This is a genomic window from Devriesea agamarum (assembly GCF_900070355.1).
Classification (GTDB): domain Bacteria; phylum Actinomycetota; class Actinomycetes; order Actinomycetales; family Dermabacteraceae; genus Devriesea; species Devriesea agamarum.
Window position 1 is genome coordinate 807,401 of record NZ_LN849456.1, and the last position, 57,671, is coordinate 865,071.

Here is a 57,671-nt window from a genome sequence, read left to right on the forward strand (position 1 = left end):
GAAAGACCGAACGATAACGGTGACATAGCCTTCATCCACCAGGCTCCGAGTAAAAGCGCCTGGGACATTGAGACGAACACGGCGAGCATCATGTGCCCGGCAACCATGTTCGCAAGCAGACGGATAGTCAAAGATCCCCAACGGATCAACACAACCTGGAGAAATTCGATCGGGACCAGCAGCAGATAGATCGGCTTCGGCAGACCCGGGGGCATGGTCTCATGCTTGAGATAACCGGCCAGACCGTGCTTGCGCACACCGAAGTACACGTAGGTCACAAAGGTCCATAGAGCCAGGGCTAGCGGCATTCCGACTACAGATGTGCCCGCGATATTTAGGCCCGGCACCGCGCCGGACAGGTTCATCGCGAGGACCACAATGAAAATGGTGGTCAGCATGGGTGCGAAACGCTTACCCTCGCGGATACCGAGCACACCGACCACGATATTGCGGTCGACGAAATCCATCACGAGTTCCAGGGCGCTCTGTGCTTTACCGGGCACGAGCTTTGCTCTGGATGCGATGAGGCACAGCGTCACACATACCACGACCACTACGACGAGGCGGACGAGCTGGATCCGGTTGAACTCGAAGAAGGTTCCTTGACCGAAGATGGCCTCGGGGAAAAATTCCTTCAGAGTGGGAATGTGGAAAAACGAGTCACCTTCCGCGAGAAGGTGGGTCGCGACTGCTGGGGTGTTCAGGTCGATCTCCCGGTCTCACGGCGTCCGACTCGTCCCTGAGGGGCGACCGGACGGCCTGTCGGTCGTCTGGGTTAGGTGATCATCCCGGAGGAACCAAGCAGGTCCACCGGTGGACGCGCGCGAAGAGACAGCCTCGTGCGCTGCGATCTTGGCCAGCTTAGCAGAAGTGCCGAATGATGATAGGGACCTTCCGACCAGTCGCTGGCGATCTCATCCCGCAGGACTTCCCGCAGGAATATGGATAACACAAAGAGATAAGACAGGCCGCACTTTTGGACGGTGACGACGACACTTTGGATGGCCTGATCAGCGCCGGCACGCGCAGGATGGATCAGCCTTCGACTTCCAACTGATGGCGCGAACGCACCAGCATCACCGCTTCCACAATGACCGTGCTGACCGCTCCGATTAACAACGCGATACCGATCCACGGACGCGAAAACACAGGGTTATCCTGCACGAGCAGAACTACCCCGATCACGATCACCATTTTCAGGGCCCAGGTTCCCATCACCGCTGCTGCGGTTGCCGACGGACTCGCCTGACGAGTTGTCCGCACCGTAAATACTGTGGGCGTCGTCATAACCAAGGCTAAGCCTGAGCCGATCAGCGCCCCGGTAACAGCCGAGGATGATGTCATCGCAGCCACAATCACGATCACGAGATCCAAGATCACGCCAATACCGATTGCGATCAGAACCGAACGCATCAGGAAGCGGTCATTGTCGGCCCGTCGGCGAGCGAGCCCGGGATCGATCACACGACCCGGGGGGCTGTCATTGGGCGTCGGAGCATTCATGGCGTTCCTCGTCTCGGCGGTGGGTCTCATCCTGCGTTCCCGATGACACGTGCGAGGTTGCTGGCTGAGATAAAGGAGGTGACTCGCACTGCTGGGGCTCACGAGATTCTGCGCGAACAGCCCTGCGCCGCAACCGCGTCAACGGATCAATCGTCAAGACCACAGCAAATGCAATACCGACGGCCCAGAAAATCGCGGCATACGTGAACGGAACCAAGACTGGTAACAACAGCCCAATGGCCACAACTACCGTCCACAGGTACATGATGAGTGCAGCGCCGCGCTTGGAGTGCCCGAGAGCTAGCAACCGATGATGCAGATGCCGTTTATCGGGATGGAAAGGAGACTTCCCCGCTCCGACCCGTCTGACCACAGCGCTCGTAAAATCGAGGAACGGAATGAACATGACCCCGAGCGGCAACAGGATCGGAAGGAACTGGCCCACGAGGTCCGAAGTCTTCAATCGTCCAGGATCTACCTGGCCCGTCACCGTGATCGTTGAGGCTGCAAGCAACAGCCCGAGCAGCATTGAGCCGCTATCCCCCATGAAAATCCGGGCCCGATCAAAGTTGTGCGGCAAGAAACCTAAACAAGCCCCGATCATGACCGCGGTAATGAGTGTCGCCAGTGAGGAGTAGTCCTCGGCGCTGGCAGACCGGGTCAGATCGTACGCATAGAGGAAAAACGCGATACCACCGATTGCCATCACGCCCGCGGCAAGACCGTCCAGACCGTCCACAAAATTGACGGCATTCATGCATACGACGACCACGAGCACGGTCAAAATAAGTGAGCTGCGATACGACAGCAGGGTCACACCGCCCAGTGGCAGCGAGTAAATTTGAACACCCTGCCACGCCAACAACACGGCGGCGAGTACCTGACCTGCAAGCTTCGTCCACCAGTCGAGGTCCCATTTATCGTCGGCAGCCCCGAGCAGACACACCACGGTCGCCGCAGCGAGCACCGCCCATGGCTGCCCGGTCTGGGTGAACAGCCCATGCAAGAAGGGAACCTGGGAGGCCACCACCATGGCAGCGGCAACCCCGATCAGCATCGCTACTCCGCCGAGCCGAGGCGTCACCACAGTGTGCACATCTCTTGCGCGCACAGCGGTCATAGCACCGATCCGCCGGGCAAGCAGGCGTGCGGCGGAGGTGGACAGATACGTCACCGCCGCCGATAAGACGAGCAAAAACAGGTAGACCCTCAAGGCCGCGCGGCTCCGTGGTGACGAGTGGTATCGGTCTCTGAGGCATCATCGGCCGCACCGATCAGATCGGCTGCCGCCGGGTCCTGCTCAGAGGGAAGTGACGGTTTAGATCCAGAGCCTTCGGGGGCTGCATCAACAGGCACACTCGCATCAACAGGCGCACTCGCATCAACGGCCTTACTGGCTTCAGGTGCGGTAGTGGCAGCCCCCTCAGAACCCTCATCGCCCTGTTCTTCGGTGCTGGTCGGGCTCTCGGTGCCTGCTGAGCTATCCGCAGTAACCGATTCACCCGGGGTCGGCGAATCACTTAGAGCCGGGGCCTCCGGGCTCGTGTGCGCTTCCTGGACCGGTGCTTGGTCAGCATCCGAGCCCGCGATCGACTCGGCACTCTGGTCAGCATTATCGAGGGCAGCATTGTCAGGGGTGGCGTTGTCGGGGGTGGCCTCGCCATCGGTAGCGTTATCAGAGGCCGGACCACCGGATTCAACGACCTGCTCAGGTTCCGGTTCGGGCGATGCGAAAATATCACCGATTTTCTCGACGATCTGTTCCCGAGTGAGCACACCAGCTCGCACGATCTCCGGCGGAGTCACCGTGGCATCAATAATGGTGGACGGCTCCCCCAACGCGCTGGGCCCGCCATCCAGATACACCTCAACCTCGTCGCCGAGCTGGGTCGCCGCATCCAAAATAGTGGTCGCTGCCGACTTTCCACTGCGGTTAGCACTGGAGACGGCCAATGGCCCGGTGCGGCGCAGAAGCTCGAGGGCGACTTCATGGTCAGGCATGCGCAATGCCACAGTCCCCTTGGTATCCCCCAGATCCCAGGTCAGACTCGGTTGGGCAGACAAAATAATCGTCAGTCCCCCGGGCCAAAACGCTTCCGCAAGACGTTCAATGTCCTCGGGAATGTCGCGCGCCAGCGCATGCAACACGGCGATATCTCCGACGAGAACCGGCGGCGGCATATTGCGACCCCGTCCCTTCGCTGCCAACAGCCGATGGACAGCGTCTGCGTCAAAGGCATCTGCGCCGATCCCATAGACCGTGTCGGTTGGCAACACAATGAGTTGGCCACCGCTTACAGCCTCGGTTGCCGCGTCGAGAGCGGTCGTACGGCTCTCTGCTTGGGTGCAGTCATATACGCTCACGTCGCTCAGTTTCTCACCTTTAATGTGCTGGGCGCATCATCAGTCCTTAGAGGTGATGTTTCCCCTCCTCGATGCGCCACCACGAAACGGTCACGACCGCTGAGGTCCACAGCGGTGCGGATATCTTCAAACCCCCCGATGCGCTCAAGCAGATCCCGGGCGGCCTCGCCTTGGACGTCGGCGTGTTCCATCACGAAGAGACCACCGGGCCTGAGCACATTAGCTGCCACAGCCATAACGTGAGCTGGAACCCACAGCCCGTCATGTCCGCCGCCAAACAATGCCCGATGCGGATCGTGCCGGATGACCTCAGCGTCAACAGGGACCTGTCCAGGAGGAATATACGGCGGGTTCGACACCACGACATCGGCATTTGCGAGCTGAGCCACAAGCTCTCCGCGGGCTGAGGTGCCGGCAACATCGGCCTGCACGACCCGAAATCTCGATGGATTAGCCACTCGCTGAAGATTCTCACGAGCTAAATCGGCAGCTAGAGCATCCATCTCGACTGCAATGACCTGTGCCTCAGGGAACTCATCGAGCAGGGCAGCCGCCAAAGCGCCGCTTCCTGTGCATAGATCAATGACCCTACGACAAGGTCCGTCGTAGGCATGGACGAGATCAATCGCAACCTCGGTTTCCGGGCGGGGAATGAACACACCCGGACGAACCATCAGCTCAAGCCGCCGAAACGGAGCACTGCCCAGGATGAGCTGTAACGGCTCGCGCGCTTCCCGGCGCATCAGCAGCGGCTCCAGGCTCTCACCCAGATCTGAGGGAACATCATCAACCAGCACCAACGGTCCCTGCGCACCAAGCGCGTGGGTCAAAATCATCCGTGCATCGACCGCCGGGGAGGGCACACCAGCAGCGTCCAATCGAGCGGTCGCCTCCGCCAGTGCGGCGCGAAGAAGAGGGTGCATCCGGTCAGATTCCTTTACCCGTAGCGACGATCAGCGAGTCCGAAAGCCGCTGTTGCGCATAACCTGGTTCTCATATCGCGTCAGTCAGTCGCAGACGCGAGCCGAGCTTCCCGTTCCGCAGCAACACACGATGAGATGACATCGTCTAGAGCGCCGTCAAGCACCTGGTTGAGATTGTTTGCCTTATACCCGGTGCGGTGGTCACTGATCCGATTTTCGGGATAGTTGTAGGTGCGGATGCGCTCTGAGCGGTCAACCGTGCGCACCTGTGCCCGCCGAGTGGCAGATGCTTCGGCCTCTTCCTCCGCTCGGCGAGCATCTAAAAGACGCGACCGTAGGATTCGCAATGCTGCTTCTTTATTTTGCAGCTGACTCTTTTCGTTTTGGCAGGACACCACAAGCCCCGTCGGCAGATGCGTGATGCGCACAGCCGAATCCGTGGTGTTCACGCTCTGGCCGCCAGGACCAGAGGACCGAAACACATCTATCCGGAGGTTGGCCGGCGCCATTTCTTCCGCGAGCAGCTCATTTTCATCCATGGCATCGGCCTCGGGAACCACCAACACACCGACCGCGGAGGTGTGAATGCGGCCTGAGGATTCAGTCACCGGCACCCGCTGGACCCGGTGCACCCCACCCTCATGTTTAAGATGCGCCCATACTCCTTCGGCTGGCGTCGGGGTTCCGGGGGCTTTAATCGCCACTGCGGCATCCTTAATTCCGCCGAGGTCGCTAATCGTCGAGGTGAGCACATCCACTCCCCACCCCTTAGATTCGGCATAGGCCCGGTACATGCGCAACATGTCGGCGGCAAAGAGCGCCGATTCTTCCCCGCCTGCGCCCGCTTTAATTTCTAAAATCACGTCACGGGCATCATCAATGTCGCGGGGGGCAAGCAATTCTTCCAGCGCCGTTTCGAGGTCGCCCACCCGAACCTCCAGCTCCCGCGCCTCCTGGGCGAACTCACCCCCACCATCTTCGCCCGCAAGCTCCTGAGCTGCCGCTAGGTCATCCTTCGCGCGGGCGAGCTCATCTCGGGCGCGCACGATCTGGGTGAGCTGAGCGTAGCGGCGTGACAGGGCACGCGCGCGGGCAGTGTCAGCGTGCACAGCAGGATCCGCAAGCTGCTTTTCGAGGTCGGCATGCTCAGCTAGCAATGGCGCAAGTGAATCGGTCACAAAGACCCTCCGAGAATTCGTGGTGGTATATAGCCCTGATTACGTGGGGACAACAGGTACGCGGATACAGCAACGGCGCCGGCGCCGCGATAAAGGTTCGCGGAGCCGGCGCCGTCGGAAAAGCTATTTGGCGGCTTTCTTTTTGCCGTAGCGGGCCTCGAAACGGGCCACGCGGCCACCGGTGTCAAGAATCTTCTGCTTACCGGTGTAGAACGGGTGGCAGGCCGAGCACACTTCGGTGTTGATTCGACCATTGGCCTTGGTGCTGTGCGTGGTGAACGTGTTCCCGCAGGTGCAGGTCACGGTCGTCTCCACGTACTGGGGGTGAACGTCCTTCTTCACGTGTGTCTCCTTAGGTGATGGGGCCGCTGGGTCGCCGCGCCGACGCGCCGCGTGAACCAGAACCACAGGTCAGTTTGCCAGAGCAAAGACTCCACGGCGACCCTTCCCTCAAGATGGTGATCAACTCATCACGCATCCTGGGAAAGGGTTCACCCGTAAGCCCCTGACAACCTGAATGCTCCCGATCAGATCAGTCGTTGTTACCGCGTCCGGGAACCGGCGTCGTTTTTTGCACGGTCACCAAGAATTCAGTATTGGACTGAGTTTTTTTAATGCGTTCCAGCAGAAGCTCAAGTGCCTGCTGCTGTTCCAGAGCAGACAGCACCCGGCGAAGTTTCCACATAATGGCGAGCTCTTCGCGGCCCATCAGTGCTTCTTCGCGACGCGTACCCGAGGCGTTGACATCGACCGCCGGGAAGATCCGTCGATCCGCCAAACGGCGATCGAGTTTCAGCTCCATATTGCCGGTGCCCTTAAATTCCTCGAAGATCACTTCGTCCATCTTCGAGCCGGTTTCTACCAGCGCGGTAGCAAGAATGGTCAGCGATCCACCATGCTCAACATTGCGGGCCGCGCCAAAGAATCGTTTGGGCGGGTACAGCGCCGAGGAATCCACACCGCCGGACAAGATACGGCCCGAGGCGGGAGCTGCGAGGTTGTAAGCACGCCCAAGACGGGTAATGGAGTCAAGCAGAACCACTACATCGCGGCCCATTTCCACCAGACGCTTTGCCCGTTCAATCGCCAATTCAGCGACGGTCGTGTGGTCATCGGCTGGGCGGTCAAAGGTGGAGGCGATGACCTCACCTTTCACGGTCCGCTGCATATCGGTGACTTCCTCGGGGCGCTCATCCACGAGTACCACCATCAGGTGCACCTCGGGGTTGTTTTCCGCGATGGAGTCTGCAATCTGCTGCAGGATAATTGTTTTACCGGTTTTCGGCGGCGCCACAATCAAACCGCGCTGGCCTTTACCAATCGGAGAGACCAGGTCGATCACCCGGGGAGTGATGTTTGACGGGTTTCTTTCTAACCGCAACCGTTCATCCGGGTATAGCGGGGTGAGCTTAGAAAACTCCACCCGCTGGCGCACCTGCTCAGGAGCCAGCCCATTGACGGTGTCCACCCGCACCAAAGCCGCAAACTTTTGGTGCTTTCCACCACCCTGGTTTTGAGACTCACCATCTCGGGGGGCCTTTACCTGGCCGGTGATGGCATCTCCCTTGCGCAGACCAGCTTTGCGCACCTGGTTCATGGAGACGTACACATCGCTCGGGCCGGGCAGATACCCAGTGGTGCGCACGAATGCGTAGTTGTCGCGGATATCGAGGATGCCAGCGACGCCCATCAGAACGTCGCCCTCGCGTACATCCTCATCGGTTTCGGGCAGGTTATCGCCCCGGCCACGCCGTTTGCGATCGCGTCGGTTGCGCGAGCGGCGACCACCGCGACGATCATCGTCGTCGTCCGGCCCGGTGCCAGCCTGGCGGCGATCAAAGCGCTGTCCGGTGCGCTGCTCGTCGCGATCTTCGGAACGTTTACGCTGGTCGCGGTTCGACACCGGCAATTCGATGTCCTCAATGCGTTGGGGACGCTGGCGCTGGTCCCGTGCGGGGGGCAAATCTATTTGGATAGCGCCGCGGTTCCCCTGGTCTAAGCCAGATTCTGAGCGTTCCGTGCGTTCCGAACGCTCAGTCCGTTCGCCACGCTCGGTCCGTTCTCCTCGCTCAGCACGGTCGTAGCGCTGTGAACGGTCTGAGGCGCGGCGACGGTCCCCATCGCGGTCAGAGTAGCGGCGCGGCGAGCGCTCAGACTCCTGACGTTCACCGCGTTCCGAGGACTCGGCGCGCTCCGGACGCTCCGCCCTCGGGCTACGCCCCTGGGACGAGGAAGAGTCCTCAGTGCGGTCCGCACGGGAGGTACGGTCGGAGTCTTTCGCCGGTTGCGCCGAAGTGTCGCGAGATACCGGCGACGACGCTGACGTCGAGTCAGCAGATGAATTCTCACGGGTGCTTCGGGGGGTTGACGACGCAGACCGCTCCTTTGAGGCGGCCTCACTCGCCCGACGTGCAGCAAGCGACGCACTGTAGGCGGCAGCTCGCGCATGGGCGTTGCGAATTTCGTCGATGAGCTCTCCCTTGCGGAAGCGCCTTACCCCTTTAATACCGAGCGAGGTCGCAATAGATTGAAGTGCGGGAAGCTTGAGGGATGCGAGGTCGTTCCCGTCAGCCGACGCAGATTTGGTGTCGGTCACCAGGTGTCCTTTCCTGTCAGACCCTTAAGTCTGCGGGGATGGAAGATGCGTGATGGTGCGTCGACGTCGACCCCGATCTCAAGGCCTGGCCTGCGTTAGTCGTGCGATACGATCTCGCGGGCAAAGGGCACTGCCATCGGAAGGTTCGAAGAGATCCTCACGGAACTGGTCCATCGCTCTGACGCCCATCATTGATGACGGAGTTTCGGGAGAGACCGAGTTGCTGGGGACGACGGTTCTTCGTAGGAACCGGACGCATGGAAAGGTTAGCACACAGCAGCAGGGAACGGTCTGATAGCAATCAGATGTCGTCGCACACGGCCCCGCGTCGGTCCAAACCTGGTCGGGCCAGCCGCCATGCCCCGGGATCTCCGACTGCACGACGCACAATACTGGCGAGATCCTCATCGACTCCGGCGAGCACCAACACCGATGGTCCCGCACCCGAAATAGTCGCCGGATAACCCTCTTGACGCAAGATACGTACGAGGTCCAGCGACTCAGGCATTGCCGGGGCCCGGTATTCCTGATGCAGAACGTCTTCGCTTGCGTCCATCAGGAGGCTCAAGTCGCTGTGCTCATTAGTGAGAGCATGTACTAAAAGAGCGACCCGGCTCACCGCGAACACCGCATCGCGGTGGCTGACCTGTTCGGGGAGCAGACCTCGAGCATGGGAGGTAGCCAGCGTGTTCTGCGGGGACAATATGAGCGGATCCACCACCGAATGAGCCGGGATTGGAAGCCGCATCGCCCGCGCAGTCTGCCCGTGTTGCCAGGCGATGGTCGCCCCACCCAACAACGCTGCCGCCGCGTTATCGGGATGCCCTTCCAGGTCAGAGGCCAACTGAAGCATTGCGGCAGGGTGAAGCACCTCATCCGGGTGTACTCCACGGGGCGTCACGAGTCCGCGAGCCAGCGCGATCCCCGCAATCACCGCTGCGGCCGAGGACCCCAACCCTCGTCCATGCGGAATTCTATTGATGGCGCGCAGACGCAGACCTGCCTGGGGAGCTCCCACATAATCGAGCGTGGTGCGCAGGGCGCGCACCACCAAATGGTCCTCGCCGCGGGGAACCTCATCACGTCCCTCCCCTTGGACCTCAATATCGAGACCACCGGCGAGCGCTTCAACCTCCAGGTCATCGCGAAGTCCCAGGGCAAGACCCAGGCAGTCAAAGCCCGGGCCTAGGTTTGCACTCGTCGCGGGCACGCTGACGCTAACTCCGGTTCGTTCAATTCTCACTGCGCTCTCCTCACGATGCGCAGCGTACACAATGCCAACCCGGTGTCACAGATTCATCGCCTGGGCTGCCGCATCCGCAGTGGCGGGAATTTCCACCGGTCGCAGGTCGCGCGTGGACAGCGCGGTATCGACATCTTTGAGACCGTTGCCGGTCACTGTCACCACAATGGTTTGGCCAGCTTCAACCTCGCCGCGCCGAGCGTTTTGCACAAGTCCGGCGATCCCTGCGGCTGAGGCGGGTTCCACGAACACTCCGGCCTGGTCCGCGAGCATGGCCTGGGCGGCGAGAATCTGTTCATCCGTGACCGCTTCAATTTTGCCGCCGGATTCATCTCGCGCAGCGAGGGCCAGGTCCCACGACGCTGGAGCGCCGATCCGGATCGCCGTCGCGACCGTTTCGGGATGCGCAACCGGGCCGCCCAGGACGAATGGAGCCGCACCTGCGGCTTGGAATCCCCACATGCGCGGACGAGCTGAGATGACTTTGTCCTGGTAGTACTCGGTGTACCCGAGCCAGTAGGCCGAAATGTTACCCGCATTTCCGACGGGCAGAATGTGCAGGTCAGGGGCGTATCCAAGCGCATTACAGACTTCAAACGCAGCGGTTTTCTGGCCCTGTAAGCGGAACGGATTCACGGAGTTAACCAGTTCCACTGGGAAACGCTCGTGGAGCGTGCGGGCAATGGTCAGGCAGTCGTCAAAGTTACCGTCCACCGCGATTAAACGGGCACCGTGCACAATCGCCTGGGCGAGCTTCCCGGCAGCGATCTTCCCCTGGGGCAAAAGAACCGTGCAATCCATCCCGAGTCGGCTGGCATACGCGGCCGCGGAAGCGCTGGTGTTCCCGGTGGATGCAGCGATCACACTGCGGGCACCTCGGCCCGCAGCCTTTGCCATCGCCACCACCATGCCCCGGTCTTTAAAGGAACCGGTCGGGTTCATCCCTTCCACTTTGACATAGACGTCCCCGGACACTTGACGGGATAAAGCTGGGACCGGGATCAGCGGGGTCCCGCCTTCACCCAGGGTCAGCTCAGGATCCTCGGCGGTGAGCGGAAGGCGCTCACGATGCTCAGCGATAACACCTCGCCACAGTTGCGCTCCCACGACGGTCACTCTCCTTCAACCCGCAGCATCGACGAAATACACACCACATGCGCATCGGCGCGCAGAGACTCAAGCGCAGAATTCAGGGCATCTTCGCGTGCCCGATATGTCACCAGCTCTACCCTGGCATGCCCACTTTCACTATTGACCTCCTGGTGGATAGTCCGAATGGAGATCCCATGGCCCGAGAGGGTCCCAGCCACTGCGGCCAGCACGCCCGGCTGATCGAGCACGTCCAGCGCAATATAAAAGCCCGACTCCAGCTCGCCGACCGGGGCGACGGGCAAATCAGCGTAGCGAGACTCATTGGGGCCTTTGCCGCCCTGCACCCGATGCCGGGCTACCGACACAATGTCACCGAGCACCGCGGACGCAGTGGGCGATCCCCCGGCGCCCTGACCGTAGAACATGAGACTCCCTGCGGCTTCCGCCTCAACAAACACCGCGTTGTAGGCTCCGCCGACCGAAGAGAGCGGATGCGCCAAGGGCAACATAGCGGGATATACGCGCGCAGCGATCCGCTCACCGTGCTGGTCATCGTCTACACGTTCCACGATGCACAGCAACTTGATCACCATGCCAAGCCTGCGAGCGGCGGCGATGTCGTCCACGTTGATAGAGCGGATGCCCTCACAGTGGACATCATCGAGTCGGACCCGAGAGTGAAATGCAAGCGATGCAAGGATCGCGGCTTTGCTGGCGGCATCATCCCCGTCCACGTCGGCGGTGGGGTCCGCTTCGGCATACCCGAGTTCTTGGGCACGCCCAAGAGCTTCTTGGAAGTCCTGTCCGTGGCGAGTCATGGCGTCAAGGATGTAGTTGGTGGTGCCGTTGACAATGCCGAGCACCCGGCGCACTCGATCTCCTGCCAAGGACTCTCGAATTGGGCGAACCAAAGGAATAGCCCCGGCGACCGCAGCCTCAAAATAGATGTCAGCGCCATGCCGGTCTGCGGCCTCATAGAGCCGCGGGCCATCTGCGGCAAGCAACGCCTTGTTGGCGGTCACGACCGACGCCCCAGATTCGAGCGCGGATTCCAACAGATCGCCCGCCGGATGCAGACCGCCCATCATTTCGACGACGATGTCAGCTGTGCGCACAAGAGACTGCGGCTGGTCAGTGAGCAGTTTCCGGTTCACATGCGCAGCCCGTGGGGCATGAAGAGATTGCACCGCAATACCGATCACTTCTAAAGGGGCTCCCACGCGCTGAGCCAAGTCATCGCGCTGAATGTCTAAAAGGCGCAGCACCTCAGTTCCCACCGTGCCAGCGCCAAGGATTGCGAGGGTCACGGGTTTGGTCTGTGCACCGGGCTGTCCCCCGCGCACTAACCGGCTATGGGATGAGGCACTATCCACTGACATGGGAGTCCTTTCGATTCGATGGCGCTATCACCCACGACGGGCATTTCACGCTTTGCAGCCAGAGCATGGCCTATGCGCCGGGGCGGCTGCTCTTTTAGGAATCTAACCTTATGGGGCGCACTGGCGCATGGTTCGGGTCGAGATATGACATGGTCTCATCTACACCGAGCGTCTCCGCTCGTTAGCAACCCCTCCGGCGACCAGTCAGCCCACGTCGCGAGCTAATAAGTCATCCTCAGTCTCTCGCCGCACGATGGTATGGATTTTCCCGTCCCGAACGGCGACGACGGCGGGCCGGGGAACATGGTTGTAATTCGAGGCGAGGGAGAAGCAGTACGCGCCGGTGACAGGCACAGCGAGCAAGTCACCGCGACGAACATCGGCCGGAAGGTATTCGTCTTTCACCACGATGTCCCCGCTTTCGCAGTGTTTACCCACCACCCGAACTACCGCCGGATCAGCCAAGGACACGCGGGAAGCTAGCAGACAGGAGTAGTCGGCATCGTAGAGCGCGGTGCGAATGTTGTCGCTCATACCGCCGTCGACGGACACATACCAGCGGTGATAGGGACCGCCAATCGCTACGTCTTTCACGGTCCCGACGGTGTACAGGGTCAGCGCCGCAGGCCCCGCAATGGCACGCCCGGGTTCTATCGACACCCGTGGGTATTCAAGGCCCGCGCGATCACATTCCTCTCGCACGATCTGGGCGAGCCCGTCCGCGAGATCCTCGGGGGTCGCGGGAGTGTTTTGGGTGGTGTACATCACCCCAAAGCCGCCGCCTAGATCGAGCTCAGGTAACACCCGACCAAAATCATCCCGGACTTCTCGCAAAAGCCTCACGATACGCGCGGCCGCAACCCCAAAACCACTCACGTTGAAGATCTGGGAACCGATATGCGAATGCAAACCTTTCAGTTCGAGGTAATCGTCGCGGTCCAAGACCCGTTCAATGGCACGCCTGGCCTGCCCCCCGGTGAGCGAAAGACCAAATTTCTGATCCTCATGCGCCGTCGCAATGAACTCATGAGTATGTGCTTCAACCCCCGCTGTGACACGAATAAGCACGGGTGCGACGACATTAAGGTCCCGAGCAATGCGGGCAACTTGATCCACTTCGTCGAGGGAGTCGATCACGATCCGCCCAATCCCGGCAGACAAGGCCCGATAAATCTCCTCATCAGACTTGTTATTGCCATGCAACGTCAGGCGATGAGCCGGAAAACCTGCCCGCAACGCGACCGCTAACTCACCGCCGCTGCACACGTCCAATCCGAGCCCTTCTTCGCTCACCCAACGCGCAACCGCAGTGCATAAAAACGCTTTACCCGCGTAATACACGTCTACCCCACCGAGTGGAGCAAACGCCGACTCAAACGCTTTTCTAAAACCACGGGCGCGGGACCGGAAATCCTCTTCGTCGACGATGACCGCCGGAGTGCCAATGTCCCGGGCAATCTCACGGATGTCAACACCCCCAACTTCTAGCGCACCGTCATGTCCGCGGCGCACCGTTGTCGACCAGAGTCCATCGATGAGCGCATTCACGTCCTCGGGATAAGGCAACCATTGCGGGCTCGCGTCATTGCCGTGAAGGGCTCCGGCCTCATGTGCACGCACCTGTGTTATCTCCTCATATCGCGATGGCTTGACGTCAATGCTGCTCTAGACGACGTGACCCTGCTGGCCTAGCCAACACATCACTGCCGGGGTAGCTGCAACATGCCCATGCTGGCATGTCGCACACATCGATACCGGCACGGAGACCAGTAACCATCTGTGAGCAGCCGGGCGATGAGCTAGAACCGGATCCTGTCCCCCGCCACGCAGAAAGCCTAGCGAAGACCTCTGACATTGCAGTGCCATGTCCGCCGTCCAAGATCATCCCAGCACACGCCAAAACCATCCGACTACGAGAGGGCATTGCTATGGTCGTCAGTGAGATCTTCTCCCCCGGGCAGCCGTTCGTGTGGCCGTAGACGCCGGCCGCCCCTGTGGCCGCTCATCCCTTAGACGAAGGAGTTCACCCCGTGCCCACACACGACCTCGTCGTTGTCGCCAACCGTCTACCCGTGGATCGCAAAACTTTGCCAGACGGGAGCACGGAGTGGGTTCCCAGCCCGGGAGGGCTGGTGACCGCGATGGAGACGGTGATGAAGGACGTCGACTCCGGCGCATGGGTGGGGTGGCCGGGTACTCCCGACGAAGACCTTCCCCCATTCGAGGCTGACGGAATGTTCCTCTACCCGGTGCAGCTGAGTGTCGAGGATGTCGAAAAGTATTACGAAGGTTTTTCCAACGGCACTCTATGGCCGCTGTACCACGACGTGATCGCCGACCCGACCTTCCACCGAGGCTGGTGGGATATCTATCTCGCAGTCAACCGCCGATTTGCGCGCGCAGCGATTTCGATTGCCGCACCCGGCGCCACCATTTGGGTACACGACTATCAGCTTCAGTTGGTACCGGAAATGATCCGCGCCAGTCGCCCCGATGTGCGGATCGGTTTCTTCAACCACATTCCCTTCCCTCCCTTTGAACTATTCGCGCAATTACCCAAACGCAATCAGGTGCTGCGGGGTCTGCTCGGGGCCGACCTCATTGGTTTTCAGCGCGAGCATGACACCCTCAACTTTTTAACCTGTGTGCGCCAACTCCTCGGATACCAGATCTCTGACCGCAATGTGCGCGTACCGGGGATCGGTTCCCGCCCCTCCCGAGAAGCAACCGCCCAAGCATTTCCGATTTCCATTGACGCCGCAGCAATCACGGCCATGTCGCAAGAACCCGACATAAAACAGCGTGCCCGTGAACTTCGCCAGGAAATGGGGAACCCGCGCAAAATCGTGCTCGGCGTGGACCGGCTGGACTACACCAAAGGCATCAGGCATCGGTTAAAGGCATATGGTGAATTGCTGGCCGACGAAGCAATCGACCCTCATGAGGTCGTGATGATCCAGGTCGCAACCCCCTCGCGGGAGCGCGTGGAGGCCTACCGTCAGCTGCGAGACGAAGTTGAACTCACCGTCGGGCGAATCAACGGCGACTACGCGCCAATTGGCCGGCCCGCCATTTCATATCAGCACCGTTCTTTTGACCGGCGAGACATGACAGCGCTCTATATGGCAGCGGACGTTCTGCTCGTCACCGCTCTGCGCGACGGCATGAACCTCGTCGCCAAGGAATACGTCGCGGCCCGCGAGGACCTTCGGGGAGTGCTGGTGCTGTCTCAATTCGCGGGTGCCGCAGACGAACTGCGCGCGGCAACCCTTGTGAACCCGCACGATATCGATGAATTGAAAACCGCAATTCTCGACGCCTTAAACACCTCGGATGAGGAACAGGAACGCCGGATGACCTCACTGCGGCGTCAAGTTATTGATCATGACGTCACCTACTGGGCCAAGAGCTTCCTCACCCAATTAGAGGAATTAGATAAACCTGACCACGACCCGGCCTGCCCGCCGGTTCGGCTCCTGGCGCATGATCACCCATCTTCGGAGGACCTCAGCCGGGCAACCCAGGCATTTATTACCGTGCCCCGTCTGCTGATTGCCTCAGATTTCGATGGGGTGCTCGCACCGTTGATGAATGATCGCCATGCCGCCAAGCCCTTAGCCGGGTCCATGGGCTCCCTGCGCGCCCTGTCGGAATTACCGGGGGTCAATGTGGCTTTGGTCAGCGGTCGCAGTCTGGCCGATTTGGAGCAGCTAGCCCAGATGCCCAGTTCCGTCACATTAATCGGTTCGCACGGGGGTGAGGTCGGCCCCCTATCCCCCCAGATGGATGCCGATGTGCTCGACATGGGATCCACCATCATGACCGAGGAACGTGAGCTGCTGCTGCGCTCAATTACGCGAACTTTGCAGGTGATCGCCACTCATCATCCAGGAGCCGAAGTCGAGGTCAAGCCCACCTCAGCTGTTTTGCACACCCGAAATTGCCGTGGTCGTGGCTCAGCGAACGCAACCGAAGAAGCCTTAACCTATGCGCGATCGCTTCCGAATGCACACGTCACCCCCGGCAAAGAGGTGGTGGAATTCGCCGTGGTCCACACCTCTAAGGGCATGGCGCTTGAGTCGTTACGCCGCGCCTGCGCCGCTGACGCCGTGCTGTACCTCGGCGACGATGTCACCGATGAGTACGCGTTCGGGGTTTTACACGCTGGTGACCTAGGAATCAAGGTCGGAGACGGCGACACCGCCGCATCATTCCGGCTACCGGATCCAGAGACAGTCCAGGAGTACCTAGGCCAGCTCCTTAGGATGCGTCGGGATGTTGTCTGAGCCGAACTGTGGCGGCAGCATACGGTAGGTCGAGATCGGGATGCGATAGATAGGGAGACGGGATGAAGGCCGGGATAACACGAGGGATACCCGAAACCGGGACCTTCCTGATTCCCCTGCTGTAAAAACCTCAAAAAATTTGCCGGTCACTATCAGTTAGTGACCGGCAAATTCATGTTGTGGTGCCCGCGATAGGATTCGAACCTACGACCTTCTGCTTCGGAGACAGACGCTCTATCCAGCTGAGCTACGCGGGCGGAACGCACATCACTCTAGCAGGTTCAACCTCACTCCCCCGCCTTCAAGCCTGCGCACACCACGGTTTGAGGTCCATGCCACACCGAGCATTGCACCCGGCGGAACCCCGACCGTTCTCAGCCGCATCCGAGAGGCGACTAAAGCATCGGCTTCCGCCGAGCATCTCAGGCCGGAAGCGGCAACTGGGCACCATGCAACACAGCCGACGGATCGGCAGACATCCCGTATCCGCTCGGCTGAGCACCGGCACGCGCCAACAGGTCACCCACCGCCGCGATCATGGCCCCGTTATCAGTGCACAGACGCACCGGCGGAACCCTCAGGTTAATCCCGGCGCTGGCACACTTTTGTGCGGCCACCTCGCGCAGGTGCCGATTCGCAGCCACCCCACCCACGATCACTAAGGTATCCAGCCCTTCATCCCGACACGCACGCACTGCTTTATGCACCAAAACATCGACCACCGCGTGCTCGAAGGACGCAGCCACATCGGCGACGGGAACCTCAGCTCCCGTACGCTCACAGGTCTCTACTGCCCGAGCCACCGCGGTTTTCAGACCGGAAAACGAAAAGGTGTACGGCGCATCGCCCGACTTCATGAAAGCTCGCGGGAAGGCGAAAGCTTCGCGGTCGCCACCGACAGCTGCTGCCGACACCTCCGGACCCCCGGGATATCCAAGTCCTAGCAGGCGCGCCACCTTGTCAAAGGCCTCACCGGCAGCATCATCGAGTGTGTCGCCAAGGTGAATGATCGGATCACGGACGAGATCGCCTACTTTGAGAATAGACGTGTGCCCGCCGGAAACGATCAGAACGATGCTTCGAGGGGGCAACGGACCGTGTTCAAGTGTGTCGGCTGCCGCATGCCCGGCTAGGTGGTGCACCCCGTACAGCGGCAGGTTAAGTGACCATGCGATCGCCTTCGCTGCGGCCAGACCCACGTGCACCGCGGTGGCCAAACCTGGTCCCGAGGTCACCGCCACATGGGTGAGCTCTCCAGGGGTGATGCCGGCGTCCTCGAGCGCCAGTCGCAAGGTGGGAACCGCGGCGTCCAGATGTGCGCGCGCAGCGATTTCTGGAACCACGCCACCAAAGCGAGCGTGGGCGGCGGCACTGGAAGCCAGGCTTTGACCGAGCAGGATGCCGTCGCTGACGATACCGAAACCGGTTTCGTCGCAAGAAGATTCAACGCCGAGGACCACTGGGGTTTTCACGCGCCCCAGCTTAATCGCTTAGGCTCCGCAACTCGCTCACGGCTGCTTCCGGTATCTGAGCAAAGCTGCTACCGGACAGGATCTCAGCGCTTTTTCGTAAAGAGCGTCATCGGGTTTGAATACTCGCCACTTGGCGAGCGTTTCGCGAAATGCAGATGGCAACCGGTGGATCGCCCGGTCGAGCCAACCGTTGCGATCACATCACCCTGGGCAACCTTTTGCCCCAATTTGACCTTGTAGGACTGTAAATGGAAGTACCCGGTGATCACACCATCACCGTGGTCGATAAAGATACGGCGTCCGCTGGCCTCGTTAAATTCAACTTCGATCACGGTGCCTGCGGCCGAGGCAAGCACAGGGGCACCGCAGGGCGCCCCATAGTCCACACCGTCATGCAGTTTGCTGTACCCGAGAATCGGGTGGGTGCGCCATCCGTAACCACTGGTAATAGCGGCTCCAGGTGCAGGGACGATGAACTTAGGCGTGTTTTTCTGCTTACTATCCGGCTGCGCAGGGCCAGGGGGTTTGGGTGGCGCAGCTAGCGCTGATGCACCTACCTGACCCCCAATTCCGAGAAGCTTCTCCGCCTGGGTGTTGTGCACGTCATCTAGCGCTTCTTGCTGGATGGGATCGACGCTCGGGGCCGATGCTTCGAGCTGTCCATCGAGATCCTGAGAACCGGGTTGCTGGGAGGTCGTTAAATCAGCTCCAAAAGCGGCCCGCAAATCCATGCCGTCGCCTGTGCTGAGATGCGGCGTAGTCGCGGCAGTCGCCAGCGGCACCGCAATGGTGGCGGTTGCGAGCGCGCCGAGCACACCGGTGCGCACGGCAGCCGCGGCCACCGGGTTTGCGGCACGATGTCCACGAACGCGACTGTGGTTGCGGCACCGTGTACGTACCTGCGCCTTTCCGGCGGCACGGTGTGTGGCCACGAAAAACAACCTTCCAACGGTGATGAACGAACGAGGGAAAGACTGAGCAGCACCGGAAGCTACCGGGCAGTCGTCTTACGTCCACACAACGTTAAATGTGCACGGTCCTTAACTCGACCTCCTGGGCTGAGGCATTGCGATTTTTTTGCCTCCGCGACCCGGCTCATGGAACACACTTTGACTACGGGGTGATGATGGCCACCTCAGGCCGGGTGGCGCTGCATCACGTCGTGGACTTCGCCCACTAGTTCTTCCAGCACATCTTCGAGGAATACGGCACCAATGCTGCGCGCGGCTGCCGAGTCCACTCGGGCTAAATGCGCCCCGTTAAACTGCATGGCCCGCAGCACTTCCTCAATGGCATCGGTGTCAGACACCGACACCACCGCGCGCACTTTCCCGGGATGCACCGGCTTGGAATAGGAGTCGTCCAGGGCGTTTTCCGGCAGGAGAACATCTTTGAGATGCAGGTATCCCACGAGGTCATCGGCGTCGTTGCGGACACCGATGCGGCTGTATCCGGTGCGCGCAACCAGGTCATCAAAGTCTTCCGGCGTCACATCGTAGGTCACAGTGACCACATCCTCCATCGGCACCATGATTTCTCGAGCGGTGCGATCGGAGAATTCGATGGCTCCAGACAGCAGCCCCTGATCATCGGCGAGTAGGCCTTCTCGGCGTGATTCGTCGACGATGGCGGCGATTTGGTCTGCCGTGTATTCCGATTCGACTTCGTCGCGCGGTTCCACTCGGAGGATGCGCAGAGCGGAGTTGGCGATACCGTTGAGGATCCAGATAACGGGGCCGAAGACCTTGGAGATCAGCACCAGTGGCGGAGCCAGGATGAGCACCGCCTGTACCGGCACAGCGATGGAGAGGTTTTTAGGGATCATCTCTCCGAAGACCACGTGCAGGTAGGACGCAATCATCAACGCGATCACGAACGCGATCGGATGGGCAAAGGCCGGGGAGATACCGGTCGCATGCAGAAGCGGCTCGAGCAGGTGCGCAATGGCTGGCTCTGCAACGGCACCGAGGGTGACCGAGCAGACCGTGACACCAAACTGCGCGCAGGCCAGCATCCGCGAGACATGCTCAACAGCAAACAGAGCCATTCGAGCTCCGGGGCGCCCCTTAGCTGCGAGCGGTTCGATTTGGCTGTGCCGGGCAGTCATCACGGCAAATTCCGCACCTACGAAGAAGGCATTACCCAGCAGCATCGCGATACCCAAAAATATGGCGGTGACATCGCTCATCGCTGGCCCCCTGCGGGTTCGGTCTGTTCGGATAGGCCAGTGTGACCAGTTAGACCGGTTCGGTTAGATAGATCGGTTTGTTCGGATGGGCCAATCTCCTCAGATAGGCCAGTCCCCTCCGACGGGCCGGCCTGCTGCACGCGCAGCCGAACTTGATCCACTCGGCGCCCATCCATGGCGGTGACGTCTAGCCGCAGACCAGGCAGTTCAACGACATCCCCCACTTCTGGGACACGGCGCAGCGCATCCATCACAAGGCCGCCCAGAGTGTCGTACTCGGATGACTCCGGTACGTCTACTCCCAGATCGCGGCGAATTTCATCGGGTCGCAAAAGGCCGGAGACCGTCCACTCACCCGCGCCAGGACGCCCGGCAATAAACCGTTCAGGTTCGGCTCCGTCGTGTTCGTCAGAAACCTCTCCCACGATCTCTTCGATCACATCCTCCAAGGTCACAATTCCCGCGGTTCCACCGTATTCATCAACGACCACCGCCATCTGGGTTCCGCGGTCCCGCAGGCGTAGCAGCAAAGCATCCAGGCCCACCGTTTCAGGAACCCGCGGCATCTCACTCATGAGGGATGCCACCAGGGTGTCTCCTCGTCGGGCGCGCGGCACCGAAATGGCCTGGCGAATCTGGACCACACCCACGACGTCATCTTCTGAGGAATCGATCACCGGGAATCGTGAGTGTCCGCTGTCCCGGGTGAGGTTGAGCAGGTCTGATGCGGTTTGGTCGCGCCGCAGACTAATCATGGCGCCACGGTGAGTCATCACATCACCGGCGGTTCGCTCCCCCAGGTGCAAGGTGCGGCTGAGCAAAACTGCGGTTCCTGCATCCAAGGTTCCCGCGTCCGCCGAACGGCGCACCAGCGAATCGAGTTCGACCGGGGATCGCGCCGCCGAGAGCTCCTCTTGGGGCTCAATACCGACAAGTCGCAGCATCGAGTTCGCGGTGCCGTTAAAGATCGCGATCAGTGGCCGGGTCACCACAGTGAATGCGGTGTGCAGCGGGGCAACTACCCGCGCTGTCGCCAGCGGCGCAGCAATGGCGAGGTTTTTGGGGATCAGTTCTCCGAACACCATCGAAAACGCGTAGGCAATCGCCATGGCCAAAGCAACGGAGACGATGCCCACGGCAGCTTCACCCAGTCCGGCGGCCGACAGTGCGGGGGCGATCAGCTGCGCAAGCGGATCTTGGACCGCAAAACCGAAAAGCAGGGTGGTGATGGTGATACCAACCTGGGCGCCAGATAACTGGGTGGACAGGTGCGTGAGGGACTTGAGCACTCGGCGAGCGCGGTGATCTCCGCTTTGAACAGCCTGATCTACCGTGTGTCGATCGAGAGCGACCAGCGAGAACTCAGCGGCGACGAACACCGCGGTTCCTGCGGTCAGCACAATTCCCGCAACAAGGAGAAGAAAAGTCATCATGAGCGCTCACTGCCCTGGCTCGCAATCGATAGTGAAATCCATCGACGAGGTGCGAGGGGATACGAGCTGAGAAACGCAGCCAGGAATGCGCGCGGGAGCGCGGCTAACAATGTGGGGTGGCCCGGTTTTACCGGGCATGGACTCGGAACAGGCGATGAGTTCATGGTCTGAGCAGTATACGGCACGACCCGATCAGGGAGCCGTCCCGGCTAGGGTGTCGTCATGAATACTCTTGGCCCACTTTCTGGCAGTGTCAGCGGCCTTGCGGGCCCCGGTGGCAAATCCGGCCCCGTCGGCCCCCCGCCTAGCGCTGGAACCGCGCCCATTCAACGACCTCACGGCGCCGCCCTGCCCGGCGGACACTGCCCCACCATCGTGGTGGTGGAGGATGAGGTTACGATCTGCCGTGCGATCGCGGATCGGCTGCGTGCCGAGGGCTGGCAGGTTGAGATGGCTCACGACGGCCCGTCTGGAGTGGCCCTGGTGGGAGAAGTCTCGCCTGACCTGGTGGTACTCGACGTCATGCTGCCCGGTTTTGATGGGTTAGAGGTCTGCCGACGGATCCAAGCTGACCGTCCTGTGCCGGTGCTGATGTTAACTGCCCGCGATGATGAGACCGATATGCTCGTCGGGCTCGGCGTCGGCGCAGATGACTATATGACCAAGCCGTTTTCCATGCGGGAACTTGTCGCACGGCTTAAGGCGCTGTTGCGGCGAGTGCAAAGAGCCCAGCCCGCGCCGTCTCATCGGGAGCAAACCACCTTGGCGGTGGGAGATCTGGTCATAGATCGTGCAGCCCACCGGGTGACGCGTGCCGGGGTACCCGCCCATCTCACACCTACCGAATACGATCTGCTGGTGTGTCTGGCTGAAGTTCCCGGAACGGTGCTCAGCCGCGAGCAGCTCCTTGAAGATGTCTGGGACTGGGTGGATGCGACGGGAACCCGAACGGTTGATAGCCATGTGAAGGCGTTGCGCCGGAAACTGGGATCGGACATCGTGCGCACCGTCCATGGCGTGGGTTATGCGCTAGAGGTTCCCGAGGATCCCGAAGACGCCACGTCCACCTCCGAAACCCGGTAGACCAGCGATGCCTACCGTTCCGGACCCTAAACCGTTGAACCGTCTCGGGTCGTTCAAAATTAAACTGGGAGTGCTGGTCGCTGTTTCGGTCACAGTCGCTGCCGTGGGTGGATGGCTAGGTAGCTCGACTGGTCTGCCGCCGCTGGTCACGATCCCGGTGATCGTGGTCGTGGCTCTGCTAGCCACTCAGGTTCTGGCTCGCGGCATGACCTCTCCTTTGCGCGATATGACTGCGGCAGCGCGAGCTATGGCTCGTGGCGATTACAGCAGGCGGATTTTCACGAGCTCGCGCGATGAGGTGGGCCAGCTCGCCGAAGCGTTTAACACGATGTCTGCCGATTTAGAGCACACTGACCGGGTGCGTCGGGATTTGGTGGCGAACGTGTCACATGAGCTACGCACTCCGGTGGCGGCGTTGCGCGGCCAGTTGGAAAATCTCGCGGACGGGGTTACGGCCCCAGATCCCGCATCATTGCGCACGGCTTTGCACGAGACTGAACGTCTGTCCCGGCTTGTGGCGCATCTTTTGGATCTATCTCGTTTGGAGGCGGGGGTCACCCATCTGTCCATCGAGACGATTCAGCTCACTCCTTTCCTGCACGAAACCGTGGATGCGGCGTCCTTAATCGCAAGCAATCAGGATCGTGACGTGATGTGGCGGGTGGCGGTGAACCCTGCGGATCTCAGCGTGCGCGCTGATCCCGAGCGGTTGCACCAGGTGATCGCCAACCTGTTGGATAACGCGTCGCGCCACTCCCCGCCGGGCGGCACAATTCGTTTGACTGCTGGTCGTGATCCGGATCAACCCGGCGTGTTTCTTGAGGTGCGAGACGACGGTCCGGGAATCGCCCGGGCCGACCGGGAAAAAGTGTTTGAACGGTTCCATCGGGGAGGCTCCTCGGATGGCGGCGGTGGCACCGGATTGGGGTTGGCAATTGCCCGCTGGGCCGTGACTCTTCACGGAGGGACCATCCGGGTTTTGGATGATCCTCGTGCCCAGGAGGATCATCGAGGGGATGGAGAGCCTGGCGGTGACACCGATCGCTCGTCGGTGATACGTGTCACACTGCCAGATATTCCAGCTGATCCTTCGGCACCTACCAGCTGATAAGCACCTGGCGGAGAACCTAAGCCGCGGTAAACCTGGCCGCGGACGCGACAAATATGCATGTCTCATACCACGCAGACGCCCCAGGTCGGGTTGCCAACATCCGATAGGCTTAATGCGGTTATCGAACGAACTGATCTGATGAAGGCGGGCGATCGAAAAAGTGTCACAGAAGACACAGGAGGCGGGCCAAACCTCGGCGGAATCCGAGTTCGGACCGAATCAGTGGCTCGTAGACGAGCTGCGTGAACAGTACCGACAAGATCCCAGCAGCGTTGACCCCTCATGGGCCGAATATTTTGCTTCCCGGGATGTTGCTTATCAGAACGTGGCCGCGCCACCACCCACTACCCACGAAGAACCGGCCCGCCCACCCCAGACTGCTTGCCATGCTGGCGCAGCTCCGGCGGACCCGCCGAAGGCCCCAGAGCCTCAGAGGGCATCCGCGTCAACGCATGCGGCAAAGCCAGCCGAGAACCCCTCCCCCAAACCACCAACCACCCAGCAATCCGTGCCGCAAGCGCAGCCAGCACCAGCACCGGCAAGGCCCGCAGCGAAAGAAGAGAGCCCCGTGTCCAGCACCTCGGACCGTCCCATCCCGGCAAAGAAGCCGGAACCAACTCCTGCCCGCCCTGAACCCATCCCCCCGGAGCCGATGAAATTGCGCGGACCCGCCGCAGCGGTGGTTCGCAACATGGCCGAATCACTTGAGGTGCCGACAGCTACCTCCGTACGCGACATTCCCGCGAAACTCCTGTTCGACAATCGAATTGTCATCAACAACCATTTACGGCGGCACCGGCGAGGCAAAGTCTCCTTCACGCACCTCATTGGCTACGCCATGATCGAAGCCATCGTCGAAATGCCCGATATGAATAACGGGTTTGATATTCAGGACGGCAAACCTGTTTTGCTGCGTCGGCAAGACATCAATTTCGGCTTAGCCATCGACATGCCTCGCCCGGACGGTTCCCGCGGCCTGGTAGTGCCCAGCATCAAGTCGGCGCAAACCATGGATTTCGTAGCGTTCTGGGAAGCCTACGAAGATATTGTCCGCCGTGCCCGCGGCAATAAACTCACCATGGCTGACTTCCAGGGCACCACGGTTACCCTGACCAACCCCGGAGGCATCGGCACGGTGCACTCCATTCCGCGGCTGATGGCTGGCCAGGGCACCATCGTGGGTGTCGGGGCCATGGACTATCCCGCTCAATTCCAAGGCGCCAGCCAGGAAACTCTCTCCGAGCTCGCGGTCTCACGAGTCATGACGGTGACCTCCACCTACGATCACCGCATCATCCAGGGCGCAGCATCGGGCGAGTTTTTAAAGATCCTCGCCGACAAATTGCTGGGCCTGGACGGTTTTTACGACCGGGTTTTCCGCTCCCTGCGCCTACCGTATGAGCCTGTGCGCTGGGTTCAGGACAACCCGCTGAAGGACTCCAAAGAAGAAAAGTTCGCACACGTTATGGACTTAATCCATGCGTTCCGTGTGCGCGGGCACCTGATGGCTGATACCGATCCGCTGCAGTATCGTCAGCGCCGCCATCCCGATCTCGACGTGCAAACCTACGGCCTGACCCTGTGGGATCTGGACCGTTCATTCCCCACCCGCGGCTTCGGCGGGACTGACAGCATGCCGTTGCGCAGCATTCTCGGTCTGCTGCGGGATGCCTACTGCCGCACCATCGGTGTGGAATACATGCACATCACCGATCCTGAGGAGCGGCTCTGGCTGCAAAAACAGTTTGAGACCCCGCGACCGAAGCTCTCCAAAGATCAGGTCCACCACATCATGGACCGATTGAACGCGGCCGAAGCCTTCGAGACCTTCCTACAGACCAAGTTCGTCGGCCAGAAACGTTTCTCCCTGGAAGGTGGAGAATCGGTAATCCCGATGCTGGACTCGATCCTGCACGACGCCTCCCACGACGATATTGACGAAGTCTGCATCGGGATGGCCCACCGAGGTCGGTTGAACGTGCTATCAAATCTTGCCGGGAAGAGCTACCGGCAGATCTTCCAAGAGTTCGAGGGGAACCAGGATCCGAAAACTGTCTTGGGATCCGGTGATGTGAAATATCATCTCGGCACCGAAGGCACCTACACGGCCACGGACGGCGCCACCACCAAGGTTTACCTTGCGGCAAATCCATCCCACCTCGAAGCCGTTAATCCGGTGCTCGAAGGAATTGCGCGCGCTAAACAGGACCGGCTCAACCGAGGCGGAGTGGACTTCCCGGTGCTGCCGATTCTGATTCACGGCGACGCCGCATTCGCAGGGCAAGGCGTTGTCGCCGAAACCCTGAACCTGTCTGAGTTGCGCGGTTACCGCACCGGCGGCACCATCCACGTGGTCATTAATAACCAGATCGGATTCACCACCACACCGGATTCCTCCCGCACCTCGTACTACTGCACTGACATTGCAAAATCGACTCAGCTTCCGATCTTCCACGTCAACGGTGATGACCCCGAAGCTTGTGTCCGGGTCGCAGAAATCGCCTTCCGGTACCGTCAGAAGTTCCGACGGGACGTGGTGATCGACCTGGTCTGCTATCGCCGACGCGGACACAACGAAGGCGACGACCCATCGATGACCCAGCCCGAGATGTATCGGATCATCGAAACCAAGCCCAGCGTGCGCAAGCTCTACACCGAAGCTCTGATTGCCCGCGGCGATCTGACCGAGGACGAAGCCCAAGACGTAGTGCGTAACTTCCAGCACCACCTGGAGCAGGTCTTTACCGAATCACGCAAACAGTCCACGTCCCAGGGTGGCAGCCATGACGGAGACCGCGTGGCAGGGCTCGAAGTGCCCGATTCACAGCGAGGGGATCAGAACGCGTCCGCTCCCATATCCACGGCTGTGGACGCGTCGGTGCTGGCCCGGATCGGGGACGCCCACGTCTCGATGCCAGACCGCTTTACGGTGCATCCCAAACTGCGCACCTTGATGGAGAAGCGACGGGAGATGTCCCGCGATGGCCATATCGACTGGGCATTTGCGGAAATTCTTTCGTTCGGCTCCCTGCTTGTCGAAGGAACCCCCGTCCGTTTAGCCGGACAAGACTCCCGGCGGGGAACTTTTGTCCAGCGCCACGCTGTCCTAATTGACAAGGTCGATCAGGACACCTGGACCCCACTGCTGCACCTGGGCGATGGCCAGGCACGTTTCAACGTGTATGACTCCTCGCTTTCGGAGTTTGCGGCGCTCGGGTTTGAATACGGCTACTCGGTGGAAAGCCCGCAGGCGTTGGTCCTGTGGGAAGCCCAGTTCGGCGATTTCGTCAACGGCGCTCAGACCATCATTGACGAATTCATTTCCGCGTCTGAACAGAAGTGGGGCCAGAATTCGTCGGTGGTGCTGTTGCTACCGCACGGTTACGAAGGCCAAGGCCCCGATCACTCCTCAGCCCGCCCGGAGCGGTTCCTTCAACTGTGCGCCGAACAGAATCTGCGGGTTGCCATGCCCTCCAGCCCGGCTAACTACTTCCATTTGCTGCGTGATCAAGCTCGTCGTCGGCCACGTCGGCCCCTCATTGTCTTCACACCGAAGTCGATGCTGCGCAATAAGGCTGCGGTGAGCTCGCTGGATGAGTTCACCACTGGCGGTTTCCACCCGGTCATCGAGGATGCATCCGCCGATCCCAGTGCCATCCGGCAAGTACTACTGTGCTCAGGAAAGGTGTACTGGGATCTGCTGGCCCATCGGAAGGCTGAGCAGCGTACCGACACGGCCATCATTCGCGTTGAACAGCTGTATCCGCTGCCCATCGACGAGCTGAAAGCGGCCCTTGACCGGTACCCCACCGATATTCCGGTGCGCTGGGTCCAGGAAGAGCCACTTAATCAGGGTGCAGCTAGCTATATGGCGATTAGATTTGCGTCCCAGCTGGGACGGCCTCTTCAGCATGCTGCGCGTCCGGCCTCAGCTTCTCCCGCGGCGGGTACCAGTGCACGACACAAAGCGGAGCAGGAACAATTGCTGATTGACGCTTTCGCCCCTGCAAAATAATGCGCATGCGGTGGCTCAGCCATCTCAACTTCGTATCTATGCGACAACCCGGTGGGTGTGCCGCCGCGCCGCCTCGTAGGGCCCGGCGACATCGGTTATGCTCACCGGGCGCGCTACCCGTCCCGACGATTGGAGATCTCCGGTGACAGATACCACCCCCGGACCCGAACGCATCCGGTTAATCGCCCTCGGTGATGAACTGCTCGCGGGTATTGGAGATGCTCGTGTCCTCGGATGGATCGGCCGCGCAGTGGCCCGTCACCAACAGCACCGGCCCATCGATCTGTTCACGGCGGCATTGCCCGGTGAAACCTCAGCGGGCCTCGCCCAACGCTGGGACACCACGGTCGCTGAGCGGGTTGACCATGCGGGGCTCGAATCGGGAACCGTCGATCATCGGGTGGTGCTCGGCCTTGGCTCAGCCGATATTACAACCGGCACTTCTTTGGCTCGCTCTCGGCTTAACCTCGCTAAAGTCTTGGACGGTTTAGAACGGGCTCGTATCCCAGCGTTTGTGGTCGGCCCACCGCCAAGTGCCGATCGCGCCCGAACAACAGCGATCCGCGAGCTTTCCGGGGCCTTTGATGATGTGTGTTCACGCCGTCGAGTCACCTATGTTGACACCGTCAATGCCCTAGATGGACACGAACAGTGGGTCGCCGACCTCGCGCGCACGGGCACTGATCTCCCGGGGCAAACTGGCTACGGGTTACTTGCTTGGCTCGTTCTGCACGGCGGGTTCGGAAGCTTCCTGGGAACCGAGGCCTAAGACCAATCACCCGTGCTCGTCGAGAAGCAGATCACGGCGGTGAGATACAGCCCACTCCTGCGACTGTGAACCCAGGCATCGGGCTATGGCAGACTGGACGAGCTGTCCGGACAATCAGAAGGAGGCCAGGATGAGCAAGCGAGGCCGCAAGCGTCGTGACCGCCGCAAAGGCGGAGCCAACCACGGCAAGCGTCCCAACTCCTGAGGACGCCGAGTCGGATCCGGTTTGGTCGTCTGAGCGTTCGTAAACCGGCATTGACCGCACTCTTGGGTGTAACTAGGGGCCCCATCGGTATCGATGGGGCCCCTAGTTACACCGTGGCTATACCGTCATCGTATAGACGTAGGTGCATGCGATGACCTGTATACGCTGGCCTATAAAGGCCGCGCTTTAGAGATTTCGTCCTCGGTAACTCACGGTGATACGCCGATATTCAACGGTGATACGTTCGCGCAAGGACTCCGGGGCACTTTCGGACGCGCAACTGCGCTGCACGAGTTTTTTCAGCAACCGAACGGTTTCGAGCTCGTGGAGACAGCCGGGGCACGCCTTGATGTGGGCCATCAGCTCGTCAATCTCACACTCGGGGCATTCCCCGTCGAGTACTTCGTGCAACCGGGCGTTTAAAGCGCCCTCGCATCGTCCGCATCCGTGCCATTCGTTGGGCATTGTCATCGTGCACCTCCCGTCTGGGCAGTCGGTTCATGATGGTGGGGTTCAGTAACTGGCGCCTCAGGAGATCCAGCTGCCCCCTCGACGCCAGCAGCGGGTCCTGATGCGGTGCCCGCTGATTCGGCTATAGACCCGCCTGGTTTAGCTGAGATCGGCGCTGCTTCGGCTGGCGCTACTTCAGCTGCGGTCCCACCTCGTGCATCGAGTGTCTTCGCTGGTTGGCCTGATGCACCGTCCTGTAGGTCTGATGAATCAGATGCACTCTCCGATGATCGAAGATATCCGCTGTCCTGCGCATAACTCGCCAACGCATCCCGCAGCAGGCTCCTCCCGCGGTGAAGCCGCGACATCACGGTTCCGATCGGGGTGTCCATGATCTTGGCGATTTCCTTGTAGGCAAAACCCTCGACGTCAGCGAGGTACACCGCCATCCGATAATCCTCGGGAAGGGCCTGTAATGCTTCCTTAACCGCGGTATCGGGCAACCGGTCTAGCGCCTCAGTCTCTGCCGACCGCAACCCGGTACTGCTATGGGATTCGACGTCGGCTAGCTGCCAATCCTCCACGGTGTCTGTCCATGCTTCTTTAGGACGCCGCTGACTCTTGCGATAGGAGGTGATGTACGTGTTGGTCAGGATCCGAAACAGCCACGCCCGTAGATTGGTACCCGGGGTAAAGCGGTCCTCGGCAGCAAACGCCTTGAGATATGTCTCCTGCACCAGGTCCTCGGCGTCCTGCGGCTTGCGCGTCATGCGCAGTGCCGCCCCATAGAGCGAGTCGAGATGCGACAGGGCGTCGCGTTCAAAATCAAAGGACGTCGGATCACCCGCCGGGTCAGTGCCGTCGCTGATGCTGTTGTTCGTGTCCATCCCCAGTGAGCCTATCGGACCTAGGGCCCCGCGCGGACCCAGATACCGCCGACGATGTCGTTCGGAACTACGTGGCCGACGGTGCGAGCCCAAGGTAAACCCTCGAGATCTTGAGAGCGACCCTCGCCCGGACCTAGGCCGGCAATGAACAGCGGTCACCGAACGCTCACCTCTTATTGCCTGCATATCTTTACAAATTGACAGATATCCCTGGTTAAGCCGCGCCTCAACCCAGGCCTTGCCTCTGATCACACCGACATGTCCTTTGCCGCGGCTCAAGATCGCCACCCAACACCATTCAGCTTTCCCGGGCTGATCAGCGTTAATGACAGTTGATCCGTGATGCATCGTCGGGCAAGTCCACAGTCTCGCCGTGGTTTCACTTCGGATAACGCATTGCGGGTACGCCATTGTTCCTTAACGTGTTCTCTGCCACCGTTAATAGGGTCTATCCCACGGTCGAAAGTTCGATCGCACGTCATGCGCCAGTCCTTCAGGACAGGTGCATGACAGACAAGCTAGGGTTAGTGAGAACACACTGGCTACGGCTCATGCCGCAGCCCCTATCCGCACGATCGTGAGGAAGTCATGGCTCTCGTCCGTCGAATCGCTCGCCCACTGCTCGCCGCCCCTTTCATCTACGAAGGGGTGAAAACCCTTCAGACGCCCGAACGTCAAAAGGCCATCGCCCCCGGAGCTTTTAATAAGCTCGACGAGAAGCTGAAAGAAACCTCGATTCCCCTAGGGTCGGACAGCATTGTGCGCATCGCCGCTGGTGTCGCTATCGGCGCGGGCGCCCTATATGCCACCAACCGGATGCCTCGGCTCGCAGCGCTGACGTTGCTGGTCACTACATCTGTCGGCCTCGCTGGGCGCAAGAAGGTGTGGGAACTAACCGGCAAAGAACGCCAGGAAGAGATCCACGCCATCCTGTCGGACGCAGGCCTTTTGGGTGGTGTCATGCTGGCAGCCGTTGATCTCAGCGGAAAACCGTCCCTCAGCTACCGCATGTCGCGCGCAATTGAACGCGGACGTAAAAAAGCAGAACGCAAACAGCGCGAGCTTGAAAAGGGTGCGAAAGCCACCCGCAAAGCCGTTGAATCCCGCATGTCTTGATCCGTGAGCTCACGAGAAGTTCTCTGGACGGCCCCAACAGCCGATAGCCCGCTCGACGCGCTAGTCGAGGTTCCAGGCTCAAAGTCTCTTACCAACCGGTGGTTAGTCCTTGGTGCACTCGCCGATTCCACCACCTCGTTGCATGGAGTTTTGATCTCCCGCGATACGCGGCTGATGGTGGATGCTTTGCAGCAATTAGGGGCGAGTTTCCGTCGAGACGGCGCGAGCTGCCACATCACCCCGCTCACGCCAGATGCTTCGATCGATATGGCGCGTGCACCGATGTCCGCACCCGGCGATGGCTCGGTCGGCTCTCGGAGACAGCCAACCACTATCCACTGCGGCCTAGCAGGAACTGTCATGCGTTTTGTCCCCCCGGTGGCAGCGCTGACAGGCAAAACTGTTGACTTCGTCGGCGATCCGGCTGCGTCGTCGCGTCCTATGTCCGCACTAGTTGAGGGGCTGCGAGCGCAGGGCGTACGGGTTGATGACCTCGGCAAACCCGGTCGTCTACCGCTGCGCCTTTACGGCGACGGCGATCTGGCCGGCGGCACAATTGAGGTGGATGCCTCCGCATCCAGCCAGGTCATATCGGGTTTATTGCTTTCCGCCCCCCGGGGCCGACGCACCCTGGTTATTCGCCACACGGGGGCGCGTCTGCCTTCTGTGCCGCATATCGACATGACCCTTGAGGTGCTGCGACGCAGCGGCGTGGATGCCGAGCACCGGATGAGTATCGACGGGCGCACCCATGAGTGGGCGGTTGTGCCTGGGCCCGTCCATCTCGGTGAAGTGGTCATCGAGCCGGATCTTTCCAACGCTGGCCCTTTCCTCGCCGCGGCCATGGTCACCGGTGGAACCATCGCGATTTCAAGATGGCCCCGCCACACAACCCAACCCGGAGACGCCTACCGGGACCTGCTCACGCGCATGGGTGCAGACATCCATTTTGAGGATGACGAACTAGTGCTCACCGGAACCGGCGTCATCCATGGGATCGACGAAGACCTGGGGGACGTCGGCGAACTTACCTGCACCATCGCGGCGCTCGCAGTGCTGGCCGACTCCCCCAGTCATCTTCGTGGCATTGGACATCTGCGCGGGCACGAGACCGACCGTTTACATGCGCTGACCACCGAGATCCGGCGACTCGGCGGGGATGTGGTCGAACACGAGGATTCTCTGGAGATCAAGCCGAGGCCGCTGCACGGTGGAGTGGTCCAGACGTATGAGGATCACCGGATGGCCACGGCAGCCGCGATTATCGGCCTCAGAGTTCCGGGAGTTCAGGTGGTCAACGTTCAAACCACGGAGAAAACGCTTCCCGATTTTGTCGACATGTGGCTATCAATGCTGCATACGTGCTCCCCCGCAGGCGGCACATGGTAGTGCGTCGCGGCCGCGATCTCGATGAGTCGGATGTGCGCATCCGGCCTAACCGGCGCGGATCTCGGCCACGCACTAAGGAGCGCCCCCGGCATGCCGACGCGGTGCCTGCTCGTGTCATCGCAGTGGATCGCGGCCGATGGACCACCCTGGTTGATGCGGGAACGCCTCACGAACGAGCTGTCCGAGCGATGCGGGCTCGCGAGCTGGGTCGGACTTCCATTGTTCCCGGCGATATGGTCGCGCTCACCGGTGATATCAGCGGTTGCGATGGCTCGCTCGCGAGAATTGTCCGCCGCGAGAACCGTTCGTCGTTTCTGCGGCGCAGCGCGGATGACGACGATGCCACCGAGCGGCCCCTAGTCGCTAATGTCGACCAGATGGTGGTGGTGACGGCGTTAGCCGATCCGCAGCCGCGTCCCCGGCTGATCGACCGGTGCCTGGTTGCTGCCTATGACGCGGGGATTGAACCGCTTTTGTGCTTAACCAAAGCGGACCTGTGCCCACCCATGGGGTTTCTTGACCGCTACGCACCACTCGGGGTGCCGTATGTCACGACGTCGTTGGACCCCAGCGGATCGATCTGTGGGTTAGAAGCTCTTAGAGAACGCCTGGCGGGCCGAACCAGCGTCTTAGTCGGCCATTCCGGAGTGGGGAAGTCCACCATTGTCAATGCCCTGGTGCCGGGAACAGATCGGGCTATCGGTGACGTCAATGACGTCACCGGTCGCGGACGGCACACCTCCACATCCGCGTTAGCACTTCGGCTTCCCGAGGTTGACGGGTGGGTCATCGATACGCCCGGAGTTCGTTCTTTCGGACTCGGGCATGTTGAATCGGAACGATTACTGAACGCCTTCCAGGATCTGGCGCAGTGCGCGGACGCCTGTCCCCGAGATTGCAGTCATCTGGCGACGGCCCCGGACTGCGCACTGGATGGCGCGGTTGCTCAGGGGCTCGCGGGTCCTGCCGGAGCGTCGCGTCTCGATTCGTATCGGCGCCTGGTCGAGACGCTGCGCCGCAACGACCCCTGGGATATGTAACGGTCACCTAAGGTGTAGGTATGACCTATGCCGAAGACCTTCGCCTAGCCCATGTGCTCGCCGATGCTGTCGATCAACTCACCATGTCGCGTTTTCGCGCTCAAGATTTACGAGTCGAAACCAAACCCGATATGACTGAGGTGACCGATGCCGACCAAGCAGCTGAACAGCTTGTTCGGGCACAGCTTGGTCGATCCCGGTCACGTGACCAGGTTATTGGTGAAGAGTTCGGCAGCACTGGGCATTCTCCGCGGCAATGGGTGATCGATCCGATTGATGGCACCCGCAATTTTGTGCGCGGGGTTCCCGTCTGGGCAACGCTGATTGGGCTAATTGAAGACGGCAAGGCTGTCGTCGGTCTGGTGTCGGCACCTGCGCTATCTCGGCGCTGGTGGGCAGGAGCGGGCTCCGGCGCCTGGACGGGAAGCCGTCTCAGCTCGGCTCGGCGCCTCCATGTGTCGAGCGTGGATCGCATTGATAACGCGTCCCTGTCGTATTCGTCATTAAATGGTTGGGCTGATTCTGACCGGCTGCCCCAGATGCTTAATTTCATGCAACGGTGCTGGCGAACTCGCGCATATGGTGACTTTTGGTCCTACATGCTGCTAGCGGAAGGTGCGGTCGATATCGCGGCAGAGCCAGAGCTGAATCTTCACGATATGGTCGGGCTGGTTCCCATCGTGACCGAGGCTGGCGGACGTTTTTCGGACCTGGACGGTCAGGACGGCCCCTTCGGCACCAATGCGGTCGCGACCAATGGCCTGCTGCACGAAGAGGTTTTAGAAGCCCTCGCGCTTAGAGATTGACGATAGTGGGCCGTAAGCGACACTGAGTTGAGCGGCGACAATGAGCTGAACATTGCGCACTCCTCCGCTGTCGATTTTCGTCCCCAGAAGAGCCATTGGTGTTCTACCTGTGCCGATCCCACGGTGCGTCGATAGGATAGCTGAGGTATGTCTTCATTCCCGTCGAGAGGATCGGATCCCACTATGACCGTCCGCCGTGTCGCCCTGCTGACCGCCGGGGGCTATGCCCCCTGCCTATCTTCCGCCGTCGGCGGACTCATCGAGCGTTACACCGAACTGGTGCCGGACGTCGAGATCATCGCCTACCAGCACGGCTACTGGGGCCTTCTGTCCGGCCACAAGATTGTGGTCGACGATGAGGTGCGCAAGAACGCCGGCGTTTTACACAACTATGGTGGCTCACCGATCGGCAATTCCCGGGTTAAGCTCACCAACACTGCCGACTTGGTCAAGCGCGGTCTTATTCAAGAGGGCGAGAACGCTCTAGAGGTTGCCGCGAATAAGCTCAAAGAAGATGGTGTTGACGTTTTGCACACCATCGGTGGTGACGATACGAATACCACCGCCGCCGATCTTGCCGCGTACCTCCACGAAAATGGGTACGACCTGCAGGTGGTTGGCTTACCTAAAACGATCGACAACGATATCGTGCCGATTCGCCAGTCTCTCGGCGCTATGACCGCAGCCGAGCAAACCAGCATTTTCGCGCAGAACATTATTGCTGAAAATGGCTCTAACCCGCGGATGCTCATCATCCACGAGGTGATGGGACGTGCGTGTGGCTACTTGACTGCGCAGGCTGCCGAGTACTACCAGCAGTGGCACGCCCAGCAGACGTGGCTTCCCACCATCGGGCACACCCCGGAGCGTTGGGATGTTCACGCGGTATTCCTGCCGGAGATGAAGCTAGACATCGACGGTGAGGCCAAGCGTCTGAAGACGATCATGGATGAGGTGGGCTGCGTTAACATCTTCCTTTCTGAAGGTGCGGGCATCCCCGAGATCATTGCTGAGATGGAGTCACGCGGTGAACAGGTTGAAAAAGACCCGTTCGGCCACGTCAAGTTGGATAAGATCAACCCCGGCCAGTGGTTTGCGAAGCAGTTCGCTGAGAAGCTCGGAGCTGAAAAGGTGATGGTGCAAAAGTCCGGCTACTTCTCGCGTTCGGCGAAGGCCAATGCGGAGGATCTGCGCCTTATTAAGTCAATGACCGACTTGGCTGTGCAGACAGCGCTCGAGGGCGGTACCGGTGTCATTGGTCATGACGAAGGCAACAATGGCGTTCTGCGGGCCATTGAGTTTGATCGGATTGCTGGCCACAAGGCGTTTGATATCTCTCAGGACTGGTTCCAGGCCGTGATGGGGAAGATTGGCCAGAAGGTCGAGCCGACCGAAAGCCACTGACCTGTATCATCGGCCGGCATCGGCACGGCATCGGCCCAGTGTCAGCTCGGACCGGGGCCGGTATCCGACGACCGGTATCCAGATGTGATGGTTTGTTGATGTGGTGGTTTATTGATACGCGCAGTGTCCCCGCGGTGGTGCACAGCAGGGCTTTAGCACTGCGCGCGCCGGCACTGGTTCTGGTGCGGCGGCACTGATTCTGGTGCACCTGCAGATGTAGGCGCGAGGCCGCGTACTCGATGCACCTGCCGCGGTGACGGAATATTGGTTGGGCCCGCATCCCTCGTGGGGATGCGGGCCCAACGTTATGTGTGAGGCCGTGATGTTTCCGTCCGTAGCTCCCCGCCGCAATGGCAAGCCAGGTCTGTAGATTCAGCCCTACACGTGCAATGACGCCACGTTGTCAGCGTGTGCTCGAGATGCTGTCGCGCGGGCACACGAAGTCGTTCCAACGAACAGCCTCATTTCTTGCAGCGTAATCATCGCTCGAACGCGACAACTCGCATGATCTCGTTCTCGACGCTACCCATGCTCGACGCCGCCCGCATTCGGCATTGCCCGTGCCCTACGCCTCCCGTGCCCGATTTCTTGGATCTCTCACACAGCCATGTTCGGATACGCAGCCGCGTTCTGGACCTCATCGAAGTATTCATGGCGTGAGGGGCTCTGGAGCCCGGAAGGCGGAGTAATGGGACCCGGGCATAGGTTGGCCTTTAACACAGCTATTGAGAGGCCTCCGCGCAGTAGCATCCCAATTATCTAGAAGCTTCCAGGAGCATCTTGGCTATCTAGATAGCATCCGCACAGAACCATGAATAAGGCCCTTACCAGCTACATGCTGGTAAGGGCCTTTCTTAGTAGCGGGGACAGGATTTGAACCTGCGACCTCTGGGTTATGAGCCCAGCGAGCTACCGAACTGCTCCACCCCGCGGCGACTTGATAAACACTACGGGAGGATACCTATCTCTGTCCAGCTCAGGCCTATGTAACCTTCGTCATGCGCCTCTTAGAACAGAGTGAAACAACCGATCAGAGAGGCGCATGACCACGAACGACCAATGCTTAAGCCAACACCAAGGGACGAGACTTCAGCGTGTGACCATCTTTCGGACGCCTCAGTCGCGCCACCTTGCAGCGCGCGTCGACACGATCTGGCCTCACCTGTCACATCACAGCATGCCGAGGTGAGGCCAAACCTTAGACACCGGCTCTGGTTACTGCGGCGGGGTCCCTCCCCCTTCCACTTGCTTGTTGGCTGCCAGAGCACGGTTCAGGGCGTCGTTCAACCGTTTCTGAGCCTCACCGTACGCGGCCCAGTCGCCGTTCTTCTGCGCAGCCTGGGCATCTTTAATAGAAGCGTCCATGTCCTTCAACGCTTTGTCTAAATCCTGACGTGGGTTACCACTTCCTGCTGGTGCTGGAGTAGGCGCAGGATTCTGGCCCGGGGCGGGGTTTTGTCCAGGAGTCGGGTTCTGTCCGGGGGCTGGTTGCGCTCCGCCTTCGCCGCCTGGCTTTGCTTTGCCGGCGCCTGAGTCACCACCTGTGGGGAGGTCAGCATCACCGGCTTTGGCACCTGAATCCCCGTCGAACACTTCATCGAGGGCTAGGTCGAGTGTTTCGGCGAAACCAACCTTGTCGCCAAATGCGACCAGAACTCGGCGAAGCAGCGGGTAACTCGAGTCGCCAGAACCTTTCACATACACGGGTTGCACGTACAACAGGCCCCCTCCCATCGGGAGGGTTAATAGGTTGCCCCTAATCACGTCAGAGTTACCCTGTTTCAACAGGTTGAGGGTCTGCACAATCCCCGGGTTGGAGTCGAAGATGTTTTGCATCTGACCAGGCCCGTTGACGGGGTTGGCCGTGGGAAGAACCAGAAGTCTCAGCTTCCCGTAGTCCTCGGCGGGATTGCCCGCCTTGTTTCCGGTTTCAGAATCAACCGCGAGGAAACCGGTCAGAACGTTCTGACCTTTAATCGGAATGTAACTGGACGATAGGGAAAAGCGCGGCTCGGACTGCCCGGGCATCTGCATCGTCAGATAGTAGGGCGGCTGAGTTGGGGCAGCCGGTGCGTTCTGATTCTGTCCGGCTTTAGCTTTGGTCGGATCAGGGGGCACCTGCCAGAAATCCTGTTTGACGAAGAATTCGTCGGGATTGGTGACGTGATACCGCCCCAGCAGATAACGCTGCGCTTTGAAGAGATCTTCGGGGTAGCGAAGATGCTGCATGAGGGAACCAGAAATCTCAGCCGTTGGCTTGACCGCGCCGGGGAAAACTTTCTCCCAGGATTTCAAGATCGGGTCTTTGGTATCCCATGCGTACAGGGTCACCTTGCCATCGAAGGCATCGACGGTGGCCTTCACCGAGTTGCGCATGTAGTTGATATTCCGCTGACGGAGATCAGCGGTTGATTGCCCATCATTAAGAGAGTCGCTCGCGATCTCATCCATATTCAGTGACTGACCGTACGGATACGCGTTAGTCGTGGTGTATCCGTCAACGATCCACTTCACCCGACCATCGACCACCGCGGGATACACGTTGGAGTCGAGTGAGAGGAAGGGGGCCACCTCGCGAACCCGCTTTTGCGGGTCACGGTCATACAGAATCTGGGACTGCGAATTCACATAGTCCGAGATGAGGATATTGGGATCCCGGAATTTAATCGCGTAGAGGAGACGGTTCCAAAGATTACCGAGGGACGGTCCACCTTGCCCCTGGTAGGTGTTGCTGACTTGGCGCTCGCTGCTGTCTTTACCGGTGCCTGCCTGGTAATCGAATTCCTGAGGCGCAGAGCCTTTAGGTGCTCCCACGATGGAGTAGTTCGGGGAGTGCTGCCCGAAGTAGATACGTTCTTCGTACTTGCCGAGCATGCCCTTGGACGGAACACCTGATTCAAAAAATGCGGGTTCACCATCGGAGTGCCGCTGGTTTCCATACGCAGCAACCACGCCGAAACCATGAGTGTAGATGAGGTGTTGGTTCAGCCAGTTGTCTTTATCGAGCCCCAATTTGTCGGGCCGCAATTCACGCACACCGATCACGGTGTCGTGCAGTTTCCCATCGAAGCGGTACCGGTCAACGGAGAGCACTTCATCGAAGCCCCAGTACCGGCGATTGGCCTCGCGCTGGCCAAAGGTCGGTGAGACGACAGCGGGATCGAGGAGACGGATTGACGCTGTGGTTTGAGCATCAGAACGTAAAGCGCCAGACTCCGCTTCGGTACGCGCGGTATAAGGGATCGTCGTGACGTTTTCTAACCCGTACGCTGCGCGCGTGGCTTCGATATTGTTCGTAATGTAGGGGACCTCAAGTGCACGCTCGTTCGGCTTGACCTTAAATTCCTGGATGAGGCCCGGATAAGCCCATCCCACCGCAGCCGTAGAGATCACCATGAGCGCGGCTCCGGCGACTGGGATACGCCAGTTTCCACGCACGATCCAGACAATAAAGAGGATCGCTACAATGCCGGCGGCGATTGCAAGGATGGTCTGCGCGGGCAGGAATGCCTTGACGTCAGTGTATGAGGCGCCATCAAAGAGCGAATGAGTATTGGTCAGCAGTGCGTAACGGTCGAGCCAATGCCCGACTCCTAGCAGCAGGACGTACAGCACGATCAGGCTTCCCAGATGAACCCGGGCTGCCTTGCTGATATGAACCCCGGCTGCCTGGGTCCACGAGATTCCGCCGTAGAAGTAGTGGCCGACAGCCCCACCGACGAAGAGGACGATGCACACAAACTTGAGGTAGGACGCTGCGGCGGCGAGCATCGGAAGTGTGAAGACGAAGAACGAGATGTCGATCCCGAAAATGGGATCAGTCTTCCCAAAGGCGGTGGGGTGGAGGAAAAGCTGGAACTGTTGCCAGTATTGGGCGCACGCGAGACCGCCAAAGATGCCTACGACCAGCGGCACCACAACTTGAATCACTTTGCGGGACGATTCTGCGTTCGCGCGGAACTCTTCGAGGGCGATGTCCTCCCGAGTGATCGGAGGGTAAATAGGTCGCTTTCGGTGGGCAATGCGCAGGGAGATGAATAGTCCCGCGCCTAGCACCAAGGCGCCTGCCAAGAACAGCCCCGCTTGGGTAAGCCACTGCGTGACGATGACCGAGGAGAATCCAATCTGGTCAAACCAGAGGAATTGAGTCCAGTATTGGGCGATGAAAAGCATCGCCACGCACAGGAACCCCAGGACCAGCACCGTGATCAGGAAGGGATGACCTTTCCTCCTCCCCGATGATTTCGCGCGGGACGAAGGGGTGTTGGGTCGGCCGGGGGTTGGCGCAGTGAAACTCACTTGGGGTCCTCTTTTGCGTCGTAGCGTTGGTCGACATACAGCTAAGCGGCATGGTCGTTACCGCTCATATGGCGCACCAGCGTTAGGCTAGCCGCCCGGGGATATAGTTCACCCCTCCCTATTGTGACAGGACCTACCGTGGACAAGAAACTGTGTGACGCTTCAAGCCCACTGCCTGAGCCGCACCCGCATGGGTCAGCCTGCGCGCACCCTGGGTCGGACCTCGCCGAGGATTTATCTCCGAGTGAGGCCGCGTTACTGGCGAGCGCATTGGACGTGCGACGACATCTTCTCGACTCAGTTGACTCTGCGAACGCCAGTCGGCCGCAACTATTCTCACTGGTCTCTACGTCCACATTGATTGCTTCGCAACCCGCTTTTGCAGCCCTCTTGGATCCCACCACTCGTACGGCTGCGGCAGCTGACGCATACCATCTGACCCCGATCGCAATGGACGATATGGATTATCCCGGCACTGAGGATACTTCCGAGGCCGGCGATGTCCAGACCTTTGACCCCCTATCCCCTTCCGATACCTCAGATGTTGCCGCTACCTCAGATGAACTTGCGAACACCTTGGAATATGTGCAGTGGCCGGATATCGCGGTGGGTGGCATTGTGACTATGGTGCGCCCGGTGCAATCGGCTGGGAGCGGTGCATCCACGCAGGACACCGCACCGGGTCGAATTGTGGTGGGAGTCCATGAAAACGGGGATGCATGGTGCGTGGTCGATGTCCCTGAGGCAGAGGGGCCCGTGGCCGGGCGTTATCTCCTCCCGGATCTCGTGACAGCTCTTCGAGCGAGTCTCGGGTATCTACCTGAGACTGGTGCACCTATTGCTTAACCGTCCCGCGCTTAACCAGGCGATATGCCTTCATGCATTCACACCACCTAGCTCCGCCTAAAATGGTGCGGCAACTCGTGAGGCTTGAACGCTCTCGGTTAGGTCATCAGGCGCGGATGATTCATCCGTGGCTGATCGGCTCGACTTCTTCTTGCTGGTCTCATCTCTTCGCACTAAGGGGGACTTTGCCGATGCCGTACCGAGATCGCTTTCGCGTTCGGCCACGACCTCACCTGTGTCGAAGTCGATGGCGGGTTCATCTTTGATCGCATCGCAGCGACGTTGAGCACGTTGGTAAGTTGCCGTCCCAAAGGTGAGGTCGTGCCCGATCGCGTCCGCATGTAGCGTCAGGGAAAACATTTTCTCTCCACCGTCGGACACCCATTCGTTTGTTCCGATGCGACCGGAGGCCACCACAGGATGTCCTATCGCAAGGCTCTCGCGGACATGACGAGCAAGAGACCTGCGCGCGTAAACAGTCATGAATTCGGTTTTACGGTGCACCCACTCCCCCGATTCGGGATGCCGGTACACGGGATTAACCGCAAGTCGGAAACTGACCGCATCGTCATGGGCATCTTGTCCGAGCGGAGAAGGATCTGTGGCTACATTGCCGGTGACGGTGGTGCGTATGTCTTTCATGATGTGTCCTTTTAGTGAGCGGCCAGAGCCACATAACAGCCCTAAGCCTGGTGCACGCAACGCTTCTGCGACGCTGCAGATAGCTTGTTCGACGATACGCCCACGAGATAGCGACCTCATGATCTGGGGATAAGTGCGCGCAGCTCACCTTGGTGCACAGCACGCTGCCCTCACCTACGCCTCACCCGCTGCCCCTCCCCCATTACATGGATCCACTAAGCCCACCTTGCCGGACTGCATCACACCAGCAAACTGGTTGGCAGCAAGAAAACGGGCCACCCTGCCTCGTGGCAAGGTGGCCCGTTATACCGACCGGATCGAGTCCAAGGAATACTCCCCTGTCCCCACCAAATCCGGGACATTACATTGTCACAGAGTGATCAATCCTGGGGTCTGCTGACGGGCACGGGAGAACCGCTCAGCCACGTCAGCCCAGTTGACAATGTTCCAGAACGCTTTGACGTAGTCAGCTTTCACGTTCTTGTACTGCAGGTAGAAGGCGTGCTCCCACATATCAAGTAGAAGCAGCGGGATGCTGCCGGCCGCCATGTTGGCCTGATGGTCGTACAGCTGCTCGATAATGAGCTTCTGACCGAGGCTGTCCCAGGCGAGAATCGCCCAGCCTGAGCCCTGAATTCCGAGCGCTGCTGCAGAGAACTGAGCGCGCAGAGCGTCGAACGATCCGAAGAACTCTTCGACCGCAGCCGCAAGATCACCTTCGGGCTTGTCCCCACCATCAGGAGACAGGTTTTTCCAGAACACCGTGTGGTTCACGTGTCCTGCGAGGTTAAATGCGAGATTCTTTTCCAGAAGGTTGATGGTCGCGAAGTCATCCTTGGAGCGTGCTTCAGCCAACTTCTCCAGCGCCGTATTAGCACCATCTACATATGCCTTGTGGTGCTTGGAGTGGTGCAGTTCCATGATCTGACCAGCGATGGCCGGTTCGAGAGCACCGTAATCGTAGGAGAGATCGGGGAGAGTGTAGTCCGCCATAGCGTCATCCTTTTCTGTTGACGAGCGCGGACCCGGCCACCGGGCCCGGCGCATTCTTATCCTCGCACGATCACCTACATAATTCACTTGTCAATCTCTGCCCGCTCGTCCCGCACCCCGCTGCACCTGCCGCGCTGTGCCCGTCTCCAGCGGCAGGCGGCTCGACACTGTCGCTCTCACGGTGAGGCCACGACATTACATATCGACGTATGTCACAAGGCCGTCCGTGAGGATCCGGGCAAAAACTCCGGTTGATGATGTACCGAAAGGGACTTCAGGGTATTCTCTCAGGTATGGCAAATCCCTACGCATACCCTGACCCCAACGCTCAGCCGAACCCGTACGTCGGTGGCGCACCGATGAAGCGCCCGATGACGGCGACCATCATGATCGGATCAGTGTTGGTCGGCTCGCTCGCACTCTTGATCGGATTCCTCGTAAGCTTTATGACCGCCTCCGCTTTGGGTGGATTTAATCCTGCATCGTTCGCTATCGTTGTCGCTATCGTTGTCGGACTCGCTATGGCTAATTTCTTAGTGAAGAGGAACAAGCAAGCACGCCTCGTTGTGGCTATTCTGGGTGGATTTTTGCTTATTGTATCCCTGATCAACTTCCTGGCCCATATCGCTTTGGCTATCAGTGGGACAGATATCAATAGCATGCCCCTACAGAGCGGAACCCAGCTGTGGCTCGTCCTGGCGGCTCTCTTGAACCTAATTACCGCAGCGTGCGTCATCATCTACTACGCAACAGCTTGGATGAAGCCTACGTCTCAATGGTACAAGCAGGGCAGTAACGCATAGCAGGAATCTTTTCAGACACCTAGCAAAATCTGAACCATATCTCTAATTAAATAGACCCCGACATTCACACGATGATTCATCTGGCAAATATACCTGCTATAAATGCAATAGGATCCGCCAGGTGTCGCACAAATGTCGGGGTCTACCCTTCACAAAGTCAAAGACACTCCAACGCAAGAGCTTGCACCCTGAAACTTCTTTAGACTTTGGAAATTTCACCTATACCAAAATCAAATGGGCAAGATTGATGCAAGTTTTTCCTATCACCAACACCCACCTTTACCATCATATACTGCAATACGGACGTTAAATCCGATTTAATCGGACGTCATGGAACTACCCCAAGACCGACAACATTATTCCCCCCACCGATGCCCCAATAAAGGCATTCGACCAGAAAAACCTCTCGACGAGTACCAAAACGCAAACCATGGCTTAGGGTCTTAAAACCGCCACATCAATCGTCATAGCAAACCAAGACAGGCCAAAAGAAATCCTTTAATTGCCTCTAGGGGCCAGGCTTTAGATTTACTCTGCGTGCTCAAGAAGCACTAATACGATAAAGCCCACAGCGCGGGCTGACGACGAGACGCACGGCTACAAAACCAATACGCGCTTCACACCTTGGAAACCGATGGTGAATCTGATCCCACAAGTCCCTGTTAGACGGCCTTGACCTGACTGTTCGCTGCACGACGGGCACGGAGATCCAGGAAAGGCTTCTCAACCAACCAATAAGATAGCTCGGCCACGAGGATGGCAGCCAAGATGCTCACTGGGAACCATCCAAGGAACGTCTCATTCTTGGATGTCAAAAATAGCTGCTGCCAAAGATAGAGACTGTAGGACAGAATTCCGATGTGCTTGATCGGTGCCCAGTTCAAAACCCGACCACCGACAGTCTGGGGTCGCAGAACAAGCCACACGATCATAACGGCTATGGCGAGAGCATCCCCGAGATACCCCACGGTAAAGTTCCAGCTGTCACCCAGTATGTGGCTCATATATACGGAGAGACCGATCCATGCCAAAGCACCCCACCCAAGACCCTTGCGGATTGCCACGATAGCACGGTCCTGGAACGCTGGGTTCGCAAACAGCACAGCCAATAGACATCCGACCATGAGAGCGTCGGCGCGGGTGTGGAACATAATTTCGATGCCGTTCCGCAACGGCGGGATGAACACCCACGTCACAATCCTGACTAGCGGTGACAGGACTATTCCAACCCACAGCAGGCGGCGGACCCAAGGGCCGCGAAGCTTGATGAATACCAACGGCCACAACAGGTAGAACTGTTCCTCAATACTGATGGACCAGGTGTGCCCAAGCCACCAACTTCCGCCGCTCGGCACGTAATCTCGGACGAACAACGCGGCCGCCGCCAGCAACAACGGACTTACATCAATGATGTTCAGAACCAAAAGCGCAGCAACGACCACCAGAAACGTATAATAAGCCGGAAGTATCCGATAGGCCCGTCGCACATAGAACGACTTGAGCGAGACCCTCCCGGTTTTATCGCGCTCCCGGATAAGCAGAGTTGTGATGAGGAATCCACTCAGCACGAAGAAGATCTGCACGCCGAAGCCACCAGTGGGCAGGAACTGCCACAGCGGGTCTAAGAAGGCCGGCGTAGCGCCAATCGTGGAACTCGCGTGAGCCCACATAACGCAGGCGATAGCGACAGCACGTATGCCATCCAGCGACGGTATCCGATGCGCCGAGCCGACCGGCAAGCTGTCCGTAACGCGGATCTGATCGCGGTGCGTTGAACTTGACACTTATGCCCCTAAGAACGTTTGTTTGCCCCCATTCTAGGGGCAACAAAAGATCAGTTAAGCAACGGCCCGCCACCCCGCCAGCATCGCTTGCCCCTGCATTGCGGGTCGAAAGCGGATGGCAGTGCCAAGTCTCGTGCCCGGCATAGGAAATCTGTAGGCCCAAGGGCTGTCTCATTCTTGGACCAGCCGCAATTAACCCTCAGGCGGCCAGCTTCTCGGAAAGCGCATGGTGACAGGAGTCCTACCAGCATTACTCTGGGGCATACAGCCAAAATGGTATGCAACGGAAGGACTTATTGAGGTTCCAGACTTCACCGTCCATCGTCGCCGTGTCCAGAGGCATGGTTTCGAGGACGCGACTGATTTCGCAACGAATTCACGACTGGCGAGAGATCATTCGAGCTGATCATCATCCTCATTCGGCTAAATCACGAGCGCGATCTGGGCTCCGTCGCGGCATAAGGCGCGTGTCCTACCTTGACAGTATTTTGGAGTCGGTGGTAGTCCGACGCTACACTGGGTTGCGCATCCCGCCCCAGTAGCTCAGGGGATAGAGCAGAAGACTTCTAATCTTCGGGTCGGGGGTTCGATTCCCTCCTGGGGCGCGCATACGACAGGCGCCGGTCATCGTCATGGTGGTCGGCGCTTTTCTTTACCTCGTGCGCGGCATCGGGCAACGGATCTCTCCAGTGGCGGTCAGACCTTGCCGGAAAATGCGGGCATGGTGCCGGGATCGTGGAGAGATTCTTTTAATCCCAGTCAATCCCACCTCCATCCACAGCCCCACCTCCGAGACCCGCAGAGCCACGTAGTAGCGCACCGCAAGCAGGTCTTCTAAGAACTATGCTGGAACCCGTGAGTTCCACGCTGCCACGCCCCACCCACGACCGGATCGTCTGGGTGGACTGCGAAATGACGGGCCTAGATAAGGCCAACGATGCCCTGATCGAAGTGGCGGTTCTCGTCACCGATGCCGACCTAAACATCCTGGGAGACGGGGTTGATGTTGTCATCACACCGCCGCCAGGTGCGCTCGAGCGCATGGGAGACTTTGTGCGCCGTATGCACACCGAGTCCGGCTTAATCCATGAGCTTGCCGACGGGATTAGCCTCGCCGAAGCCGAAAAAGCATGTTTGGACTATGTGCGTCAGCACTGTCCCGAACCGGGCAAGGCGCCGCTGGCCGGTAATTCCGTAGGAACAGATCGCACGTTCCTAGCCCGTGATCTCCCTGTTTTTGAAGAGCACTTGTCCTATCGCACTATCGACGTCTCCAGCCTTAAGGAACTTGCCAAGCGCTGGTTCCCTCGAATCTATGTCGGCTCTCCCGCAAAACACGGCGGACATCGCGCACTAGCTGACATCCGCGAGTCCATCCAGGAACTCGCGTTTTATCGCGAGGTTATGTTCGTGCCCACTCCGGGACCCACGAGCGAAGCCATCCGTGACATCGCCAAGACCTATGAGCTTCCCGCTGATCACAGTGGGACCACTACTTCAAAGGAGTCCTGATATGGCCCTCTGGCTCGACACCCCGGCACATCGGACCTGGCTGGAAGGAGAAGGCGATCTCCTTCTCGACTTCGCCTCAGCTTCCGTTCGCCCCGATGGCGGCTTTGCTTGGCTCCATGAGCAAGGAGAACCGGACCTGAGCCGACCTGCTGAGCTGTGGATTACCTGTCGGATGACCCACTGTTTTGCGCTAGGTCATATGCTCGGGCGGCCCGACTGCGGTCGTATCGCAGATCACGGATTGCGATCTCTGCGCGGAGTCTTTTTTGACCCAGAGCATGGCGGTTGGTTCTCCGCTGTTGCCGACGGTAAACCAGTAGATGATTCAAAGCAGGCGTATGCGCACGCGTTCGTGGTGCTGGCAGCAGCTTCTGCAACAGCTGCTGGTCGCCCCGGCGCCCAGGAATTACTGAATCAGGCGCTCACCGTCCTCGACGAACGGTTCTTCGATGCCGAGGCGGGGATGAGTGTTGACACGTTCAACCGCGATTTCTCCGAATGCGAGGAGTACCGCGGCATTAACGCGAACATGCACACGGTGGAGGCCCTGCTTGCGGCCGCGGATGTCACCGGGGAGCGTCGTTGGCTAGACCGCGCAGTCGGCATTATCACCAAGGCGGTTAACGAGTTCGCCCGCGCTAATAGTTGGCGGCTGCCCGAGCACTTTGATACCTCGTGGAAACCTCTTCTGGAATACAACCGTGACCAGCCCGATCACCCGTTCCGTCCGTTCGGCGCCACGATCGGACACTGGCTCGAATGGGCTCGGCTCACCCTCCATGCCCGGGGTGCGTTGCTCGCGAAGGACGGGTCGGCCCCAGATTGGATGCTCGAGGCATCACGTGCACTGATTGATGCGTCAGCTGAAAGCTTTGGGCAAGACGGCGCCCCCGGCTTCGTCTACACGGTTGACTGGGACGGGCAACCCGTGGTGCATGAGCGGATGCACTGGGTTCCTGCCGAGGCCGTGGGCGCGGCCGCGGTGATGTACCGGGCGACCGGGGAAGAAAAGTATGCGCGGCTATACGAGCAGTGGTGGGAGTACATTGCCGAGTACTTCCTCGATTCCGAGTTCGGATCATGGCATCACGAGCTCGATCGTCACAATGCCCCGCAGGGCACGGTCTGGCCCGGTAAGCCCGACGCCTATCACGCGTTCCAGGCCACTCTCATTCCTCGTTTACCGGTGACGCCGGTCCTCGCCGCCGCGCTGCGCGAGAATTTACTGGACGCGCCCTCGGCACGTTAAGACACTCAGCCTTAACCCGATAACGCGTCGCGTCCTGGCAGAACTGCTGATGCACTGCCAGGACGCGACGCGTTTCACAGTCGCCGAAGGCTGTTCGGTGCAGGAAGTTGTTCCTAGGCACGGTATGCTTATAAACCGTTGCGGGCTGCGGCACGCAATATGGTGGGCGTAGCTCAGTAGGTAGAGCATCTGGTTGTGGTCCAGAAGGTCGCGGGTTCAAACCCCGTCGCTCACCCCACTGTGAAGAGCGCGAACTGCGGTTCAGGTTTCCTGATCGTGATTCGCGCTCTTTTTATGTCTGCTTATGTCTGCGTCCGCCGTGCTTGTGACCGACGTGTATACACGTGCTATCTTGCCCCTTCACAGTGTTTGCGCTCACCCGCGCAGGTTTTGATATGCCTCCAGCGCTTCCCGACGCGATGAGGCAAGGTCGACAATTGGGTCAGGGTAATCGTCTGTGCCTAGGTGCGGTAACCAGCGGCGCACATACAGGTCCTGGGGATCGAAGCGTTCGCGTTGCCGCTGGGGGTTGAAGATCCTGAAGTATGGGGCCGCGTCGTCCCCCGATCCTGCGACCCACTGCCAGTTAAAGGGGTTAGAGGCTTCGTCAGCGTCCACCAATGTGTCCCAGAACCATTCTTCGCCGCGGCGCCAATGAATCTGAAGGTTTTTCACTAGGAACGATGCCGTCACCATCCTGACTCGATTGTGCATGGTTCCGGTGACCCACAGTTCTCTCATTCCGGCGTCGACCAGTGGAATGCCGGTTTGCGCCCGAGTCCACGCCCGGAATACGGCAGGATCGTCTGACCAGGGATAGCGGTCAAATTCGGGCCGAACGTTTTGCGTGGCAAGGTGTGGAAGATGGTAGAGGCGGTGCCAGGCAAACTCTCTCCACAGCAACTCGGAACGAAAGGTTTCGGGTCCGCGTCCCTGTCCATGGACCTGATGCCACACCTCGTGAGGCGAGATCTCCCCAAATCGAAGATGAGCCGAGAGCCGTGACGTACCGTCGAGATAGGGATGGTCGCGGTCATCCGCATAGGTATCGAGAATTCGGTCGAGATGCCGAAGCCGCTGCCTGGCACCCGCCTCCCCCGGTTGCCAGGTCTGACGTAAGCCGTGACTCCAATCAGGCTTCCGAGGACAATACCCGCGCATCTCGAGGCTTTCACTCCAGATGTCCTTAGCTAGCCACTGATGAAGCGACCGGCCTGCAACCTGCTTGCCGAGGTTCTGCGGACCGCGCAGGTTTTTCGGCAGACCGCAGGGCAATCTCAATGGGTTCGCTCCACGATGCGCCCGGGCGTAGGCCGAGAACACGCGGAAAGGTGTGGACTCACGGGTCATCACTGTCCATGGTTCGCGCAACAGATATCCGCCGTAGCTATCGGCGGCGATCCCCTGGCCCCGCAAGCTGTGTTTGACTCGCGTATCCACATCGCGTCGAGGCTCGTGATAGCGACGCGACCACGTGATTCTGGTGGCGTCGCAGGCTGCTACGAGGTCGGGGATAACCTGTTCAGCATTTCCGGCTGCAAGCACCAGAGGAATACCCAACTCTCGTAGGTCAGTGGCGAGCGCGCTCAAGGAATGATGTAGCCACCAGCGAGAGGCTGCCCCTAATTCTCGTGCACCGGGGATGTCTTCCGCGAGGTGAACCGCGATCACCTCGTCGTCGGCAGCAGCTGACAGGGCGAGATTATCGTGCAGCCGCAGATCGTCGCGGATCCACCAAATCGTTGTCACGGGTTTACTTTATGGGAGTTTCGCAAACACGTATCCTGGACGCTGGTCGAGGAATGGCTGGTAGGTCGCATACCAGGTGCCGTCGCCGCCACCACCCTCAGTTCCTCGAATCGTGCATAGCAAGTGCTGACCGCGGTCAAGCACTTTGCAGCGGGTGTCGATGTGTGCAGGCACCTGACCGTCCTCGCGCCACGCCAGCAGGACACCGTTGCGTGCTGTCCGATTCGCGATAGCTCGGGTCATGCGTGCCGGGCCGGTGCTGGCGGACGTAGACAATCCGACAGCGGGAGCGTAGAAGACCTGCGTGCCGCTGGGGATCGCAAACCTGGCTCCATCATCGTGGGCCCCGCGAATTTTCGAGAGCACCACGCGGTTGCCGTAACCGGTTTGTGCGAGCAGGACATCTGCGTTAAGAGTTTGACCGCCGATGGTGAGGGTGCACGGTTGAGCTGGTCCTCCCAGGGTGATGGTGTGCGTGCAGGTCATTTTCCCTGAACGGCCGTCCAGATCGATGGGGGCCGATAACTCTGTCGCCATATATTCTTTCGGGGTCAGGCTGGTCCCAGACCCGTGAATCAGAACTTGCGACAGCGCCCCGCTATGCTTCACATCCGACGTGCGTAACGCACCTGGCTCAGCGAGGATCGTGCCCTTCCACGACGATGGAATCTTCACAGGCGAGCGTTGATCTGAGGCAGAGGTGCCCCCAAGGCGGTGAGCTTCGTCCCCGTGCACGCCGTAAGCCGCGATGCTTTGTCCGCTGCCGCGTCCTGCATCAGCTTGATCAGGCCCGGGCGATGAGTGGCTTACCGAGTTTGGCTGGGGCACAGCCCCGGATTGGGTACCGTTTGTGCTGTTGCCCGGTGATAACACCTTTGAGGTATTCGTGTGGGCCTGTTGCGAGGCATCCGGAGCATGGTCAGTTGAGGGCCCGGCCTGGCAACCGGCCAGCGTCACCACACAGGCCGCAGCCATCGCTAACGCGCTGCGCCAGCTCACGTTTCGGGCTTGCACAGCACGTGTGCCAGGTTGAATTGCACCCATCGGAAGGTCCTTTCAAGACTGACCTCGACGCCATCGCGCCGACGTCATATCAAGTGGCCGGTTTTCGGGTCGGCTGCGGCCCATTGGAGCGCAGCCGACCCACAACCAAACTTTACTAACCCTTGACCTTCATATGCAATTTGTTTGACGCTTTGGGTTAGAAGACTCCCGGGTACAGGGCTTTCGCCAGGACCTCAACGGCACCGATATTGCCAAGCGTTCCCGGGTGCAAATCTCGCTCAGGAATCGCAACCAGGCGGTCGTTCTTCACCGCCGACACATTGGGGAAGGTTTTCTTCAGGTAGTCCCTGGTCTGGTTCTCGTGCTCCGAACCGGTCACCCCGAACACGATCACCTCTGGATTGCGGGCCACCACCTCTTCGGGGTTGATCTGGGCGGCAAAAAACTTTGCGAATTGCGGATCCGTAGGGGAAAACACGTTCTTGCCGCCCGCCGAGGCCACGATATCGGCCTCAACTCCGGCGCCGATGGCACTCAGCGAGCCACCCTCAACAAAAAGCTGAGCGACAGTTGGACGCGGATGGCCCGAGATCTTGTCTTCCACCGCCTTCAACCGGTGCTTACCGTCTGCGATGAGCTTATTGGCCTCATCAGGAACGCCCATGATGGCACCAATGTTTTGGATATCGGTGAAAACGTCCGCAACCTTCGCGGTATTACGACGGTCCTTACATCCACCGGTTGCGATGTACACATTGGCACCGTTATCGCGCAGCTGCTGAACAGTGGCAAAGCCCTGTTCCGCCGTGAATTCATACGAGGTCGGAGACACCACAAAATCCGGCGAAACCGAAAGCAACTTTTCACGTGATGGCGGCGCATCCGTGCTGAGCACCGGAATGTCCTTAGCCTGCTGAGCCACATCAGCGGGAAGCTCCGACACCCCGGTCTGAGCCTGAGCCACGATCGCATCACGCAACCCCATCCGAAGTAGCAGCTCAGTCTGCGTCGGCATCAACGAAACCACCTTGGTGGGCGTCTTATGGAAGACCAGCTGCTGGCCGCAGTTATCGATACGTTCGATCGCCTCGGTCTTTTTTGAATCTGCTTTGTCCGTGCTCACCGACGTTCCACAGGCGCTGAGAAGCAAAGGCACCGTCGCGATGGTAGCGATCATGGAGGTCAGGGAACGGGATGAGATTTTCATGAGGTGGGGATTCCTTCCTGGGATCCGGGTGTTGGTGACACCGTGGTGTCGGCGGGCGCGGTCATTGAGGCTGTGCCCACTGAATCCGCGTCGAACTGAGGAGTAGGCCTGGCTTCGCAGGCAGGCATGACATCGGGAACCGGCAGGGCATCGGAGGATTGCCTCGCGTCGAAGCGCGAGCACAACGAGTCATCGTGCGAAGCCCGCGCATCAAATAGGAAATGCTTTCGCCCGGTGCGAGGGTGGTTGACGGTTGTGGAGTCCACACCAAAGACGGATCGAACAAGGCGCGCATTGAGGATGTCCTGGGGCGGTCCGTAGCTGATGAGCCGTCCATCTTTGAGGATCGCCAATGCGTCACAGGAATGAGCCGCAAGATTCAGATCATGCAAAGCCACCAAGGCCGTACGCCCGCTAGCTTGAACTAAATCGAGAAGCTCCAGCTGGTGAGCGATGTCGAGGTGATTTGTCGGCTCATCCAAAATCAATACCGGCGTGTCTTGCGCCAAAGCCCGCGCAAACAGAACACGCTGCCGCTCGCCACCGGATAACGTCGAGAAAATCCGTTCAACCAGGTGCTCGGCCCCAACCTGAGCGAGGCAAGAATGCGCCATCGCGATGTCCTCTTGACGGTCCCGCCCAAACCCTCGACCATGGGGGATCCGTCCGAGAAGCACCAAGTCGATGACTGTGATCTCGAATTCCTCACTGTGTTCCTGGGACATGACTGCAACCCTGCGAGCCACCTCGGGCCGAGGCATAGCCGTCAGTTCATCGTGGTCATACCAAACCCTGCCCGAGGTGGCAGGCGATACCCCCGAGACGGCCCGTAGGAACGTCGATTTACCGCTGCCATTGGGACCCAGCAAACCCAGAACTGTCCCCGAGGGAACACAGAGGCTCACATCAGAGAGAATCCAACGCCCACCGCGGCGCACGCCGAGATTCGACGTTTCCACTCTCACTGCCCCACTCCCATCTTGTCTGCCCGATCACGGCGTAGCAGCCATAGAAAGAACGGGGCTCCGACGAAAGCGGTGAGCACACCGAGCGGAATTTCGGCTGGGGCAGCCAGGGTTCGGGCAAGCACATCACACAGCGCAAGAAACACCGCTCCAGCAAGTAAAGCAACCGGCAGCATTCGGCGATGATCAGCACCCACAACAATTCGGGCGATATGCGGAATAATAAGCCCGACAAAACCGATCCCCCCGGAGACGGCAACCACGGATCCGGTTAACAACGCAGCGGCGATTAACACAGTGGTGCGCAACTGGTTCACCCGGATTCCCAAGGCTGACGCGGCGTCATCACCTATCAGCAGAGCGTTGAGCGCCCGTGACCGCAATGCGGCAAACAGCCCGATCACCGCCAGAGCAATAGCCGGAAAAATGAGGTGGGACATGGTCGCCGCCGATACCGATCCCAACAGAAAAAACATAATGCCGGGCACGTTTTTGACGTCGGTGGAAATGGTGAGATAACTGGTGATAGCACTGAACAAAGACCCAAGGGCGACCCCTGCAAGGACCAGCCTTTGCGGCGCGATGCGACCATCCTTACGCGCGAGAATATAGACGGCGGCGGTTGCGATCAGGGCACCGAGGAACGCAAAAAACCCCAGTCCGATGGTCGCGCTGATCCCAAAGACGATGGCTGACACAGCCCCGACCCCGGCGCCAGCCGAAACCCCAAGAATGTACGGCTCAGCCAGGGAGTTATGTACGACCGCCTGCATCAAGCCTCCCGCGAGCGCTAAAGCTGCCCCGGTGATCGCGGCGAGCACGGTTCGCGGCAGTCGAAACTGCCAGACCGCGTTGTCTTGGACGGTGGTGAGAGAACCATCTGACATCCACGACATATCAGGGATTAAGTGGCCGAGAATGAGCTGACCAGCCTGGATTGGAGATACCGGGATTGTTCCCACACTGGCCGATATCAAAATAATCGCTACCAGCGCCGCCGTGAGGATCAATATAAGCACGCGCGGAAGACGGGGATGGCGCCGACCCCGCTCAAGCGCGAACCTCAACGAGGCGGGAGACACCGATGCTCGGCGCGCGCGTATCTCCTCCGGTTGAGACGGAGGGGTCTGATCGGTTTGTGGCGATGTCATGGGTGGTGGCAGGCCTTTTCTGTGCGCTGGGGGCGAAGCCCAGTGGTTGCCGCGGCAAAACTGAGGATGACTGCGGCAAGATCATGAACCCGGTCAAGGTGGTTACTGCCGTGGCCGGTGTGCCGGGCGGTCCACATGGTGGCCTCGGCTCCGACGTCGCGCAGCACCCGAACCATGCGCTCGGTGTCGTCGGCAGCGACCCGGGAGTCTTCCTCCATCACGATGCCGAGAAAACGCGGTAGTTTTCCGGATGCGGACGTTAACGCCTGGGCGCGGGCAAGCGGCGAAATTCGACGCAGCCGAGCCAGCTGTTCGTCCATGTCGTCGACGCATCCCGGTGACGCGACTATTCGGGGCTGACCGGACTGTATTCGGTTGAATATCTGGGAATTTTGGGTGGACTGAGTGACATTACTGGCGCCGAATTCCGTCATCCACAGGCGTCCGAGCGGATGGGCAGCAAGGTTCAATAGGTCCAATGGCGCAGCGGTCGATACGATCCCGGCGCAGAGCTCAGGGTGTCCGAGTCCAGCGCTCGCGACGATCACTCCCCCGTGGGAAGCACCGACCAGGACCAGCTGATCGGCCCGGGTATAACCGGCCTCTATTAAGCTGCGGGCGGCACATACGAAATCATCGACCGTGCGGTGCTTGTGCTCGCCCCGACCGGCGTGATGCCAGGGGATACCGCGTTCGCCGCCACCGCGCACATGTGCAATGGCATACCGTCCGCCCTGTTCAACCCAGGCGGAAATGCTCGGGTCGAAGGTTGGTAAGCACGGCACACCGAAGCCGCCGTAGCAGGTCAGGATCATCGGCCCTGGCCGCGGGCCACATATCGGTTCGGTGACGGTGACGGTGATATCGGTTTCGTCGCTGGCATGCGCTGTATGCCAGTGCGTGCGCACCTGTCCGCGTGTTTGAGCTCTAATCGTCGAGCGCGAGTTCGCAACGACGTCTGCCCATCGGACCACTCGCGGAGGCTGCACTTGGTTTTCCACCACGAGCATCACCTGCTGGCGCCCTGCCTCGGTGACAGCATCACACAGGCCTGACGTCACAGCGTTATGACCGGTTTTCGCCGGGTCGGCTATAACAGCGTTATGGATGACGTCGGCGGACACCTCAGGTCCTGCACGATCAGCACAATCGACACCACCATGGCCGACGTCATCGAGCCCAATCGCGGTGGCGACGGCAGGTTTACCGTGACTCGTCACTGGGTACTCACCACTCGTGCGGCCACCTTCAATCTCGACAATCACGCTTCGACCGTTGCGCACCACCACCGCGAAAACGGTCTCCTCTGCGACTGTCCAGCACATCACTTTGGTCTGCGTGCCATCCCACGACCACAGCGGCTCACCACGTTGGGGATCCACGGCGTGCAAACTCACGCCGTCGTCGACCAATGCCGCCGCACCGATGGCGGCAACGCGAACAATTCCTGGATACTGCGCGATCATATGGCCGGATGCTCTGTCGATCAGACGGGTCGGGCGCTTAGGGGCGCTGATGGCGACCAAACCCTGCTCCCCGCCCGGAAAGAGCCTGCTGGTGGCCGCATCGGGGATGGAGTGCATGAGCACCTGATCGGTGTGAACCCGGTAGGTGACCGCTTGCCCTAGGGGTCTGGCAAAAAACTCTACGGCCAAGGAGTCCTTCGTCCACAGCATGGGCTCGTACCGGCAGCGCAGGTCAGGAAAGCGCCGTAGCTGACCAGATCGGACATGAAGAACTGCAAAATAGGCGTTTTCATCTGCGCGTTCAGCCAGCTGGAGTGCGATATGGCGCCGGTCTGGAGACGGCGCCATCGACAATATGTGCTGGTCAGTCTCAAAGAGTGGCCTGTCACCGTCGTAGATACCGCGTCGGTGCCGTCCCGGTTTTCTCGACAGCGTGAAGCCACGCTCGGGGATACCTGGCCGGCCGTGGTGCTCCCAGCGGCGTAAACCAGCATCTAAAACCGGGTCAAGAGCATCTGCAGTGGGGTCATTTATGGGGATGCTATTGAGCCGTGGGGTCGTATCGATGGGGATCACCTACCGATCGGATCGCGGGCGGAGCCGATCCAAAACAGCTGCCCACCTTCGTCGAGCCGGGTGGGAACGGTGATGGTATGCATATCCTCGCCACGCACTAGGTGAACCTGTCCGTCCCCACCCCGGCTCACCGCGATGGTGGTTCCTGAGGGGTCAATCGCGACCGAACGGCGCTGGGCTGGGGAGTCTCCATCCGGTTCCCATGGCAGATGCCCAGGCCGAGGAGGATGAGACATCGGCGGAAGCCAGTGGGAACGGACGGGCTGCACACACCCTGCGCTGCGGTCGATCACGGTGAGGGTGTCCCCGTCGGGGTGGATGGTCGCCACAGCAGCGCACTGCCCGCTGAGACCGAACCGGAATGCGAGACCCGTCGGCAGACTGCACGACGACACCTCTGCGCTGCGGACGTCGATATCGACCAGGGTGTTAGACCACGATGTCCATTCGGTCAGGCAGGAGGGTCCGCCGCGCACAATGCCGAGGGCCCTGCCGGTTGCTGCATCAAAACGTAGGTAAAACGCTCGCCCGTGCACAGGCCACGGCACGATGCCAATGCATCGAGGTACACCGCCGTCAATGACGTATCGTTCCAGTCCGCGACCGGTTGCGGTCGCCATAATTCCGCTCGCATGATCGACGACATCACCATGCCCGTCATCACCGATGTCGCGGCAAATCGCACCTTCTAGCGGGGGTACATGAGGCCCCACATTCAGACATTGCTGCAGAGGGAACGATTCAATGGCGCCGGGTTCGCGGTGCCGCAGGACCAGGTGTGTGCTGCCGTCGCGCTGATCCGGTGCAAACATCACCCCCGGTTCGCCGCGGCGACTGCGGAACCGGCATGAGGTGTCATTGTCACGATCAATGAGTGTCACTACATCGCTCCACGGCGATTCGTTGGCACCGAGGCCGGTGGTGACAGCGAGATAGGAATCACTTGGATCTGAGGCGAGGTGTTCCGCTGGGATAGCCACGGACACTGTGGATGTGCGTTCACCGGACACGGTGATGAGCGTTCCCTCACGGTCGTCAACGAACGCCCAGCGATCGTCACCGAAGGCGAGAATCCCGGCGTGTTCTGCGGCTATACCCATGCGAAACGCGCTTGCGAGGCCGTCCTGAACACGGTAGAGCTGGCCTGCCCGGTGGTCCGCGATCACGAGCTGGTGTGACAACATGGGGCCACCATAGTTGAAATTGGTTGTCGTTTACATAATGATGAGGGGCCTCACCGGTCCGCGCCACCAACCGATGAGCGTGGGCCACGTACCGAGAGGAGTCCCGCATGAGCGAGAACACCGTCGTCGAGATCGAAGAGACCGAGCAGCTAGCTCATCTATCTGCCAGCCACTCGAACGCGCTCGTCGAGAACCCGTTCGACTGATCCTGCAGACCTCACTGCCTAGGCCGTGAGATATGAGTTCCGGTCGGGCAGCAAATGCTGTCCGGCCGGAACCGTAAGAGAGGTACAGCCCATGCGTAGTCC

General features: G+C 59.8%; 45 protein-coding genes, 4 tRNA genes and 1 pseudogene (2 of these 50 running past the window's edge). 19 read left to right on the plus strand and 31 right to left on the minus strand.

Annotated elements, in window-relative coordinates; genetic code table 11:
- The 12 genes from atpB to lysA form a co-directional block, all read right to left on the minus strand.
- Positions 1-647, minus strand: partial view of a F0F1 ATP synthase subunit A gene (gene atpB, locus BN1724_RS03570; RefSeq protein WP_331709468.1) — the 5' portion only. 106 nt of this gene lie to the left of the window's left edge; the window shows 647 of its 753 coding nt (coding positions 1-647); the start codon lies at positions 645-647; the stop codon falls past the left edge of the window.
- Positions 648-1,035: 388 nt separating this feature from the next.
- A complete protein-coding gene (locus BN1724_RS03575; protein ID WP_058234265.1) occupies positions 1,036-1,503 on the minus strand; it encodes a hypothetical protein in 468 nt (155 codons plus the stop codon).
- Positions 1,481-2,716, minus strand: a complete 1,236-nt coding sequence (locus BN1724_RS03580; protein ID WP_084252722.1) for an MraY family glycosyltransferase — start codon at positions 2,714-2,716, stop codon at positions 1,481-1,483. Before BN1724_RS03580 ends, BN1724_RS03575 begins: the two co-directional genes overlap by 23 nt.
- Positions 2,713-3,867, minus strand: a complete 1,155-nt coding sequence (locus BN1724_RS13480) for an L-threonylcarbamoyladenylate synthase (protein ID WP_084252723.1) — start codon at positions 3,865-3,867, stop codon at positions 2,713-2,715. Before BN1724_RS13480 ends, BN1724_RS03580 begins: the two co-directional genes overlap by 4 nt.
- A gap of 5 nt (positions 3,868-3,872) precedes the next feature.
- Complete coding sequence (gene prmC / locus BN1724_RS03590) at positions 3,873-4,790, minus strand: peptide chain release factor N(5)-glutamine methyltransferase (protein ID WP_058234266.1); 918 nt, start codon at positions 4,788-4,790, stop codon at positions 3,873-3,875.
- Positions 4,791-4,870: 80 nt separating this feature from the next.
- A complete protein-coding gene (prfA, locus tag BN1724_RS03595) occupies positions 4,871-5,968 on the minus strand; it encodes a peptide chain release factor 1 (protein WP_058234267.1) in 1,098 nt (365 codons plus the stop codon).
- Positions 5,969-6,091: 123 nt separating this feature from the next.
- On the minus strand, positions 6,092-6,310 hold the full coding sequence (rpmE, locus tag BN1724_RS03600; protein ID WP_058234268.1) for a 50S ribosomal protein L31: 219 nt from the start codon (positions 6,308-6,310) through the stop codon (positions 6,092-6,094).
- A gap of 190 nt (positions 6,311-6,500) precedes the next feature.
- Positions 6,501-8,564, minus strand: coding sequence for a transcription termination factor Rho (gene rho, locus BN1724_RS03605; RefSeq protein WP_058234269.1), 2,064 nt, complete (start codon positions 8,562-8,564; stop codon positions 6,501-6,503).
- Positions 8,565-8,865: 301 nt separating this feature from the next.
- Positions 8,866-9,807: a homoserine kinase gene (thrB, locus tag BN1724_RS03610; RefSeq protein ID WP_058234270.1), complete on the minus strand. Its 942-nt coding sequence runs from the start codon at positions 9,805-9,807 to the stop codon at positions 8,866-8,868.
- A gap of 45 nt (positions 9,808-9,852) precedes the next feature.
- Positions 9,853-10,914, minus strand: a complete 1,062-nt coding sequence (thrC, locus tag BN1724_RS03615; RefSeq protein ID WP_058235736.1) for a threonine synthase — start codon at positions 10,912-10,914, stop codon at positions 9,853-9,855.
- A 5-nt stretch (positions 10,915-10,919) separates the two neighbouring features.
- Complete coding sequence (locus tag BN1724_RS03620) at positions 10,920-12,278, minus strand: homoserine dehydrogenase (RefSeq protein ID WP_084252724.1); 1,359 nt, start codon at positions 12,276-12,278, stop codon at positions 10,920-10,922.
- 204 nt (positions 12,279-12,482) lie between these two features.
- Positions 12,483-13,898, minus strand: coding sequence for a diaminopimelate decarboxylase (gene lysA, locus BN1724_RS03625; RefSeq protein WP_058234271.1), 1,416 nt, complete (start codon positions 13,896-13,898; stop codon positions 12,483-12,485).
- Between the two features lie 410 nt (positions 13,899-14,308).
- On the opposite strand from lysA, the gene BN1724_RS03630 reads away from it, so the two are divergent.
- Positions 14,309-16,564 (plus strand): bifunctional alpha,alpha-trehalose-phosphate synthase (UDP-forming)/trehalose-phosphatase, encoded by a 2,256-nt coding sequence (locus tag BN1724_RS03630; RefSeq protein ID WP_058234272.1) that lies wholly within the window; start codon positions 14,309-14,311, stop codon positions 16,562-16,564.
- Between the two features lie 180 nt (positions 16,565-16,744).
- Here the strand turns inward: BN1724_RS03630 and BN1724_RS03635 are convergent.
- The 5 genes from BN1724_RS03635 to BN1724_RS03655 form a co-directional block, all read right to left on the minus strand.
- A tRNA-Arg gene (locus BN1724_RS03635) sits at positions 16,745-16,821 on the minus strand.
- Positions 16,822-16,986: 165 nt separating this feature from the next.
- Positions 16,987-18,036 carry a tRNA (adenosine(37)-N6)-threonylcarbamoyltransferase complex transferase subunit TsaD gene (tsaD, locus tag BN1724_RS03640; protein ID WP_058234273.1) on the minus strand — a complete coding sequence of 350 codons (1,050 nt, stop codon included), beginning with the start codon at positions 18,034-18,036 and terminating at the stop codon, positions 16,987-16,989.
- Positions 18,037-18,119: 83 nt separating this feature from the next.
- The gene (locus BN1724_RS03645) at positions 18,120-18,968 is read right to left on the minus strand and encodes a M23 family metallopeptidase (RefSeq protein ID WP_058234274.1); all 849 of its coding nucleotides are present in this window, start codon (positions 18,966-18,968) and stop codon (positions 18,120-18,122) included.
- Between the two features lie 203 nt (positions 18,969-19,171).
- A complete protein-coding gene (locus BN1724_RS03650; protein ID WP_058234275.1) occupies positions 19,172-20,224 on the minus strand; it encodes a hemolysin family protein in 1,053 nt (350 codons plus the stop codon).
- A complete protein-coding gene (locus BN1724_RS03655) occupies positions 20,221-21,657 on the minus strand; it encodes a hemolysin family protein (RefSeq protein WP_231928143.1) in 1,437 nt (478 codons plus the stop codon). Before BN1724_RS03655 ends, BN1724_RS03650 begins: the two co-directional genes overlap by 4 nt.
- A gap of 222 nt (positions 21,658-21,879) precedes the next feature.
- Between BN1724_RS03655 and BN1724_RS03660 the strand changes: the two genes are divergently transcribed.
- From BN1724_RS03660 to BN1724_RS13550, 5 genes are all read left to right on the plus strand, one after another.
- Complete coding sequence (locus tag BN1724_RS03660) at positions 21,880-22,740, plus strand: response regulator transcription factor (protein WP_084252726.1); 861 nt, start codon at positions 21,880-21,882, stop codon at positions 22,738-22,740.
- 7 nt (positions 22,741-22,747) lie between these two features.
- Positions 22,748-23,848, plus strand: a complete 1,101-nt coding sequence (locus BN1724_RS03665) for a sensor histidine kinase (protein ID WP_058234276.1) — start codon at positions 22,748-22,750, stop codon at positions 23,846-23,848.
- A gap of 163 nt (positions 23,849-24,011) precedes the next feature.
- Entirely contained in the window at positions 24,012-27,866 is a 3,855-nt protein-coding gene (locus tag BN1724_RS03670; protein ID WP_058234277.1) for a multifunctional oxoglutarate decarboxylase/oxoglutarate dehydrogenase thiamine pyrophosphate-binding subunit/dihydrolipoyllysine-residue succinyltransferase subunit, read from the plus strand.
- Between the two features lie 142 nt (positions 27,867-28,008).
- A complete protein-coding gene (locus BN1724_RS03675; RefSeq protein WP_058234278.1) occupies positions 28,009-28,635 on the plus strand; it encodes a GDSL-type esterase/lipase family protein in 627 nt (208 codons plus the stop codon).
- A 130-nt stretch (positions 28,636-28,765) separates the two neighbouring features.
- Positions 28,766-28,840, plus strand: coding sequence for a 50S ribosomal protein bL37 (locus BN1724_RS13550; RefSeq protein WP_407919313.1), 75 nt, complete (start codon positions 28,766-28,768; stop codon positions 28,838-28,840).
- A 186-nt stretch (positions 28,841-29,026) separates the two neighbouring features.
- Here BN1724_RS13550 and rsrA read toward each other — a convergent pair whose 3' ends face one another.
- A complete protein-coding gene (rsrA, locus tag BN1724_RS03680; protein ID WP_157085734.1) occupies positions 29,027-29,311 on the minus strand; it encodes a mycothiol system anti-sigma-R factor in 285 nt (94 codons plus the stop codon).
- Between the two features lie 242 nt (positions 29,312-29,553).
- A pseudogene (locus tag BN1724_RS03685) lies at positions 29,554-30,177 on the minus strand (sigma-70 family RNA polymerase sigma factor); the annotation flags it as partial.
- 588 nt (positions 30,178-30,765) lie between these two features.
- Between BN1724_RS03685 and BN1724_RS03690 the strand changes: the two are divergent.
- From BN1724_RS03690 to BN1724_RS03710, 5 genes are all read left to right on the plus strand, one after another.
- Positions 30,766-31,293, plus strand: a complete 528-nt coding sequence (locus BN1724_RS03690; protein ID WP_058234280.1) for a DoxX family membrane protein — start codon at positions 30,766-30,768, stop codon at positions 31,291-31,293.
- Positions 31,294-31,296: 3 nt separating this feature from the next.
- Positions 31,297-32,682, plus strand: a complete 1,386-nt coding sequence (gene aroA / locus BN1724_RS03695) for a 3-phosphoshikimate 1-carboxyvinyltransferase (RefSeq protein WP_058234281.1) — start codon at positions 31,297-31,299, stop codon at positions 32,680-32,682.
- Positions 32,676-33,722 carry a ribosome small subunit-dependent GTPase A gene (rsgA, locus tag BN1724_RS03700; RefSeq protein WP_058235739.1) on the plus strand — a complete coding sequence of 349 codons (1,047 nt, stop codon included), beginning with the start codon at positions 32,676-32,678 and terminating at the stop codon, positions 33,720-33,722. The genes aroA and rsgA overlap by 7 nt, the downstream gene beginning before the upstream one ends.
- 20 nt (positions 33,723-33,742) lie before the next feature.
- Positions 33,743-34,528, plus strand: coding sequence for a histidinol-phosphatase (gene hisN / locus BN1724_RS03705; protein WP_058234282.1), 786 nt, complete (start codon positions 33,743-33,745; stop codon positions 34,526-34,528).
- A 183-nt stretch (positions 34,529-34,711) separates the two neighbouring features.
- The gene (locus BN1724_RS03710) at positions 34,712-35,932 is read left to right on the plus strand and encodes a pyrophosphate--fructose-6-phosphate 1-phosphotransferase (RefSeq protein ID WP_058234283.1); all 1,221 of its coding nucleotides are present in this window, start codon (positions 34,712-34,714) and stop codon (positions 35,930-35,932) included.
- An 858-nt stretch (positions 35,933-36,790) separates the two neighbouring features.
- Here the strand turns inward: BN1724_RS03710 and BN1724_RS03715 are convergent.
- Both BN1724_RS03715 and BN1724_RS03720 read right to left on the minus strand, forming a co-directional pair.
- Positions 36,791-36,864, minus strand: a tRNA-Met gene (locus tag BN1724_RS03715).
- Positions 36,865-37,147: 283 nt separating this feature from the next.
- A complete protein-coding gene (locus BN1724_RS03720) occupies positions 37,148-40,231 on the minus strand; it encodes a UPF0182 family membrane protein (protein ID WP_058234284.1) in 3,084 nt (1,027 codons plus the stop codon).
- A 138-nt stretch (positions 40,232-40,369) separates the two neighbouring features.
- Between BN1724_RS03720 and BN1724_RS03725 the strand changes: the two genes are divergently transcribed.
- The gene (locus tag BN1724_RS03725) at positions 40,370-41,077 is read left to right on the plus strand and encodes a hypothetical protein (protein WP_058234285.1); all 708 of its coding nucleotides are present in this window, start codon (positions 40,370-40,372) and stop codon (positions 41,075-41,077) included.
- 57 nt (positions 41,078-41,134) lie between these two features.
- On the opposite strand, the gene BN1724_RS03730 is transcribed toward BN1724_RS03725, so the two are convergent.
- Together BN1724_RS03730 and BN1724_RS03735 are read right to left on the minus strand one after the other, a co-directional pair.
- Entirely contained in the window at positions 41,135-41,719 is a 585-nt protein-coding gene (locus BN1724_RS03730; RefSeq protein WP_058234286.1) for a single-stranded DNA-binding protein, read from the minus strand.
- Between the two features lie 369 nt (positions 41,720-42,088).
- On the minus strand, positions 42,089-42,712 hold the full coding sequence (locus BN1724_RS03735; protein ID WP_058234287.1) for a superoxide dismutase: 624 nt from the start codon (positions 42,710-42,712) through the stop codon (positions 42,089-42,091).
- Positions 42,713-43,005: 293 nt separating this feature from the next.
- Here BN1724_RS03735 and BN1724_RS03740 point away from each other — a divergent pair, with 293 nt between their 5' ends.
- Positions 43,006-43,515 carry a hypothetical protein gene (locus tag BN1724_RS03740; protein ID WP_157085735.1) on the plus strand — a complete coding sequence of 170 codons (510 nt, stop codon included), beginning with the start codon at positions 43,006-43,008 and terminating at the stop codon, positions 43,513-43,515.
- 662 nt (positions 43,516-44,177) lie between these two features.
- Here the strand turns inward: BN1724_RS03740 and BN1724_RS03745 are convergent.
- The gene (locus BN1724_RS03745; protein ID WP_157085736.1) at positions 44,178-45,299 is read right to left on the minus strand and encodes an acyltransferase family protein; all 1,122 of its coding nucleotides are present in this window, start codon (positions 45,297-45,299) and stop codon (positions 44,178-44,180) included.
- Positions 45,300-45,831: 532 nt separating this feature from the next.
- Here BN1724_RS03745 and BN1724_RS03750 point away from each other — a divergent pair.
- The 4 genes from BN1724_RS03750 (at position 45,832) to BN1724_RS03765 (ending at position 48,298) form a co-directional block, all read left to right on the plus strand.
- Positions 45,832-45,904 (plus strand) — tRNA-Arg (locus tag BN1724_RS03750).
- A 241-nt stretch (positions 45,905-46,145) separates the two neighbouring features.
- Positions 46,146-46,811, plus strand: coding sequence for an oligoribonuclease (gene orn / locus BN1724_RS03755; protein ID WP_407919314.1), 666 nt, complete (start codon positions 46,146-46,148; stop codon positions 46,809-46,811).
- Position 46,812: 1 nt separating this feature from the next.
- Positions 46,813-48,060 (plus strand): AGE family epimerase/isomerase, encoded by a 1,248-nt coding sequence (locus tag BN1724_RS03760; RefSeq protein ID WP_058234290.1) that lies wholly within the window; start codon positions 46,813-46,815, stop codon positions 48,058-48,060.
- A 162-nt stretch (positions 48,061-48,222) separates the two neighbouring features.
- A tRNA-His gene (locus tag BN1724_RS03765) sits at positions 48,223-48,298 on the plus strand.
- A gap of 137 nt (positions 48,299-48,435) precedes the next feature.
- On the opposite strand, the gene BN1724_RS03770 is transcribed toward BN1724_RS03765, so the two are convergent.
- From BN1724_RS03770 to BN1724_RS03800, 7 genes are all read right to left on the minus strand, one after another.
- Positions 48,436-49,809 (minus strand): cryptochrome/photolyase family protein, encoded by a 1,374-nt coding sequence (locus BN1724_RS03770; RefSeq protein WP_058234291.1) that lies wholly within the window; start codon positions 49,807-49,809, stop codon positions 48,436-48,438.
- 9 nt (positions 49,810-49,818) lie between these two features.
- Positions 49,819-50,853 carry a hypothetical protein gene (locus tag BN1724_RS03775; RefSeq protein WP_058234292.1) on the minus strand — a complete coding sequence of 345 codons (1,035 nt, stop codon included), beginning with the start codon at positions 50,851-50,853 and terminating at the stop codon, positions 49,819-49,821.
- A gap of 157 nt (positions 50,854-51,010) precedes the next feature.
- Positions 51,011-52,021 carry an ABC transporter substrate-binding protein gene (locus BN1724_RS03780; protein WP_058234293.1) on the minus strand — a complete coding sequence of 337 codons (1,011 nt, stop codon included), beginning with the start codon at positions 52,019-52,021 and terminating at the stop codon, positions 51,011-51,013.
- Positions 52,018-52,980, minus strand: coding sequence for an ABC transporter ATP-binding protein (locus BN1724_RS03785; protein ID WP_231928144.1), 963 nt, complete (start codon positions 52,978-52,980; stop codon positions 52,018-52,020). The genes BN1724_RS03780 and BN1724_RS03785 overlap by 4 nt, the downstream gene beginning before the upstream one ends.
- Before the next feature lie 2 nt (positions 52,981-52,982).
- A complete protein-coding gene (locus BN1724_RS03790; RefSeq protein ID WP_172797070.1) occupies positions 52,983-54,137 on the minus strand; it encodes a FecCD family ABC transporter permease in 1,155 nt (384 codons plus the stop codon).
- Positions 54,134-55,951: a prolyl oligopeptidase family serine peptidase gene (locus tag BN1724_RS03795; protein ID WP_157085911.1), complete on the minus strand. Its 1,818-nt coding sequence runs from the start codon at positions 55,949-55,951 to the stop codon at positions 54,134-54,136. Before BN1724_RS03795 ends, BN1724_RS03790 begins: the two co-directional genes overlap by 4 nt.
- A gap of 224 nt (positions 55,952-56,175) precedes the next feature.
- Positions 56,176-57,363: a hypothetical protein gene (locus BN1724_RS03800; RefSeq protein ID WP_058234295.1), complete on the minus strand. Its 1,188-nt coding sequence runs from the start codon at positions 57,361-57,363 to the stop codon at positions 56,176-56,178.
- Positions 57,364-57,470: 107 nt separating this feature from the next.
- On the opposite strand from BN1724_RS03800, the gene amiA reads away from it, so the two are divergent.
- On the plus strand, positions 57,471-57,569 hold the full coding sequence (gene amiA, locus BN1724_RS13415; RefSeq protein WP_269447052.1) for a streptamidine family RiPP: 99 nt from the start codon (positions 57,471-57,473) through the stop codon (positions 57,567-57,569).
- 91 nt (positions 57,570-57,660) lie between these two features.
- On the plus strand, positions 57,661-57,671 hold the beginning of the coding sequence (locus BN1724_RS03805; protein WP_058234296.1) for a hypothetical protein. The gene runs 838 nt beyond the window's last position; only the first 11 of its 849 coding nucleotides appear in the window; its start codon is at positions 57,661-57,663; the stop codon falls past the right edge of the window.

Excerpts from the sequence above, each read along its gene's own strand:
- BN1724_RS03795 (WP_157085911.1), bottom strand. The coding sequence starts at position 55,951 with ATGGCGCCGTCTCCAGACCGGCGCCATATCGCACTCCAGCTGGCTGAA.
- BN1724_RS03760 (WP_058234290.1), top strand. The coding sequence starts at position 46,813 with ATGGCCCTCTGGCTCGACACCCCGGCACATCGGACCTGGCTGGAAGGA.
- BN1724_RS03655 (WP_231928143.1), bottom strand. The coding sequence starts at position 21,657 with ATGATGACTTTTCTTCTCCTTGTTGCGGGAATTGTGCTGACCGCAGGA.
- BN1724_RS03790 (WP_172797070.1), bottom strand. The coding sequence starts at position 54,137 with ATGACATCGCCACAAACCGATCAGACCCCTCCGTCTCAACCGGAGGAG.
- BN1724_RS03740 (WP_157085735.1), top strand. The coding sequence starts at position 43,006 with ATGGCAAATCCCTACGCATACCCTGACCCCAACGCTCAGCCGAACCCG.
- BN1724_RS03620 (WP_084252724.1), bottom strand. The coding sequence starts at position 12,278 with ATGTCAGTGGATAGTGCCTCATCCCATAGCCGGTTAGTGCGCGGGGGA.
- BN1724_RS03665 (WP_058234276.1), top strand. The coding sequence starts at position 22,748 with ATGCCTACCGTTCCGGACCCTAAACCGTTGAACCGTCTCGGGTCGTTC.
- amiA (WP_269447052.1), top strand. The coding sequence starts at position 57,471 with ATGAGCGAGAACACCGTCGTCGAGATCGAAGAGACCGAGCAGCTAGCT.
- BN1724_RS03690 (WP_058234280.1), top strand. The coding sequence starts at position 30,766 with ATGGCTCTCGTCCGTCGAATCGCTCGCCCACTGCTCGCCGCCCCTTTC.
- BN1724_RS03710 (WP_058234283.1), top strand. The coding sequence starts at position 34,712 with ATGACCGTCCGCCGTGTCGCCCTGCTGACCGCCGGGGGCTATGCCCCC.
- BN1724_RS03730 (WP_058234286.1), bottom strand. The coding sequence starts at position 41,719 with ATGAAAGACATACGCACCACCGTCACCGGCAATGTAGCCACAGATCCT.
- BN1724_RS03660 (WP_084252726.1), top strand. The coding sequence starts at position 21,880 with ATGAATACTCTTGGCCCACTTTCTGGCAGTGTCAGCGGCCTTGCGGGC.
- hisN (WP_058234282.1), top strand. The coding sequence starts at position 33,743 with ATGACCTATGCCGAAGACCTTCGCCTAGCCCATGTGCTCGCCGATGCT.
- BN1724_RS03735 (WP_058234287.1), bottom strand. The coding sequence starts at position 42,712 with ATGGCGGACTACACTCTCCCCGATCTCTCCTACGATTACGGTGCTCTC.
- BN1724_RS03775 (WP_058234292.1), bottom strand. The coding sequence starts at position 50,853 with ATGGGTGCAATTCAACCTGGCACACGTGCTGTGCAAGCCCGAAACGTG.
- rsgA (WP_058235739.1), top strand. The coding sequence starts at position 32,676 with ATGGTAGTGCGTCGCGGCCGCGATCTCGATGAGTCGGATGTGCGCATC.
- BN1724_RS03650 (WP_058234275.1), bottom strand. The coding sequence starts at position 20,224 with ATGAGCGATGTCACCGCCATATTTTTGGGTATCGCGATGCTGCTGGGT.
- BN1724_RS03780 (WP_058234293.1), bottom strand. The coding sequence starts at position 52,021 with ATGAAAATCTCATCCCGTTCCCTGACCTCCATGATCGCTACCATCGCG.
- rsrA (WP_157085734.1), bottom strand. The coding sequence starts at position 29,311 with ATGACAATGCCCAACGAATGGCACGGATGCGGACGATGCGAGGGCGCT.
- BN1724_RS03800 (WP_058234295.1), bottom strand. The coding sequence starts at position 57,363 with ATGTTGTCACACCAGCTCGTGATCGCGGACCACCGGGCAGGCCAGCTC.
- BN1724_RS03575 (WP_058234265.1), bottom strand. The coding sequence starts at position 1,503 with ATGAATGCTCCGACGCCCAATGACAGCCCCCCGGGTCGTGTGATCGAT.
- prmC (WP_058234266.1), bottom strand. The coding sequence starts at position 4,790 with ATGCACCCTCTTCTTCGCGCCGCACTGGCGGAGGCGACCGCTCGATTG.